Annotated in this window: 52 protein-coding genes and 4 tRNA genes (2 of these 56 only partly in view); 29 read left to right on the top strand and 27 right to left on the bottom strand. The window is 65.2% G+C overall.

Annotation, left to right across the window (positions count from 1 at the left end):
* From ACFXP9_RS11465 to thrS, 6 genes are all read right to left on the bottom strand, one after another.
* On the bottom strand, positions 1-876 hold the 5' portion of the coding sequence (locus ACFXP9_RS11465; RefSeq protein ID WP_397208811.1) for an MFS transporter. 279 nt of this gene lie to the left of the window's left edge; the window shows 876 of its 1155 coding nt (coding positions 1-876); it begins with the start codon at positions 874-876; its stop codon lies off the left edge, out of view.
* A gap of 132 nt (positions 877-1008) precedes the next feature.
* Complete coding sequence (locus ACFXP9_RS11460) at positions 1009-1515, bottom strand: metal-dependent hydrolase (protein ID WP_397208705.1); 507 nt, start codon at positions 1513-1515, stop codon at positions 1009-1011.
* Positions 1516-1542: 27 nt separating this feature from the next.
* Entirely contained in the window at positions 1543-2199 is a 657-nt protein-coding gene (locus ACFXP9_RS11455; protein ID WP_397208706.1) for a DsbA family oxidoreductase, read from the bottom strand.
* The gene (locus ACFXP9_RS11450; RefSeq protein WP_397208707.1) at positions 2199-3677 is read right to left on the bottom strand and encodes a class I adenylate-forming enzyme family protein; all 1479 of its coding nucleotides are present in this window, start codon (positions 3675-3677) and stop codon (positions 2199-2201) included. Before ACFXP9_RS11450 ends, ACFXP9_RS11455 begins: the two co-directional genes overlap by 1 nt.
* Positions 3678-4383: 706 nt before the next feature.
* Positions 4384-4590 carry a cold-shock protein gene (locus ACFXP9_RS11445; protein ID WP_397208708.1) on the bottom strand — a complete coding sequence of 69 codons (207 nt, stop codon included), beginning with the start codon at positions 4588-4590 and terminating at the stop codon, positions 4384-4386.
* A gap of 217 nt (positions 4591-4807) precedes the next feature.
* The gene (gene thrS, locus ACFXP9_RS11440) at positions 4808-6757 is read right to left on the bottom strand and encodes a threonine--tRNA ligase (protein WP_397208709.1); all 1950 of its coding nucleotides are present in this window, start codon (positions 6755-6757) and stop codon (positions 4808-4810) included.
* 264 nt (positions 6758-7021) lie between these two features.
* Here thrS and ACFXP9_RS11435 point away from each other — a divergent pair, with 264 nt between their 5' ends.
* Positions 7022-7768: an alpha/beta hydrolase gene (locus ACFXP9_RS11435; protein ID WP_397208710.1), complete on the top strand. Its 747-nt coding sequence runs from the start codon at positions 7022-7024 to the stop codon at positions 7766-7768.
* 83 nt (positions 7769-7851) lie between these two features.
* Here the strand turns inward: ACFXP9_RS11435 and phaZ are convergent, their stop codons facing one another.
* Entirely contained in the window at positions 7852-9186 is a 1335-nt protein-coding gene (phaZ, locus tag ACFXP9_RS11430) for a polyhydroxyalkanoate depolymerase (RefSeq protein ID WP_397208711.1), read from the bottom strand.
* A gap of 653 nt (positions 9187-9839) precedes the next feature.
* Between phaZ and phaC the strand changes: the two genes are divergently transcribed.
* The 4 genes from phaC to ACFXP9_RS11410 all read left to right on the top strand — a co-directional run bounded on the left by phaC (position 9840) and on the right by ACFXP9_RS11410 (position 13024).
* The gene (gene phaC, locus ACFXP9_RS11425) at positions 9840-11636 is read left to right on the top strand and encodes a class I poly(R)-hydroxyalkanoic acid synthase (protein ID WP_397208812.1); all 1797 of its coding nucleotides are present in this window, start codon (positions 9840-9842) and stop codon (positions 11634-11636) included.
* A 125-nt stretch (positions 11637-11761) separates the two neighbouring features.
* Positions 11762-12217 (top strand): Phasin, encoded by a 456-nt coding sequence (locus ACFXP9_RS11420; protein ID WP_397208712.1) that lies wholly within the window; start codon positions 11762-11764, stop codon positions 12215-12217.
* Positions 12218-12325: 108 nt separating this feature from the next.
* Complete coding sequence (phaR, locus tag ACFXP9_RS11415; RefSeq protein WP_397208713.1) at positions 12326-12895, top strand: polyhydroxyalkanoate synthesis repressor PhaR; 570 nt, start codon at positions 12326-12328, stop codon at positions 12893-12895.
* Between the two features lie 39 nt (positions 12896-12934).
* A tRNA-Ser gene (locus ACFXP9_RS11410) sits at positions 12935-13024 on the top strand.
* Between the two features lie 265 nt (positions 13025-13289).
* Here ACFXP9_RS11410 and opgC read toward each other — a convergent pair.
* The 4 genes from opgC to ACFXP9_RS11390 all read right to left on the bottom strand — a co-directional run bounded on the left by opgC (position 13290) and on the right by ACFXP9_RS11390 (position 18635).
* Complete coding sequence (gene opgC, locus ACFXP9_RS11405; protein ID WP_397208714.1) at positions 13290-14411, bottom strand: OpgC domain-containing protein; 1122 nt, start codon at positions 14409-14411, stop codon at positions 13290-13292.
* On the bottom strand, positions 14408-16531 hold the full coding sequence (gene mdoH / locus ACFXP9_RS11400) for a glucans biosynthesis glucosyltransferase MdoH (protein WP_397208715.1): 2124 nt from the start codon (positions 16529-16531) through the stop codon (positions 14408-14410). Before mdoH ends, opgC begins: the two co-directional genes overlap by 4 nt.
* A gap of 4 nt (positions 16532-16535) precedes the next feature.
* Entirely contained in the window at positions 16536-18068 is a 1533-nt protein-coding gene (locus ACFXP9_RS11395; protein WP_397208716.1) for an OpgD/OpgG family glucan biosynthesis protein, read from the bottom strand.
* A gap of 186 nt (positions 18069-18254) precedes the next feature.
* Complete coding sequence (locus ACFXP9_RS11390; RefSeq protein WP_397208717.1) at positions 18255-18635, bottom strand: YigZ family protein; 381 nt, start codon at positions 18633-18635, stop codon at positions 18255-18257.
* A gap of 180 nt (positions 18636-18815) precedes the next feature.
* On the opposite strand from ACFXP9_RS11390, the gene ACFXP9_RS11385 reads away from it, so the two are divergent.
* Positions 18816-18905, top strand: a tRNA-Ser gene (locus ACFXP9_RS11385).
* A 392-nt stretch (positions 18906-19297) separates the two neighbouring features.
* Here the strand turns inward: ACFXP9_RS11385 and ppk2 are convergent.
* The 4 genes from ppk2 to secG all read right to left on the bottom strand — a co-directional run bounded on the left by ppk2 (position 19298) and on the right by secG (position 25101).
* A complete protein-coding gene (ppk2, locus tag ACFXP9_RS11380; protein ID WP_397208718.1) occupies positions 19298-20209 on the bottom strand; it encodes a polyphosphate kinase 2 in 912 nt (303 codons plus the stop codon).
* Between the two features lie 119 nt (positions 20210-20328).
* Positions 20329-22590 (bottom strand): methyl-accepting chemotaxis protein, encoded by a 2262-nt coding sequence (locus ACFXP9_RS11375; RefSeq protein WP_397210220.1) that lies wholly within the window; start codon positions 22588-22590, stop codon positions 20329-20331.
* Positions 22591-22771: 181 nt separating this feature from the next.
* A complete protein-coding gene (locus ACFXP9_RS11370; protein ID WP_397208720.1) occupies positions 22772-24418 on the bottom strand; it encodes a CTP synthase in 1647 nt (548 codons plus the stop codon).
* A 161-nt stretch (positions 24419-24579) separates the two neighbouring features.
* Positions 24580-25101 (bottom strand): preprotein translocase subunit SecG, encoded by a 522-nt coding sequence (secG, locus tag ACFXP9_RS11365; RefSeq protein ID WP_397208721.1) that lies wholly within the window; start codon positions 25099-25101, stop codon positions 24580-24582.
* 72 nt (positions 25102-25173) lie between these two features.
* Between secG and ACFXP9_RS11360 the strand changes: the two genes are divergently transcribed.
* A complete protein-coding gene (locus ACFXP9_RS11360) occupies positions 25174-26616 on the top strand; it encodes a cobyric acid synthase (RefSeq protein ID WP_397208722.1) in 1443 nt (480 codons plus the stop codon).
* Here the strand turns inward: ACFXP9_RS11360 and cobD are convergent.
* A complete protein-coding gene (gene cobD, locus ACFXP9_RS11355; protein ID WP_397208723.1) occupies positions 26613-27599 on the bottom strand; it encodes a threonine-phosphate decarboxylase CobD in 987 nt (328 codons plus the stop codon). The genes ACFXP9_RS11360 and cobD overlap by 4 nt on opposite strands.
* A gap of 149 nt (positions 27600-27748) precedes the next feature.
* Here cobD and ACFXP9_RS11350 point away from each other — a divergent pair, with 149 nt between their 5' ends.
* The 6 genes from ACFXP9_RS11350 (at position 27749) to ACFXP9_RS11325 (ending at position 32117) form a co-directional block, all read left to right on the top strand.
* Positions 27749-28252, top strand: a complete 504-nt coding sequence (locus ACFXP9_RS11350; protein WP_397208724.1) for a type III secretion system chaperone family protein — start codon at positions 27749-27751, stop codon at positions 28250-28252.
* Between the two features lie 28 nt (positions 28253-28280).
* Positions 28281-29090 (top strand): pyrroline-5-carboxylate reductase, encoded by an 810-nt coding sequence (gene proC, locus ACFXP9_RS11345; RefSeq protein ID WP_397208725.1) that lies wholly within the window; start codon positions 28281-28283, stop codon positions 29088-29090.
* Positions 29087-29455 carry a tRNA-binding protein gene (locus ACFXP9_RS11340; RefSeq protein WP_397208726.1) on the top strand — a complete coding sequence of 123 codons (369 nt, stop codon included), beginning with the start codon at positions 29087-29089 and terminating at the stop codon, positions 29453-29455. Before proC ends, ACFXP9_RS11340 begins: the two co-directional genes overlap by 4 nt.
* On the top strand, positions 29452-30405 hold the full coding sequence (locus ACFXP9_RS11335) for a 2-hydroxyacid dehydrogenase (protein WP_397208727.1): 954 nt from the start codon (positions 29452-29454) through the stop codon (positions 30403-30405). Before ACFXP9_RS11340 ends, ACFXP9_RS11335 begins: the two co-directional genes overlap by 4 nt.
* A gap of 98 nt (positions 30406-30503) precedes the next feature.
* A complete protein-coding gene (locus tag ACFXP9_RS11330) occupies positions 30504-30704 on the top strand; it encodes a CsbD family protein (protein WP_397208728.1) in 201 nt (66 codons plus the stop codon).
* A 153-nt stretch (positions 30705-30857) separates the two neighbouring features.
* On the top strand, positions 30858-32117 hold the full coding sequence (locus tag ACFXP9_RS11325) for a glycerate kinase type-2 family protein (RefSeq protein WP_397208729.1): 1260 nt from the start codon (positions 30858-30860) through the stop codon (positions 32115-32117).
* 227 nt (positions 32118-32344) lie between these two features.
* On the opposite strand, the gene ACFXP9_RS11320 is transcribed toward ACFXP9_RS11325, so the two are convergent.
* Complete coding sequence (locus ACFXP9_RS11320; protein WP_397208730.1) at positions 32345-33529, bottom strand: alpha-D-ribose 1-methylphosphonate 5-triphosphate diphosphatase; 1185 nt, start codon at positions 33527-33529, stop codon at positions 32345-32347.
* Between the two features lie 168 nt (positions 33530-33697).
* Here ACFXP9_RS11320 and ACFXP9_RS11315 point away from each other — a divergent pair, with 168 nt between their 5' ends.
* Positions 33698-34657, top strand: coding sequence for a magnesium transporter CorA family protein (locus ACFXP9_RS11315; RefSeq protein WP_397208813.1), 960 nt, complete (start codon positions 33698-33700; stop codon positions 34655-34657).
* Between the two features lies 1 nt (position 34658).
* On the opposite strand, the gene ACFXP9_RS11310 is transcribed toward ACFXP9_RS11315, so the two are convergent.
* Positions 34659-35369 (bottom strand): DUF1045 domain-containing protein, encoded by a 711-nt coding sequence (locus ACFXP9_RS11310; RefSeq protein WP_397208731.1) that lies wholly within the window; start codon positions 35367-35369, stop codon positions 34659-34661.
* A 198-nt stretch (positions 35370-35567) separates the two neighbouring features.
* Here ACFXP9_RS11310 and ACFXP9_RS11305 point away from each other — a divergent pair, with 198 nt between their 5' ends.
* Together ACFXP9_RS11305 and ACFXP9_RS11300 are read left to right on the top strand one after the other, a co-directional pair.
* Entirely contained in the window at positions 35568-36671 is a 1104-nt protein-coding gene (locus tag ACFXP9_RS11305; RefSeq protein ID WP_397208732.1) for a DUF475 domain-containing protein, read from the top strand.
* Positions 36672-36719: 48 nt separating this feature from the next.
* Positions 36720-36914, top strand: coding sequence for a hypothetical protein (locus ACFXP9_RS11300; RefSeq protein WP_397208733.1), 195 nt, complete (start codon positions 36720-36722; stop codon positions 36912-36914).
* A gap of 202 nt (positions 36915-37116) precedes the next feature.
* Here the strand turns inward: ACFXP9_RS11300 and ACFXP9_RS11295 are convergent, their stop codons facing one another.
* Positions 37117-37422, bottom strand: a complete 306-nt coding sequence (locus ACFXP9_RS11295) for a hypothetical protein (RefSeq protein WP_397208734.1) — start codon at positions 37420-37422, stop codon at positions 37117-37119.
* A 188-nt stretch (positions 37423-37610) separates the two neighbouring features.
* Positions 37611-37796, bottom strand: a complete 186-nt coding sequence (locus ACFXP9_RS11290; RefSeq protein ID WP_397208735.1) for a heavy-metal-associated domain-containing protein — start codon at positions 37794-37796, stop codon at positions 37611-37613.
* 57 nt (positions 37797-37853) lie between these two features.
* Between ACFXP9_RS11290 and ACFXP9_RS11285 the strand changes: the two genes are divergently transcribed.
* The 6 genes from ACFXP9_RS11285 to ACFXP9_RS11260 all read left to right on the top strand — a co-directional run bounded on the left by ACFXP9_RS11285 (position 37854) and on the right by ACFXP9_RS11260 (position 42371).
* Positions 37854-38534, top strand: a complete 681-nt coding sequence (locus tag ACFXP9_RS11285) for an HAD family hydrolase (RefSeq protein WP_397208736.1) — start codon at positions 37854-37856, stop codon at positions 38532-38534.
* Entirely contained in the window at positions 38534-39463 is a 930-nt protein-coding gene (locus ACFXP9_RS11280) for a DMT family transporter (RefSeq protein ID WP_397208737.1), read from the top strand. Before ACFXP9_RS11285 ends, ACFXP9_RS11280 begins: the two co-directional genes overlap by 1 nt.
* Positions 39464-39535: 72 nt before the next feature.
* A complete protein-coding gene (gene lepA, locus ACFXP9_RS11275) occupies positions 39536-41335 on the top strand; it encodes a translation elongation factor 4 (protein ID WP_397208738.1) in 1800 nt (599 codons plus the stop codon).
* A gap of 77 nt (positions 41336-41412) precedes the next feature.
* Complete coding sequence (locus ACFXP9_RS11270) at positions 41413-41730, top strand: TraR/DksA family transcriptional regulator (protein ID WP_397208739.1); 318 nt, start codon at positions 41413-41415, stop codon at positions 41728-41730.
* A gap of 51 nt (positions 41731-41781) precedes the next feature.
* Positions 41782-42096, top strand: coding sequence for a hypothetical protein (locus ACFXP9_RS11265; protein WP_397208741.1), 315 nt, complete (start codon positions 41782-41784; stop codon positions 42094-42096).
* Positions 42097-42167: 71 nt separating this feature from the next.
* Complete coding sequence (locus ACFXP9_RS11260; protein ID WP_397208742.1) at positions 42168-42371, top strand: hypothetical protein; 204 nt, start codon at positions 42168-42170, stop codon at positions 42369-42371.
* Positions 42372-42437: 66 nt separating this feature from the next.
* On the opposite strand, the gene ACFXP9_RS11255 is transcribed toward ACFXP9_RS11260, so the two are convergent.
* The gene (locus ACFXP9_RS11255; protein WP_397210218.1) at positions 42438-43202 is read right to left on the bottom strand and encodes an alpha/beta fold hydrolase; all 765 of its coding nucleotides are present in this window, start codon (positions 43200-43202) and stop codon (positions 42438-42440) included.
* 56 nt (positions 43203-43258) lie between these two features.
* Between ACFXP9_RS11255 and ACFXP9_RS11250 the strand changes: the two genes are divergently transcribed.
* Positions 43259-43642, top strand: coding sequence for a hypothetical protein (locus ACFXP9_RS11250; protein WP_397208744.1), 384 nt, complete (start codon positions 43259-43261; stop codon positions 43640-43642).
* Positions 43643-43646: 4 nt separating this feature from the next.
* Here ACFXP9_RS11250 and ACFXP9_RS11245 read toward each other — a convergent pair whose 3' ends face one another.
* Together ACFXP9_RS11245 and ACFXP9_RS11240 are read right to left on the bottom strand one after the other, a co-directional pair.
* Positions 43647-45248 carry a peptide chain release factor 3 gene (locus ACFXP9_RS11245; protein WP_397208745.1) on the bottom strand — a complete coding sequence of 534 codons (1602 nt, stop codon included), beginning with the start codon at positions 45246-45248 and terminating at the stop codon, positions 43647-43649.
* A 122-nt stretch (positions 45249-45370) separates the two neighbouring features.
* Complete coding sequence (locus ACFXP9_RS11240; protein WP_397208746.1) at positions 45371-46123, bottom strand: NAD kinase; 753 nt, start codon at positions 46121-46123, stop codon at positions 45371-45373.
* Positions 46124-46240: 117 nt separating this feature from the next.
* Here ACFXP9_RS11240 and glyA point away from each other — a divergent pair, with 117 nt between their 5' ends.
* The 4 genes from glyA (at position 46241) to copM (ending at position 49987) form a co-directional block, all read left to right on the top strand.
* Positions 46241-47524, top strand: a complete 1284-nt coding sequence (gene glyA, locus ACFXP9_RS11235; protein ID WP_397208747.1) for a serine hydroxymethyltransferase — start codon at positions 46241-46243, stop codon at positions 47522-47524.
* An 80-nt stretch (positions 47525-47604) separates the two neighbouring features.
* Positions 47605-48420, top strand: a complete 816-nt coding sequence (locus ACFXP9_RS11230) for a DUF817 domain-containing protein (RefSeq protein ID WP_397210216.1) — start codon at positions 47605-47607, stop codon at positions 48418-48420.
* On the top strand, positions 48404-49300 hold the full coding sequence (locus ACFXP9_RS11225; RefSeq protein WP_397208749.1) for a DMT family transporter: 897 nt from the start codon (positions 48404-48406) through the stop codon (positions 49298-49300). Before ACFXP9_RS11230 ends, ACFXP9_RS11225 begins: the two co-directional genes overlap by 17 nt.
* 93 nt (positions 49301-49393) lie before the next feature.
* On the top strand, positions 49394-49987 hold the full coding sequence (gene copM / locus ACFXP9_RS11220) for a CopM family metallochaperone (RefSeq protein ID WP_397208750.1): 594 nt from the start codon (positions 49394-49396) through the stop codon (positions 49985-49987).
* A 71-nt stretch (positions 49988-50058) separates the two neighbouring features.
* Here the strand turns inward: copM and ACFXP9_RS11215 are convergent, their stop codons facing one another.
* Positions 50059-51213, bottom strand: a complete 1155-nt coding sequence (locus ACFXP9_RS11215; RefSeq protein WP_397208751.1) for a deoxyguanosinetriphosphate triphosphohydrolase — start codon at positions 51211-51213, stop codon at positions 50059-50061.
* 70 nt (positions 51214-51283) lie between these two features.
* On the opposite strand from ACFXP9_RS11215, the gene ACFXP9_RS11210 reads away from it, so the two are divergent.
* Positions 51284-51640: a HesB/IscA family protein gene (locus tag ACFXP9_RS11210; protein WP_397208752.1), complete on the top strand. Its 357-nt coding sequence runs from the start codon at positions 51284-51286 to the stop codon at positions 51638-51640.
* A 153-nt stretch (positions 51641-51793) separates the two neighbouring features.
* On the opposite strand, the gene ACFXP9_RS11205 is transcribed toward ACFXP9_RS11210, so the two are convergent.
* From ACFXP9_RS11205 to ACFXP9_RS11195, 3 genes are all read right to left on the bottom strand, one after another.
* Positions 51794-51868 (bottom strand) — tRNA-Gly (locus ACFXP9_RS11205).
* Positions 51869-52053: 185 nt separating this feature from the next.
* A tRNA-Gly gene (locus ACFXP9_RS11200) sits at positions 52054-52128 on the bottom strand.
* A 233-nt stretch (positions 52129-52361) separates the two neighbouring features.
* Positions 52362-55793 (bottom strand): pyruvate carboxylase, encoded by a 3432-nt coding sequence (locus tag ACFXP9_RS11195; RefSeq protein ID WP_397208753.1) that lies wholly within the window; start codon positions 55791-55793, stop codon positions 52362-52364.
* A gap of 193 nt (positions 55794-55986) precedes the next feature.
* Between ACFXP9_RS11195 and ACFXP9_RS11190 the strand changes: the two genes are divergently transcribed.
* A protein-coding gene (locus tag ACFXP9_RS11190; RefSeq protein ID WP_397208754.1) for a TrkH family potassium uptake protein crosses the window boundary here: on the top strand, positions 55987-56230 show its start. The gene runs 1205 nt beyond the window's last position; only the first 244 of its 1449 coding nucleotides appear in the window; it begins with the start codon at positions 55987-55989; the stop codon falls past the right edge of the window.

Here is a 56230-nt window from a genome sequence, read left to right as displayed (position 1 = left end):
CAAAAGATCGCCAAACAGACAGATCGCGAACAGCCCCGAGGAAATGATCTGCATCAGATAGGCGGCGCGCGCGATGCGCCGCATTCCCAGCCGCATCACCAGACGGGCGTTCACGATGGTGCCGCTGCCCGACAGCAATGCCATGGCGGCGAACCACAATGGGAACTGATCGCCCTTGCCATAAGCCTCGCCAAACAGTTGTTGGGCCGAGGACAGCAGACCGAACATCTGCCCGAAGCCAAGGGTCAGAACGATGATGCACAAGACCACCTGACGGTCGGTCAGCACTTCGCGGATGGCGGCGCCAAGGGGGCCGGCCTTCAGCGGGCGCCGGCGCTCAGGCGGCAGGGTTTCGTCCTGACGCAGGTTCAGCCACAGCCCGCCGATCAGCGCAAAACAGATGAAGGCGATGAAGACCGCGTGCCATCCGCCAAGCCAGATCATCCCCGCCCCCAGCGAGGGCGCCAGTGCCGGGATCATGATAAACACCATCATGACGAAACTGGTGATCCGGGCCATCTCGCGCCCGGCATAAAGGTCGCGCACCAGCGCCAGGCCGACAATGCGTGGCCCAGAGGCCCCGACGCCCTGAATGAAGCGGCAGATCAGCAACACCTCAAGCGACTGTGCGAACAGCGCGGCGGCGGCGGCGGCGATATAGATGGCGAAACCAGCGGTAATCGCAGGTTTGCGCCCGATCGCGTCCGAAATCGGGCCGGCAAACAGCGTCCCCAGCCCCATGCCAAAGACAAAGCTGGTCAGGATCAGCTGGGCGCGGTTGACATTGTCAGGCGTCAGGCTGGCGGCGATGTCCGGCAGGGCCGGAAGCATGGCGTCGATGGAAAAGGCGATGGTGGCGAACAGAAAGGCCAGCATCCCGATGAATTCCGGCATGGGCAGGCGCCGGATATCGGGCGGGGACAGCTGCCCCGGTCCCGTGCTGGCGGGGGGTGGCGGCGGGGAAGGGGGTCTGGTCATGGCGGCACCTGTCGCGGCAGAACCCTTGACCTAACCCCGCGTGGCGGGCGACGCAAGCACCGGCCTTTTGAGGCGCTGACGCAGCCACAGGATCGCCGCAGCGATCCAGATCGCGATCTCGGCCAGAAATGTCCAGTGCAGGATAAAGCTGAGGGCCCAGTGATCATAGCGCGGCAGCACCGTTACCAGATGCAGCAACCGATCATTTATGGGCCACAGCCACATGATCCCGCCCGCCAGACTGTCCAGCAGCAGGTGCAGCGCGACTGCCGCCAGAAAGATCGCCACGGCCTGACGCTGACGCGCCGGGACACGACGCGCCACTGGCCAGAAGATGAGGGCGATGGCCAGCCAGATTGCCGGAATATGAGGCCAGAACCGATGATGATGGGTCTGCCCCTGATCGACAAAATAGAACCACAGCATGTCGAAATCGGGCGCCACCGCCCCCAGCAGGGCCGCCCCCATCGCCCATGGCCCCGTCCGGCCGATAGCCTTTGCCAAAACATAGCCCGAAGGCAGATGCGCGGTCAGCATGTCTGCCCCCTTATGCGGTCTGTCAGGTCAGCCTGCCGCTGCCAGATCGTCGATGACCTGCATCCACAGGCTGGCCGGCTGCGCCCCGGTTACGACATGACGGTCGGCCACGATGACGGTCGGCGTCGCGCGCACGCCGCGATCGCGGGCATGGGCCTCGGCCAACAGCACGGTGTCGATATCGGCCTCGGTCGTCAGCAGGCGCAAGACCATGGCGCCATCCATTCCGGCACTTGCGGCGATGTCGCGCAGCACATCGGGGCGCGCGATATTACGTCCTTCCCGCCAATGCGCCCGCATCAGCCCGGACATGACCCGCGTCTGCGCCGATTCGATTCCGGCCCAATGCAGCAGCCGAAAGGCGTTGGTGGTGTCGGGAACGCGCTCGATCAGCGAGGGGTTGATCCACAGGCCCAAACGCTCGGCTGCGGCCATCACCGGGCCCATGGCGTCAAGAATACCTTTTTCGTCGCGGTATTTGGCCTTCATATAGGTCACATAATCCATCCCCGCCGCCGGCATCTGGGGCTCCAGCCGGAAGGGATGCCACGTCAAGGCCAGCGGGTGCCGTGGCCGGGCTTCCAGCGCTCGGTCCAGTTCGGCCTTGGCGATCAGCGACCACGGGCAGGTCGGGTCAGCAAAGATGTCCAGCCGGACCTGTGCGGATGTGGGCTGAAGCGGCATCAGCGGTCCTTCCGATATGTATCGCGCAACTGGCGGCGGTTGATCTTGCCCGTCGGTGTGCGCGGCAGGCTGTCGATATGAATGTAATCGCGGGGCTGCTTATAGCGGGCAAGGTGCTGTTGAGCCAGATCGCGCAGCGACTGCGCGCTGGCCGCACCGGTCCAGAACAGCGCGATGATGCTGCTGCCCGGCCCGACCGGCAGTTCCGTCGCGGCCACGTCGCCGGCATCGGGCAGGGTGGCCAGAACCTCCTCGATCTCGGCTGGCGAGACGCGGAAACCGCCGGCATTCATAATGTCATCGGCCCGCCCCTCCAGCCGGATGGCGCCGCTGTCCTCGGCCACCGCGATGTCGCCGGTCAGGAACCAGTCGCCGCGAAACCTGGCGGCGGTTTCCCCGGGCTGGTCCAGATAGCCCAGAAACAGCCCCTGATCGTCGCGATGAATGGCCAGCGCACCGGGTTCGCCCGTCGGGGCAGGGGTGGCGTCATCGCGCAGAATGGCGACCCGGCGATCCGCCTGTGCAAAGCCCGCCGTGCCGACCGGCGCGGGCCGCGACGGGGACCCCGACAGGAAGGTCGAACATTCCGACAGGCCCATTGCCTCGTGCAGGTCGGTGCCGGTGCGGATCTGCCAGTCGGCGCGCAATCCCGGGTCCAGCCTTTCGCCCGCCGCCAGCCCGTGACGCAGGCTGGCAATGGGTGGCCATTCGGCGCGCAGCATCCGCCGGAACACGCCCGGCGCGGCGGCCAGAATGGTGGCGCCGTGACGGTTGGCCAGCAGGGGGATCTGTTCGATCGCTGTGCCTTCGGCCGGGATCAGCGCGGTGGCGCCCATCGTCCACGGGTCCATCAGCCCGGTGCCAAGGGTAAAGGTCCAGTTGAATGCACCGGCATGAAGCAAGCGGTCGCTGGCCCCCAGCCCATACCAGTCCGTGAACATGGCCCGCCGTGCCAGAATGGCGCGATGGGCGTGCATCACGGCGCGCGGCTGCCCGGTCGAGCCGGAGGTATAGATGATATAGGCCAGCCGTTCCGGGTCGCCCATTTCCCAGTCCGCGGCGGGCAGGTCGGCCATGGCGGTAATCTGGTCCTCGGTCAGGACCGGGGCGTGATGCTGGGGCAGCGCAATATCGGCCCCGGCGACAATCGCCTTGGGATGAAGGGTCTGGGACAGTTTGGTGATTTCTGGCGCGGTCAGCATGGCCGAGGTCGGCACCGGCACAATGCCGGCGGCGATGGCACCCAGATAGGCAATGGGAAAGCCCGGCGTGTTCCCCAGCCGGATCAACAGGCGGTCGCCCGGCACAAGGCCCGACTGGCGCAGCCCGGTCGCCGTGCCGCGCACCGCCGCGATCAGCCGCGCATAGGACCAGCGGTCAGCCCGGCTGGGACCAACCACCGACATGGCCAGTTTCTCAGGGGTCTGCGCGCCGGCGTGCAGCACATATTCCGCAAGGTTGAAGGGGGATTGCGTCATCACTTGGCCTGTCGGTTGGGGCGGATCACGGGGGTGGTGCTTAGCCCTTTGTGCCGGTTTTTGCCAGATCAAAACCGGAATATGTCCGGGCTGACGGCGATGATCGGGCCGCGCGGCGGGGGCGGCGTAAGGGGGTGGCCCGAGCGCCCCGGTTGGCGCCGCAGAACCCACAGCAGCGGGCAGCGATGGACGGGCAAAGGAAGACGCGGCCCAGAATCGCCGCGGCGAAAAGGGGGGCGACGCAGAAAGATCCTTGTCAGAATAATCTGTTGCGCGGTCTTTGTCGGGGCGGCGCTTCTGGGCTGCGGCGCGCGGGGTTGTTCTGCTGATGGTTATTCCACTGCCGTGAAAATGTGACTGACGCCCGCCGCAGGGCGCTGGGTAACGTCCCCTTCTGGACCGCATTCGTGGCCGTGCCAACCAGCAAGGAGTGGTGTGAAACAGGTGTTGCCCATGTCTGACAGGACGCACAACTCAGCGGCATAGCGGACAGGAGGGGCGGATATGGAATACGGGTTCTAAGTGTTCGGACAGCGCAGCAAAAGTCCGACGCGGGCGGGAACCGAATGACACCTGCGTCGCATGAACCCCATCTGAAAAGGGGCGCCACGGGCGAACGCATCGCGGTTGGACATGCAAAAGGCCCGCGCCGGGGCGCGGGCCTTGATGCCTGATCGCGCTGACGGGGCAGGCCCCGCCGCGGCGATTACATCAGTTGCAGATCCGAAGCCGAAGCGCGACCGTCGCGGCCGGACTGAAGCTCGTAGCTGACTTTTTGGTTGTCTTGCAGACCTTTCAGGCCGGCACGCTCGACCGCCGAGATGTGCACGAACACATCTTTGCCGCCATCGTCGGGCGCGATGAAGCCGAAGCCTTTGGTGGCGTTAAACCATTTCACGGTACCGGTAGCCATGACCGTCTCTCCTTCAAAAAATCCCACCAGCGATATTGCCAGGGTGGGCCGTGCAGCCTGTCTTTCGGTCGTCCGGCTGCCCCGTAAAGGGAGGCGGTAGAAAGTATGCTCACGCTGGGGACAGCATGAAGCAAATTGGCGCAAACACAAGCAAGAAACGCCCGCTTATGTAAAGCGAGCGTGAATTTTTGCTGACAATGCGGCTTTTCCGCCCCGGTCAGACCAGATCGGGGGCGGTTGCCTGTGCGGAAAGCTGGGCCACGACCTGATCCAGCGACAGCGATTCGCTGCCCTGCTTGTCCAGCTGCCGCATCGAGACGGTGCGGTTTTCGACCTCTTTCATGCCGATGGCCAGAATCACCGGCACCTTTGCCAGCGAATGTTCCCGCACCTTGTAGTTGATTTTTTCGTTGCGGGTATCGGCCTCGGCCCGCACGCCCGCCATCAGCAGCGCGGCGGCGACCTCTTCGACATAATCGTCGGCATCCGACACGATCGAGGCCACCACGACCTGACGCGGCGCCAGCCAGAATGGCAGCTTGCCGGCATAGTTTTCGATCAACATGCCGATAAAGCGTTCAAAGCTGCCCAGAACCGCGCGGTGCAGCATGACCGGACGGTGCTTGTTGCCATCGGCGCCGACATATTCGGCATCAAGGCGTTCGGGCAGGTTGGGGTCGACCTGCAAGGTGCCGCATTGCCAGTCGCGGCCAATCGCATCGGTCAGCACGAATTCCAGCTTGGGACCATAGAACGCGCCTTCGCCTTCAAAGATTTCATAGCTGTGACCAGCGGCGGTCACGGCATTGGCCAGCGCGGCCTCGGCATGGTCCCAGCTTTCCTCGGAGCCGATGCGCTTTTCGGGGCGGGTGGACAGCTTGATGCGCCAGTCGGTAAAGCCCAGATCGGCATAGACGCGCGACAAAAGGCCGATGAATTTCTGCGACTCGGCCTGAATCTGGTCGCTGGTGCAGAAAATATGCGCGTCATCCTGGGTAAAGCCGCGCACCCGCATGATGCCATGCAGCGCGCCCGAGGGTTCATAGCGGTTGCACGAGCCGAATTCCGCGATGCGCAGCGGCAGGTCGCGATAGGATTTCAGCCCCACCTTGAAGATTTCGACATGGCAGGGGCAGTTCATCGGCTTGAGCGCGTTAACCGTCTTTTCGCGGGCGTGATCTTCGTCAACCTCGACGATGAACATGTTTTCCTGGTAATTGTCCCAGTGGCCCGAGGCCTCCCACAATTTGCGGTTCACCACCTGCGGGGTGTTGACCTCGACATAGCCATCGCGGCGCTGCTGGCGGCGCATATAGTCCTGAAGCGTGGTGTAAATCGTCCAGCCATTGGGGTGCCAGAAAACCTGACCGGGGGCTTCCTCCTGCATGTGGAACAGGTCCATTTCGCGCCCCAACTTGCGGTGGTCGCGTTTGGCGGCCTCTTCCAGCATGTGCATATGGGCTTTCAGGTCGTCGCGGTTGCGGAAAGCCACGCCATAGATGCGTTGCAGCATCGGGCGGGTGCTGTCGCCCAACCAATAGGCGCCGGCGACATGGGTCAGTTTGAACGCATCGGCGGGCAGTTGGCCGGTCGATTGCAGATGCGGGCCGCGGCACAGATCCTGCCAGTCGCCATGCCAGTACATGCGCAGGTCCTCGCCCTCGGGGATGCGGTTGACCAGTTCGACCTTGAAGGGTTCGTTCGCGGCTTCGTAATGGGCGATGGCGCGGGCGCGGTCCCAGACCTCGGTGCGGACCGGTTCGCGCGCGGCGATGATCTGTTTCATCTTGGCTTCGATGGCGCCCAGATCCTCGGGGGTGAAGGGTTCAGCGCGGTCGAAATCGTAAAACCAGCCGGCATCGCGCACCGGGCCGATGGTGACCTTGACGTCGGGCCACAATTCCTGAACCGCGCGCGCCATGACATGGGCGAAATCGTGCCGGATCAGTTCCAGCGCCGGGGCGTCGTCCTTCATCGTGTTGATGGCGATGCTGCCATCCTGCGTCAGCGGCCATTGCAGGTCGGTATGCTGGCCGTTCACGGTCGCGGAAATGGCGCGTTTGGCCAGCGAAGGGGCAATGCTTTCAGCGACCTGCGCAGCGGTGATGCCAGCGGGATAGTCGCGTTTATTGCCATCGGGAAAGGTAAGGGAGATCTGGCCAGACATGCTTGGCTCCTCGTCGGTTTGGCGCCCACGGAACGCCCGGTTGCGGGTTATGTGTCCGCGCCTCTTGCGACCTGAGGCGGGGAAAGTCAACATGCGCGGTGTGAGTGGGGCGCGTGCGACGCAGTGCCTGCGGCTTTCGGTAGGGGGCACGCCCCCACACCCGCAGTTTTCCGTGGGGGTTTCACACCCCCACACCCGCAGTTCTTTGTGGGGGTTTCACACCCCCACGCCCCCGTGGGATATTTGAACCAAGACGAGGACGTGATGCCCCAATATCTGGATACGCCGCAGGGGCGGCGAATTGCCTATGAACAGCTTGCCGGAAACGGGCCGGGCGTGGTGTTTCTGGGCGGTTTCAAATCGGACATGCAGGGCACCAAGGCGCTGTATTTGCAGGATTGGGCGCGCGCGCAGGGGCGGGGGTTCCTGCGTTTCGACTATTCCGGGCACGGCGAAAGCAGCGGCGATTTCGAGGCCGGATGTATCGGTGACTGGTTTGCCGATGCGGCGGCGGCGATCACCGCCCTGACCGAGGGGCCGCAACTGCTGGTCGGGTCCAGCATGGGCGGCTGGATCAGCCTGCTGGTTGCGCGGGCGATGCCGGAACGGGTGGCCGGGCTGGTGACGGTCGCGGCGGCGCCCGATTTCACCCGCAATGGTTTTTGGGCCGGTTTCACCGAGGCGCAGCGGGCCGAGGTCATGGCGACCGGGCGGATCGAATTACCGTCGGATTACGATGACAGCCCCTATGTGATCACGCGGCGTCTGATCGAGGATGGTGATGACCATCTGGTGCTGGACCGACCGCTGATGCTGCCCTTCCCGGTGCGTTTCCTGCAAGGCACCGCGGATGCCGATGTGCCGATGGATTGGGCGCTGCGGCTGCTGGACCACTGCAACGGGCCGGATATGCGGCTGGCGCTGGTCAAGGATGCCGATCACCGGTTTTCGACGCCCGACTGTCTGTCCCTGATCGCCGGCAGCGTCGAAGAGGTTCTGGCCCGGCTGTAACCCGTCCGGGATGCGGCGGGGGGTATGGCCCGCCGCGCCATCCTGGCGCCCAAACCCGCAGGGGCCTTGGGGCCTGATCCGGGTCAGACCGCGATCTTGTCGTCGCGGATGGGCGTCTGGGTGTCGCTGGCGGTATCGGCCACCTGAACGCGGCCCCGCCTGCGGTGCTTTTCGCCGGTGGTGTTTTCATCCATGAAATCAAGCACCAGCGGGCGGATATTCAGGCGCCACGACTTGCCGGCGAAAATGCCGTAATGGCCGGCGCCGGGTTCCAGATGCTGCTGTTTGCGCGCCGCATCGACGCCGGTGCACAGATCCAGCGCCGCGACGCATTGGCCGGGGGCCGAGATGTCGTCATTGGCGCCCTCGACCGTCATGATGCCGATATTGCGGATCTTGCCCAGATCGACGGGCTGGCCTTCGATGGTAAAGCGGTTCTGGGCGATTTCCAGCCCCTTGAAGATCCGCTCGACCGTCGAGAGGTAAAATTCCGCCGTCATGTCCATGACCGCCAGATATTCGTCATAGAACTTGTTGTGTTTGTCGTTTTCAGAGGCCTCGCCACGGGCCTCGGCAAAGATCTTGTTGATGAAGGCATTGGCGTGGGTGTCGGCATTCATGGTGATGAAGGACGACAGTTGCGCCAGCCCCGGATAGACCATGCGCCCGGCACCGGCATATTTCATCCCGACCTGCTGGATGGCCAGATGCTCCAGCTCGCCCATGGTGACGCGGTTGCCAAAATCGGTGACCTCGGTCGCGGCGGCATCGGGGTCGATGGGACCGCCGATCAGCGTCAGCGTGCGAGGTTGCAGTTTCTCATCCTCGGCGGCCAGAACGGCGGTGGCGGCCAGCGCCAGCGGCGCCGGCTGGCAGATCGCGATGACATGGGTGTCCGGTCCCAGATGGCGGATGAAGCGGACCAGATACTGGGTGTAATCCTCGATGTCGAACTTGCCGCAGGACACGGGAATGTCGCGGGCATTGTGCCAGTCGGTGGCATAGACATCGCAATCGGGCAGCAGCGATACCACCGTCGATCGCACCAGCGTCGCGTAATGGCCCGACATCGGCGCCACCACCAGCACCTTGCGCGGCATCGGGTCACGGCGGGCGACGCGAAAGCGGATCAGGTCGCCAAAGGGTTGGGACAGCTCTTTTTCGACATAGGTGATGTGGTCCTGTCCGTCCTGCCCGGCGATGGGGGGGATGTTCCAGTCGGGCTTGATCACCATGCGGGCAAAGCTGCGTTCGGTCACCCGGCCCCAGGCGCTGAGCAGTTTGAACGCCGGATGCGGGATCATCGAAAACACCGGATAGGACGCCATGGCCCGCGCCGATGCCCCCAGCCATTCATTGGTGTTGCGAATGGTTTCCATCGCGTCATAGGACACGATCCCACGATAGCCCTTGAACATGTTTCCCGTCCCGATCGCTTGTGCGCGCAATCATGCTGCGCTGCGGCATGGTTGCGGCAAGAAGTTCCTTTACGCCCTGTCGGGCTGTGTCATATGGTGGCCGAAGGTAGGGAGGATTCGTCGCCATGGCAAGCAAAGACAGCAATTCCACCACAGATTCTGCGCCGTCCGACCCGGTCGCCGACACGCCCGGCGCGGCTGCAAAAGGCAGCAAGGGTGCCGCGGGGGCGGGGGCTGGCGGCGGCAAAAATGCTGCACCTGCAAAGAAGGCCGCAACCGGGTCTCGCAAAGCCGTGGCAGGGGACAGCAACAGCCCTGCCAAGTCTGGCGCGCGGGCCGCGCGGCCCAAGGCGACCAGCGCCGGTAAGGCCAGCGGGGCCAAGGCGGGCGTCACCGAAACCGGCACGGCACCTGCCGGGGGCGCATCGGCGGCGGGCGGCGCGAAACCGGCGGCCAAACCGTCCCGCGCCGCGACGCGCAAACCCGCCACCGCGCGCAGCGCCCGCGCCAAGGCGCCGCAGCGCAGCGACACCCGCACCACCACCCACCCCAAGGCCGCGCAGGCGCCCAAACCCGCCGCTGCGGCACCCGCCCCGGCAACAGCCGATGCCCCCAAGCCGCAGGCCCCCAATCCGCAGACCCGCAGCGCCGCCATGCCCGATTTCAGCCCGGTGCAGGCCGACAGTCTGGCCGAGGCGATGGCGCTGAATGTGGAACGGATCGAGGGGCTGACCCAGCGCCTGATGGCGGCGCTGGCGCGGCGCCCGCTGCACAGCCCGGCGGTCGAGGCGCCGGGGCCTGAACTGTATCTGTCCACCGCGCAGGCCTGGGCCAAGCTGCTGGCCGAACAACCGGCGCGGATTTTGGAACAACAGATCAGCTATTGGGGCGATACGCTGAAACATTATGCCCAGGTGCAGCAGGATCTGGCGCAGGGCCGGCTGATGACCGGCGCTGATACGGATGGCGATGACGCGGATGGCGAAACCGACAAGCGCTTTGCCAACCCGCTGTGGCGCACGCACCCGTTCTTTGATTTCGTGCGCAAGCAATACAAGATCAATTCCGAGGCCATGCTGCGCGCCGCGGCGGAACTGAACCTGCCCGATGAAACCGCCCGGCGCCGGGTGGAATGGTTTACCCGCCAGCTGATCGACATGATGGCGCCGACGAATTTTCTGGCCACCAACCCCGACGCGCTGCAACGGGCGATCGAGACCGAGGGTGCCAGCCTGATCCGGGGGCTGGAAAATCTGGTCCGCGATGTCGAGGCCAATGGCGGCGAGGTCATCGTGTCGCTGGCTGATCGCGATGCGTTCGAGGTCGGCCAGAATATCGGCGCATCCGAGGGCCGGGTGGTCGCGCGCAGCCCCTTATACGAGCTGATCCAGTACAGCCCCACCACCGAACAGGTGCACGCCACGCCGGTGGTGATCTTTCCGCCATGGATCAACAAATTCTATATTCTGGACCTGAAGCCGCAAAACAGCCTGATCAAATGGATCGTCGATCAGGGCTTTACCCTGTTCGTGGTCAGCTGGAAAAACCCTGACCTGTCCTATGCCGATACCGGGATGGACCAGTATGTCAGCGCCTATCTGTCGGTCATGGATCAGGTGCTGTCGCTGACCGGGCAGGACAAGCTGAACGCTGTCGGTTACTGCATCGCCGGCACCACGCTGGCGCTGACGCTGGCGCTGATGAAGGCGCGCGGCGATGACCGGGTCAACAGCGCCACCTTCTTTACCACGCTGACCGATTTTTCCGATCAGGGCGAATTCACCCCCTATCTTCAGAACGATTTCGTCGATGGGCTGGCGGAGGAGGTCGCCCGCGCAGGCATTCTGCCCGCGCAGCTGATGACCCGCACCTTCAGCTTTCTGCGCGCCAATGATCTGGTCTGGGGACCGGCCATCCGCAGCTATCTGATGGGCGAGGCGCCGCCCGCCTTTGACCTGCTGTATTGGAACGGCGACGGCACCAACCTGCCGGGGCGCATGGCGATGGAATATCTGCGCGGTTTGTGTCAGGACAACCGCTTTGCCGGGGATGGCTTTACCATTCTGGGCCAGCAGGTGCGGCTGCGCGATGTGACCCTGCCGCTTTGCGCCATTGCCTGCGAAACCGACCATATCGCGCCCTGGCGGCAAAGCTGGCTTGGGGTGTCGCAGATGGGGTCGCCCGACAAACAGTTCATCCTGTCCGAATCGGGGCATATCGCGGGCATCGTCAACCCGCCTTCGAAAAAGAAATACGGCCATTACACCTCCGATGGCGGTTTTGACGACGGCCCCGAGGGCTGGCGTGACACGGCCCGGTTCCACCCCGGCAGCTGGTGGCCGCGCTGGTCGGACTGGCTGGCGGGGTTTTCCGGCCCGATGGTGCCCGCGCGCCAGCCCGATGCGAAAAACGACCCGGCGCCGGGCCGTTACGTTCACGAAAAATTGTAGGAAATTGCTGCACCGCGGCATCAAATACTTGAAATGCTGCGGTGCAGCAATTATACTGAGACCGTCATCATCGAAGCGTCGGGCGCATCCAGCACAGTCGCCCGTCCAGCAAAGGAGACTATGACATGGCCAAGACCCCCGATTTCACCAAAACCTTCCAAGACATGATGCAGCAGTTCCCGGTTGACACCAGCTCGCTGCAAGACGCGTTCAAATCGCAAGCCGCGCTGAGCGAGAAAATGGCCAAAGTCGCACTGGCCGCCGCCGAGCGCTCGACCGAGATCAGCGCGCAATGGGCCAAGGACACCCTGTCGCGGATGGGCGAACTGGCCGTCTCGCGCGAGGAGCCGTCGGACTATGCCAAGGCGATGAGCGATTTCACCACCGCCGCCGCCGAAATGGCCGCCGAGCACATGGCCGCCTATGCCGAGGTTGCCAAGAAGGTTCAGATGGACACCGTCGACCTGATGCTGACCACCGGCAAGGACCTGGCTGCCGATGCGCAGGACGCGGTCGAAAAGACCACCCGTCAGGCCCAGGCCGCGGCCCGCAAGGCGACCACCCCGGCTGCCAAGGTCTGATCGGTTTATCCCGTTTTCAGGAAGGGGGCGCGGGTTGCGCCCCTTTTTCTTTTGCAATTTTCCGGGGCGCACCGCACAATGTTGCAACTGCGAACAAGGAGGGTGCGGATGAGTTCTGCGGCAGACAAGAACCAGCTGCTGATCAAGCGTTATGCCAGCCGGCGGCTGTATAACACCGAGACCAGCGATTATGTCACGCTTGAAGACATCGCCCGCTTTATCCGTGACGGGCGCGAGGTCAAGATCGTTGACCTGAAATCCGGCGACGACCTGACCCGCCAGTATCTGCTGCAAATCGTGGCCGAACATGAAAGCCGCGGCGAAAATGTGCTGCCGATCGAGGTGCTGACCGATCTGGTGCGCAGCTATACCACGCAGGCGCAGTCGGTGGTGCCGCAATTCCTGGCCGCCAGCTTTGAAATGCTGCGCGAGGGTCAGTCCAAGCTGATGGAAAACATGGCCACCATCCCCAACCCGATGTCGGGAATGCCGGGGTTTGAACAGCTTCAGCGCCAGCAACAGATGTTTCTGCGCGCGATGATGGGCAACTGGCCCAAGGGCAGCAGCGGTCCCGACCTGTCGGAGCTGGACATGCAGGCCGACAGCGCCCCCAATGGCGACATGGCCGATATCCGCCGCCAGCTGGCCGAACTTCAGGCGAAGATTTCCAAGCTCTGACTTGCACCCCGCCGCATCGCGGGCTAAAGGGGGCGGCACGGACGGTTGGCCGAGTGGTCGAAGGCGCACGCCTGGAAAGTGTGTAGGCGGGGAACCGTCTCGAGGGTTCGAATCCCTCACCGTCCGCCATTTCTTTTAATGTATTGTATTGATTGAATTTTTTCATCGCTTTGTATCCGGCGATACACTGTTCTGCTGTTATCCTGATTGGTTGCAAAACAGCTGATTTCTGCCGCGCATTTCATCGGCGCTTGCCTTCGGTAAGAAGGGGGCTGTGTCCCCATATCTTTCAAACAGATGGGGGACCTGCACAGCGCCCGGGCTTTCCGGCTTTGTCTTGCGGTGCTGTGTTATTATGGGGGTGGCGGCGAATGTGCTTTGGCATATCGCGGCGTCAGGCGGCTGTGGGTTGTGATTGGTGGCGCCGGTGGGCTTGCCAGCGGTCCCATGCCAGTGCCACCAGCCACAGGGTCAGCACCACCCCCAGATCGACCGCCAGCTTGACCGGCTGGTCCTTGCGCCATTGCATCTGCGCCGCATCGCCAAGGATCGACAGCAGCACGCAACTGACAAAGGTCATCAGCCCGCCGCGCCCGATCAGGGCCAGTGCGCGTCCGCCGCGGGTGGCGGCCAGCCGTTCCAGCGGCTGTGCCATCGGCACCGCCACTGCCCATGTCGCGGCCATGACCGACGCAAAGCGCAGCCCGTCCATCGACCATTTGTCGATCGGCCCGGTCACCGCCAGCACCGCCGACATCAGCGGCTTGCCCGCCGGTCCCAGCCAGCCGATCATCGCAAACAGCACCCCCGCCGTCAGCACGAACGCCGCCAGCAGGTTCAGCACCCCCGTCCATGGCCGCAGAACCGCCATCAGCGGCGCGCGGAAATAGCCCATGGCCGCGCCGGAATAAAACAGCATCTGCCAGCCGAATGGGTTGAACAGCAACCCGCCATTGGCGCGTTCGGTCGGCAGCAATGCGTTCAGCTGGACGGCAAAGAGCCACATCCCGACCGAGATGATCGCAAAAGCCGCCGGCTGGCGCGTCAGCGCCGGCATCAGCACCGGCGCCGAGGCGATCAGCACCACATACAGCCCCAGCACGTCGATCAGGTTGGGCTGGGTCCACAGGATCGCCACGCGCCACAGGTAATCCAGCGGGTCGGTGGTGATCTGGCGGGCGTAATCGGTCCAGATCGCGGTGTGTTTCAGCCCCAGTTCCAGCAGCCCCCAGGACAGCAGCGCCATGACCACCGCGCCGATCAGCAGCGCGCGCCAGACCTCGAAGGCGCGGCGTGCAAAGCGGCGCTGCGCGGCGGCCATGCCGGCATCGGCCTCGAACTTGCGCCAGACCAGCCCGACCAGAAACCCCGACAGCAGCACGAACAGTTCCGCCGCGTCGAACACCGCGTAATTCGAGATCGCCGCCGAGCGCAGCACCCCGATCGGCATGTGGTTCAGCATGATGCAGACCAGCGCATAGCCGCGCATCATGTCCAGCGCATAGATCCGCCTCATGCCGGCAAATCAGCCCAATGCTGTAACAGCGCGGGTTGTCCCAGCAGGGCGGCTTTTTCATCAGTCGACAGGAAGGACAGCGCCTGACCGCGGCTGGTGGCGGCGGCGATCTTGGCGCCGGCAGAGATCTCGGGCAGGCGCTCGGCGGCGGGACGGGGGGTGTGCGGCGGCAGCATGGCGATGTGATCGGCCAGCACTTGCGGATCGGCCCCCAGCGCCGCGAAATCGGGCAGGCGCTGGCCGATCTGGAATGCCAGCTGATTGGCGCTGGCCATGATCGGCGGGGTGTTGCGTTCCTCGGGGGTCAGCAACAGGCCGCGACGGCGGGCCCAACGGCCGATGACAGGCGATGCGCTCCAGCGCGAGGTCAGGGGCGACAGGATCAGCCCGGCAAGGATGGGCGACAGCCAGATCAACTGGCCGGGCGAAAACACACCCAGCACCACCAGCGTGCCAAGCCCCAGCCCGACATGGGCGGCGTGATGGCGCAGCACGACACGCCAGCCGGGCATCGCCCCGGCGCGGACCTGTGCCTCCCATCCGCTGTCGCGACCGCGCAGAATGTCAAAAATCTGCCGGGTCTGGATCAGCATCTGGACCGGGGCGATCAGGGTCGACAGCAAAATCTCGAACAGGGCCGAACGGATGATCCGCCACGCGCCGCCGGCCCCGTCGCGCAGGGTCGGGCGGAACATGGCCGCGATCACGGCGATCAGCTTGGGCGTCAGCAAAAACACCATCGCCGCCACGAACAGCCACAGCATCCGCGTCGGGTCAAAGACCGGCCAGCTGGGAAACAGCTGATAGGTCTGTGGAAAATATTCAGGGCGCGACAACAGCACATGCACCGCCAGCGCCAGCCCGACAAGGATCATCGCCAGCCACAGCGGCGACATCACAAAGCCCAGAATGCCAATGACGAAATGCACCCGGCTGACCGGGGACAGGCCGCGCGCCAGCAACAGCCGCGCATGTTGCAGGTTGCCCTGCGCCCAACGCCGTTCACGCACCGCCATGTCCAGCAGGGTCGGCGGGCTGCCCTCGAAGCTGGCGCGCAGGTCGTGATCCAGCCGCACCTTCCAGCCGGCACGGCGCATCAGCGCGGCCTCGACAAAATCATGCGACAGGATGGTGCCGCCAAAGGGCGGGCGACCGGGCAGGTCAGGCAGGCCACAGCAGGCGGCAAAAGCCTGCATTCGGATCATCGCGTTATGGCCCCAGTAATTGCCATCATCGCCCGACCATGCCGACACCCCGCGCGCCACCGCCGCGCCATAGATGCGGCCCGCAAACTGGATCAGCCGGGCAAAGATGGTCTGGCCGCCGACCAGCATCGGCATGGTCTGGATCAGCCCCAGTTCCGGGTCGGCCTGCATCCGCGCCGACATCGCGGCAATGGTCTGGCCGCCGATAATGCTGTCGGCATCCAGCACCACCATCTGGTCATAGCGCCCGCCCCAGCGGCGCACGAATTCGGCCACATTTCCGGCCTTCCGCCCGGCATTGGATTCGCGGCGCCGATACCAGACCGGCACCGGCGACAGGGCGCGCAACCGGGTGATGGCGGCGGTTTCGGCCAGCCACGATTCCGGGCGGCGGCTGTCGGACAGCACGAAAATCTCGGCCCGGTCGGTCAGCCCGGCTGTTGCCAGTTCTTGCGCCAGCGCCGCCAGCAGGCCCGAGGTCTCGGCCGGGTTTTCGTGATAGACGGGCATGACCACAGCGATGCGGGCGGTGGTCGGGCCGTCCGGGGTCAGCGGACGCGATGCGATCAGCCCGGCAAGAACCGAGGTAAAGGAAAACCCGACCCAGCCAAAGGTCAGCGTGAACAGCCCCAGCAGCACCACCTGAAGCGGGGTCATGGTTTCGCCAAAGACCAGCGACATCTGCCACGCGCCGATGCAGGCAATGGCCAGCGCGCCACCAAAGGCGATCAGCCGCGCCAGCCAGACACGCAGCCCCGGCCAGCGCCGCCCCGGACCGCTGTCGCGCGGCGCGGGCCGGTCAAAGGCCTGTTGCGGCATAGCCAGCGGGGCCTCGGGCGGGGTGGGCGGACAGAGGGGCTGGCTGACGGGCGGCTGCGCGGAAAGCGGCGCCGGGGCTGGCGGATGCGGGGTCAAGCGATCACCCTTCCGTCCAGCGGCTGAGCCATGTTTCCGACAGCGGCCCGTTTGGCCCGTCCAGCCGCGCCGTCAGTTCCGCCAGCCTGGCCCCCTGCGGGATAAAGCTGAAGGCCAGACGGATACGGTCCTCGTCGGGCAGCAGGATGATATGCACGCCCTCGACCGTGCCCTTCGAGGCGGTGACCACCGGCGTCAGTTCACGCTCGGCCAGGGTTTGCGCGTCAAAGTCGATGACAAAACTGCGCCGCTTGGGGTCGTTGACCGACAGGCCCGACAGCGTCTGCACCACCCGCGACACCGGCGCCAGGTCGGGCGGCAGCGGCGCGAATGTCAGCCCATAGGCAAAGTCATAGCGCCGCCCCGCCTTCAGCGTCAGCGCCGGCTGCCAATAGGCGACGATATTGTCGTTGAATTCATTATTGGCCGGAATTTCGACCAGCGTGACCGTGCCCTTGCCCCATTTGCCGCGCGGGCTGATCCAGGCCGAGGGGCGCTTTTCATAACGCGCCTCGCTGTCCTCGTAATGGGCAAAGGCACGCGGGCGCTGCGCCAGCCCGAATCCGCGCGGGTCCTCGTCCATGAAGGCCGAGATTTGCAGGGTGGCGGGGTTGTTCAGCGACCGCCACAGCCGGGTTTCGCGCCCGGTCAGCATCTGCAACCCGTTGGAATCGTGAACGCGCGGGCGGTAATCGTCGACCGTGGCGCGGTCCTCGGGGCCGAACCAGTACATCGAGGTCAGCGGCGCGATGCCGACATTGTCCAGATCCTTGCGCGGGAACAGCGCACAGCGGGTTTCCACCACGGTGTCGGCGCCGGGGCTGACGATAAATTCGAACCCGCCCGCGATCGAGGGGCTGTCCAGCAGCGCATGGATCCTGACTGAACGCGCCCGGCTTTCGGGTTTATGCACCCAGAAGGCGCGGAAGATGGGGAATTCCTCGCCCGCGGCGCTGCCGGTTCCCAGCGCCAGGCCGCGCGCCGACAGCCCATACAGCGTGTTGCGCGCCACCGCGCGGAAATAGCTGGCGCCCTGAAACACCAGAAATTCATCCATCACATCGGGCCGGTTCAGCGGCGCACGCAGCCGGAAGCCCGACCAGGACAGCCCCCTGACATCATCGGTGTCGATGCCGTCGGGGAACAGCGCCGGATCGAATTCGAACATGTCGGGCAGGAAGGGCAGGGGGGTGACCACATTTCCGCTGACCAGATTGATCTCGACCGCCTCGTGAAAGATCAGGCCGGGGGGCAGCAGGTCGATGGCGAAATCGCCCTGTCCCTGCCACGGGTCGCGGTCGCGGCGAAAGCGGATGGCGCGATACTGGTCATACGTCAGGTCGGCAAAGGTCCCCGACATGGTCATGCGCGCCGATTCGAACGGACGCGAGGCGCGGTCCTTGGCAATCGCCGCCAGCGCGTCAAAGTCAAAGCCACGGGGTGCGGCGGCGGTGTCCTGTGCCGCGACCGGTGCAGCGCCAAAGGCGCCGGCCGCCATTGCAGCAGCGGCAGAGGATAACAGGTCGCGACGGTTCATAGTTTTTCCCCGACATCAATCACTTGCCCAGCCCCGCAGCATTGCGGCAGCCGTGGCCTTCTGGCACCCCGCCCCGCCCAAGGCAAGATGCGCCCGTCTGCATAAGCAGCATCCTGCCCGAAAAGATCCATAATATGGCGAAAAAAATGAATAATTCCTGTTGCGGGTGAGGGTTGGTGATATCCGTCAGCCCCGCCCCGCCGGGGCGTCACGGCGGTGCGCAAGGTAATGGCGCACGGCATCGGCCACATGCCGGAAGCGGTCGCCGCCAAGATGCTTGCCGCCATACCAGCGGGTGACCACGACGATATGGCCCTCCAGCCCCTCGCGGTCCAGCATTTGCGCGATGATCTGACCGGCGCCGCTTTCGCCGTCATCATTTCTGACCGGCTCGCCGTTCAGGATTGCGGCCCAGCTGTGATGGGTGGCCTTGGCGAATCGCTTGTTGCGCCGCAGGGCGGCGATAAAGGCCACGGCCTGATCGCGATCGCTGACCGGTCCCCCCGAAACCGCATAGCGCGAGCCGCGGTCACTGATGATCTTGTCAAAAATTTCCGGTTCCGTCATGCGCTGTATCTAGCCTGTCCCCGCCCCCGCAAACAACCCGCGCCCCGGATCGCGCGCCAGCCAGCCCTGTCGCGACGGGGTCGCGTCTACCTTATCTTGCCAGCAAATACCCCCGAGACCCCCAAGGCCCCGCAACACCGCTTGCCCCCGCCCGCAACAGCCGCTAAGCCAAGCCGACCCGGAAGTGTGGCCGAGTGGTTTAAGGCTCTGGTCTTGAAAACCAGCGTGCGGGAAACCGTACCGTGGGTTCGAATCCCACCGCTTCCGCCATTTTTCAAATTTAATTTATTTTCTAATGGTTTGCGGCGGTCGTAAGGGGCAAGCCCGCTACCTCACCCGCCCAAATAAGGGCGGCTGGAGGCTGCGGGTTGCGACTCGTGGCACGGTGGGCTGATTGGTGTAAAGCGGCGGTCTGAATGGCATATTCATCCATGACCATGCCTTTTATTAATGGGTTAAGCCGCCAACGGCGTCATCCCAGCATCAACCGTTCTGACCTAAGCCGGGATGACCCTTCTGCCCGCACCACCCGCACCGTCAGGTTGCAGGCCGCGTTGGGACGGACCCTGGCATCTGAGCCAAGCCCTCAGAAAATGTCGCGCCAGACATCTGTTCTGGCGCGAGGTAAGGGCATCGGGCGGGGCCGCCTCCACCCCGAAAGGTTAGTATTTTTGCGGCACATACAGGTCGCGGGGCAGGATATCGCGTTCGTAATCGGGGTTGAATACACGTTCGGGCAGGGTGATCTCGTCATGCGGGATCTCGTTATAGGGCATCAGCGACAGCAGATGCGCCATGCAGTTCAGCCTTGCGCGCTTCTTGTCATTGCCGGGGACGATATACCATGGCGCCTCGGGGATGTTGGTGCGTTCGAACATCTCTTCCTTGGCTTTGGTATAGGCTTCCCAGCGGACGCGGGATTGCAGGTCCATCGGTGACAGTTTCCACTGTTTCAGCGGGTCGTGGACGCGCATCAGAAAGCGCATCTGCTGTTCCTCATCGGTGATCGAGAACCAGTATTTCACCAGCCGAATACCGGACCGGACCAGCATACGTTCAAATTCCGGGACGTCCTGAAAGAATTGTTCGACCTGATCTTCGTCGGCAAAGCCCATCACCCGTTCGACCCCGGCGCGGTTATACCAGCTGCGGTCGAACAGCACGATTTCGCCACCAGCCGGCAGATACGGGACATAGCGCTGGAAATACCACTGCGATTTTTCGCGGTCTGACGGGGCGGGCAACGCAACCGTGCGCACGACGCGGGGGTTCAGGCGCTGGGTGATGCGTTTGATCACGCCGCCCTTGCCAGCGCTGTCGCGCCCCTCAAACAGGACCACGACCTTTTCCTTGTGATAGCTGACCCAGTCCTGAAGCTTGATCAGCTCTGACTGCAGGCGCAGCAATTCGTGGAAATAGACCCGGCGGTCCATCTGGCTGGGGTGGTTCTCGCGATAGATCTTGCGGATCTCGCGTGACAGGACGGCGTCCTCCAGTTCGATCTCGTAATCCTCGTCGAGGTTATCGGCCAGTTCGGCCTCAAGCCAGTCCTCGGGGCTGTCGTCTTTGGGCACGGTGTTCTCCTGCACGGTGTCGGTCGGCACAGGGCAATCTAGTCGGGCTTCATGACAGTTCAAATACACAAATCACCCGTGGGTTGACCGGGGCAGACAGGCCGCCCCGGTCTGGCGCCTCAGGCGGCCGCGTGCCGGTCATCGGCCTGTGGGGCGCTGTGATCCAGCTCGCCCATGTCAAAGCGCGCGACGACGCTGGCCAGTTCCACCGCTTCGCTGCGCAGGGCATTGCCAGCCGAGGTGGTTTCCTCGATCAGCAGCATGTTTTCCTGCGTCATCTGATCCAGCGCGTTGATCGAGTGGTTGATCTCCATGATCGCGGTGGATTGTTCGCTGTTGGCCTCGGCAATTTCGGCCACGCGGCCCACGATCGTGTTGATCGATTCCTGCATCGACACCAGCGCCTCGCTGCTGCGCGACACCAGTTCCACGCCGTCGCGCACCTGTTCGGTGCTGGTCGAGATCAGCTGACTGATATCGCGCGCCGCCTGCGAGGATTTCTGCGCCAGATCGCGCACCTCCGAGGCGATGACGGCAAAGCCGGCTCCTGCCTCGCCGGCGCGCGCGGCTTCGACGCCCGCGTTCAACGCCAGAAGGTTGGTCTGGAACGAGATATCCTCGATCATGCCGGTGATGCGGGCGATCTTCTCGGACGAGGACGCGATCCGGTTGATGGCATCGCCGGTCTGCGACCCGATCTGGCGGTTCTGCTCGGCCCGGGTTTTGGCGTCATTGGCCAGCACACGGGCGTTATTGGCATTTTCCGCCGTCGAGGCCACAGATGCTGTCAGCTCTTCCAGCGCGGCGGCCGAATTTTGCAGCGTTTCAGCCGTGCGTTCCGAGCGTTCGGCGGTTTTCTGACCGGCGCGGGCGACCTCGTCCGAGGCGAGGTCAATGTGATTGCCCGCGACCACGACGCGTTCGATCATCGCGCGCAGATTGTCGATGGTCTCGTTCACGGCCTGCGCCATTTCGCGGAAAATACCGCTGTGTTCCAGGCTCATGCGGGTGGTCAGGCGGCCCGCCGCAAGGGCCTGAAGGACCCCGATTGCGTCGGTCAGGCCCCGTTCCGCGGCATCGCTGATCTGGTTTACCCCATCCGCGATCTGCGAGAAGGTTTCCGACTTGTCATCGGTGCGCAGGCGGCGGCTGAAATCGCCGGCGGCGCAGGTCTGGACCACTTCGGCGATCTCGGACGCGGCGGCGCGTTCCAGGGCCTGTGTCTTTTCAATCCGCTGACGTTCCTCCTCGGCGTTGCGCTGGCGTTCGGCGCTATGCGCCTCGCGGGTTCGTTCGGCCTCGGATTTCAGGCGCTCGCGCTCGGCAAAGCTGGCGCGGAAGGTTTCCAGTGCTTCAGCAATATCGTTGATTTCCGACAGTAAACCGGGGCTGACCGGGACCGAATCCTGACCTGCGGCCAGCGCACTGATGCTGCGCGTGACCTCGGACAGAGGCTCGGAAATGCCGCGCGACATGGCTGCGGACCGTTTCAGGAAAATGCCGAAAGACAGCACCAGCAGGGCCAGCGCCGCCGCCGCCATTGCCAGCTTGATCTGGAAGGCCTGACGCGCCGTTGCTGCCGCAGCAGCCGAGGTTTCGGCCTGAAGCTGATCCAGAACCGGATAGGCCTGTTGCAGCAAATCCTTGGAATTATCCAGCATGGCGACACCCATTGTCGCCTTTTGCGCATAGGCCCCAAAAGCGGTGTGATAGCTGTCCAGCATTTTCAGGAAACCGGTTTTGGCGGCCAGACCGCCAAAGACATCGGCCGGGCTGGCTTTGATCTTTTTCACCCGCGCGTCGATATCAGCGATGTAGCGCTGATTGCCGCGCAGCATGAAGTCCTTTTCGTGGCGCCGCAGCATCAGCACATCGACCTGCAATGGCAGGGCCGAGGTCTTTTTGGTTGTGTCTTCAAGCGCGTGAACGGCACTGCGCAATTCCCCCTCAAGCCCGGTATCGGGGGTGAATCCCAGTTTGCGATAGACCTGAATCAGCTTGAGGAAAATGGCATTCCGCTGAACCGCATTGGTTGCCAACTCTGCCGTTTTTTCACGGGCGTTTTCAAGGCCTGCCTTGCGCGTTGCGCCCGCTGCCAAGTTGATCACGTCTTCCAGTTGGGAAGCGGCAGCAAGATAGCTTTCGACATCCTGTTCCTTCTTTTCGGCTACCAGCATCAGTTCGGCATTGCGAACATTCTTGTAATTTTCGGCAATCAGTTCGACGTCAAACCGAACCTCATTGATATTGCTAACTTTTTGCGCGTAAAAGCGGTCAACGGCAATAAAGGCCAGACAGGTCAGCGCGGTTACGGCGATGGCAATGATCGCCGTCATCCGCAGGCTGCCCAAGGCGCTGGAAATTGTTTTGGTATGTTTCATGGCATCATGTCGTCCCATTACAGAATCATGACGCCACCCTTGCAGAGAAAAGTGAACAAACCCTGAATCCGGCCCGAAAATCACCAAAGCTGGTTAACGTGGTCCTGTGACGGCGCGGCGCGGGCAGCAAAAAGCCCGCCTGTCAGGGCGGGCCTTTGGGATTTCAATGCATCGAAGCCGCTTAAAGAATGCGCTCTAATTCCTTGGCGGCGCGGATGAAATCCGCGAACAGCGGTGCCGGGTCGAAGGGCTTGGATTTCAGCTCCGGGTGCGACTGGACGCCGATGAACCAAGGGTGGTCACGATATTCGACCACCTCGGGCAGCTTGCCATCGGGGGACATGCCGCTGAAATGCAGGCCCGCGGCCTCCAGCGTGTCGCGATAGCGGGCGTCAACCTCATAGCGGTGGCGGTGACGGTCCTCGATCTCGGTCGCGCCACCATAGACGGCGCTGACCCGCGATTCAGGGTCCAGAACCGCGGTATAGGCCCCCAGTCGCATGGTGCCGCCCTTGTCGTCGCTGACCTTGCGCTGAACGGTGTAATTGCCCTGCACCCATTCCTTGAGGTGATAAACCACTGGCGTAAAACGGTTTTCGCCGGCCTCGTGGTCGAATTCCTCGGACCCGGCATCGGGCAGGCCGGCCAGATTGCGCGCGGCCTCGATCACCGCCATCTGCATCCCCAGACAGATCCCCAGATAGGGCACCTTCTTTTCGCGCGCATATTTGGCGGCTGCGATCATGCCTTCGGTGCCGCGTTCGCCAAAGCCGCCCGGCACGACGATACCGTCATAGCCCGCCAGCCGTTGGGCAGCGGCATCGCCCACCAGCCCCTCGCTGTCGACCCAGTCGGCGCGGACGCGGACGCGATTGGCCATGCCGCCATGGGTCAGCGCCTCGGAGATGGATTTATACGCATCCTCAAGCTGGGTATATTTGCCGACCACGGCGATGCGGACCTCGCCCTCGGCATTGGTCAGGCGGTCGATCACGTCTTCCCAGCGCGACAGGTCGGGGCGCGGCGCGGGCGAGATGCCGAACGCGTCCAGCACCGCCTGATCCAGCCCGACGCGGTGATAGGCCAGCGGCGCCTCGTAGATGGATTTCAGGTCATAGGCCGGGATGACGGCATCGGGGCGCACATTGCAGAACAGCGCAATCTTGGCACGTTCCTTTTCCGGGATCGGCTGCTCCGAGCGGCAGACCAGCACATCCGGCGCGATCCCGATCGAGCGCAGTTCCTTGACGCTGTGCTGGGTCGGCTTGGTCTTCAGCTCGCCCGAGGCGGCCAGATAGGGCAGCAGCGTCAGATGCATGAAAATGCACTGGCCGCGCGGGCGTTCATGCGCGAACTGGCGGATGGCCTCGAAGAAGGGCAGCCCCTCGATATCGCCGACCGTGCCGCCGATCTCGCACAGCATGAAATCGACCTCGTCTTCGGCAATCGACAGGAAGTCCTTGATTTCATTGGTGACGTGGGGGATGACCTGAATGGTTTTTCCCAGGTATTCGCCGCGCCGTTCCTTTTCCAGCACGTTGGAATAGATCCGCCCCGAACTGACGGAATCGGTCTTGCGCGCGGCCACGCCGGTGAAGCGTTCGTAATGGCCAAGGTCCAGATCGGTTTCGGCGCCGTCATCGGTGACGAAAACCTCGCCATGCTCGAACGGTGACATGGTGCCGGGATCGACGTTCAGGTAAGGGTCCAGCTTGCGCAGCCGCACGGTGAAACCCCGCGCCTGCAACAGCGCCCCCAGCGCCGCCGAGGCCAGCCCCTTGCCGAGGGATGAAACAACGCCGCCGGTGATGAAAATATAACGCGCCATGCGGCCCCCGTGAGTTCTGTTCGGTCTTGGTTCGAATCGAAATTGCGGGTCCGTCGCGAACCGGCATCACGGGATTTGGGCTATAGCCGATTTCCCGTTCCGCCGCAACGGACCGCTGTTGTCGGATGCGGATGGCCGCGCCACCCGTCAGGATAGGTCTGTCAGTTGGCCGGTGTCGCCGGGGCCTGCGTGGCGGGTTCGGCGGCGGGCGCCTGCGCTGCGGGCGGGGTCACCGGTGCATCTGCGGCAGGTTGCGCCGGGGTGCCCGTTGCCGGGGCCTCTGTTGCCGGGGTGTCGGCTGCCGGGGCGGCAGGCACCGGCGGCACGACGGGTTCACCCGCGGCGGGGGCGTTCTGCGCCGGGGTGCTGCCCGGCGGCGGGGTATAGTCCAGCGCGGGCGCCTGCGATTGTTCTTCGGCCGGGGCAGCGCCGATCTGGTCCATGACCGACGACCCGGCCGAGTTGCGCGCCGCAATCACCGTCAGCGTGACCGAGGTGATCAGAAAGCCGATCGCCAGCACCCAGGTCAGTTTCGACAGCGCATTCGCGGCCTGACGACCGGTCATGACGCCACCGCCGCCACCGCCCATGCCAAGGCCGCCCCCTTCGGACCGTTGCAGCAGCACGACGCCGATCAGCAGGACGGCAAGGATCAGATGCACGGTCAGGACGACATTTTCCACGGGCTGGGGCCTTTCATTTGCGGACGGGCCTATCTAGTCAGCATAAGCGATGATGGCAAGCAGGGGATCGCAATGCCAGCGCTGATGATACAGGGGACCGGCTCGAATGTCGGCAAATCGCTGCTGGTGGCGGGTCTGTGCCGGGCGGCGCGGGCGCGCGGCATCCGCGTGGCCCCGTTCAAGCCGCAGAATATGTCCAACAATGCCGCCGTGACCCATGATGGCGGCGAAATCGGGCGCGCGCAGGCGCTTCAGGCGCAGGCGGCGGGGCTGGACCCTTCGGTCCACATGAACCCGGTGCTGCTGAAGCCCGAGACCGATACCGGCGCGCAGATCGTGGTGCAGGGGCAGGCCTGGGGGCGGTCGCAGGCCGGGGCCTATCGCGACCTCAAGCCGCGGCTGATGGCCCCGGTGCTGGACAGTTTCCAGCGCCTGCGCGCCGCCTTTGATCTGGTGCTGGTCGAGGGCGCGGGCAGCCCGGCCGAGGTCAATCTGCGCGAAAACGACATCGCCAATATGGGCTTTGCGCAGGCGGCGGGGGTGCCGGTCATTCTGGCGGGCGATATCGACCGTGGCGGGGTGATTGCGCAAATTCTGGGCACGCAACTGGTGCTGGACCCCACCGACGCAGCGCTGGTGCGCGGCTTTGTCATCAACCGGTTTCGCGGCGACCCACGGCTGTTTGACGACGGCTATCGCCTGATTGAACAGCGCAGCGGCTGGCACGGTTTCGGGGTGGTGCCGTGGTTTGCGCCCGCAGCCCTGCTGCCTGCCGAAGATGCGGTGGATCTGCGGGCCGGCACCGGGCAGGGGCTGCATATCGTGTGCCTGACCCTGTCGCGGATCGCGAATTTCGACGATCTGGACCCGCTGGCGGCGGAACCGGGGGTGCGCCTGACCATGCTGGGGGCGGGGCAGGCGCTGCCCGGTGACGCCGATCTGGTGATCATTCCCGGCACCAAATCGACGCGCGGCGATCTGGCCTTTCTGCGTGCGCAGGGCTGGGATATCGACCTTGCCGCGCATCTGCGGCGCGGCGGGCATGTGCTGGGGATCTGCGGCGGCTATCAGATGCTGGGTCGGGTTATCGACGACCCGCAGGGCCATGATGGCGATGCGGGCTGCGATGCCGGGCTGGGGCTGCTGGACCTGCGCACGCAAATGGCGGCTGACAAGCGGCTGGCGCGGGTCAGCGGCACCGCGCTGGGACAGCCGGTCAGCGGGTACGAGATCCACATGGGCCGCACCACCGGTCCCGACCGCGTCCGGCCCTTTGCGGTGATCGGCGGCCAGCCCGAGGGGGCGATTTCGGCCGACGGCCGGGTGATGGGCAGCTATACCCACGGGCTGTTTTCCGATGACGGCTTTCGCGCCGCGTTTCTGGCGCGGCTGGGGGCCACATCCAGCGGCGGCCACAGCGCACGGGTCGAGGCCACGCTGGACGCGCTGGCCGCCCATCTTGAGGCGCATCTGGACGTGGACGGCTTGCTGGCGGTGGCGGACAGGGGCGTCTAAAGCGCCTCGAACGCGGCGCGGACGCGGTCCCATTCGTCGCGGTTGCCGGGCAGGCCAAGCCGCAGCCAATGCGACGAATAGGGGAAGATCCGGCTCCAGATCCGGTGGCGGGCCAGCGCGGTCTGGGTCTGTGCGGCGTCAGCGGTGCGATACAGCCGGAACAGATGCGCCCCGCCCACCAGCTGCCAGCCGGCGCGCAGTGCGAACTGATCCATCCGCAGCGCCGATTCGGACAGTTGCGTGACCGTGTCGCCATGCCAGTCCCGGTCAGCCAGCGCCTGCGCACCAATGGCCAGCGCCGGCCCGCTGACCGCCCATGGCCCGGCGCGTTCGGCCAGTTGCGCCAGCAGGCCGGGCGCCCCCAGTGCGAAACCAAGCCGCAGCCCGGCCAGTCCCCAGAACTTGCCAAAACTGCGCAAAACCAGCGTATTGTCAGGAATATCTGCGGCGATGGTCAGGTCCGGGCGCGGATCGGCGAAACTTTCATCGACCACCAACAGCCCGACCTGCCGTGCCAGATCGCGCAGCGTTTCGGGGGCAAAGCAGCGGCCATCGGGATTGTTGGGATTAACCACCACCGCCAGACCGGCCCCGGCCATCTGGCGGATGTCCTGCACATGCCCGACCTGCCAGTCCGCCGCCGCCAGCGCCGCGCCATGTTCGTTGTAACTGGGCCATAACACCGCCGCACGCCCCGCCGGGCGCAGCCCCGGCACCAGCTGGATCGCCGCGCTGGCCCCGGCCAGCGCCAGCACCTGACCGGGGGCGCAGCCAAAACACCCCGCCGCCGCCGCAACCAGCGCCGCCTGTGCATTGCGGTCTGGCAGGTCGCGCCAGACCCGCCCCGGCAGGTCCGGCAGCGGATAGGGGTCGCGGTTAATGCCCGTGGACAGGTCGATCCAGTCATCGCCGCCAAAAGCCGCGCGTGCCCGGTCCAGATCGCCGCCATGATCGCGCCCCTGCGCCCGGTTCTGGTGGTTCATGGAAATATCACTTTACACATATCCGATTCGCGACCACGATATCTTGTAGCAGGGATCGGGTGAACCTCTGGTCCTTGTAAGCGCCACCACGGTTGGGTTGGCCGCAGCCAACCCCCGGCAACCCGCATCAAGCGGTCAGGGAGCAGGCAATGGCACAGGCAGAAACCTTTATCCACAGCGATGACATCCACCCGATCGACATCGCGGAAACCGTCGCCACCCATCGCGAATGGGATTTCGACCGTCTGGCCGAGGACCAGATCGCCATGGTGGTCGAGGGCCAGTGGCGGGCCTATTCGCTGACCCTTGCCTGGGCGCCGCGCGATTCGATGCTGCGGCTGATCTGCACCTTCGACATGGACCCGCCCGAGGACCGGCTGGACCCGTTATATGCGCTGCTGAACCAGGCCAATGATCAGGTCTGGGAAGGCGGCTTTACCTTCTGGCGGGCGCAAAAGCTGATGGTCTGGCGCTATGGCCTGCTGCTGGCCGGCGAGGCGCTGGCCGCGCCCGAACAGATCGACAGCATGATCGGCGCCGCGATCGAGAATGCCGAACGCTTCTATCCGGCGTTCCAGCTGGCCTGCTGGGGCGATATGCCTGCCGATCAGGCATTGGACATTGCCATGTCGCGGGCCTACGGTCGGGCCTGACGACAAACGACAACAAGGCAGGGCAGGCATGGATCTGGCGCGACTGAATGACCGCGGACTGGTATTGGTGGGCTGTGGCCGCATGGGCGGCGCCCTGCTTGAGGGGTGGCTGGCGCGCGGCCTGAAGCCCGGCTCGGTCTGGGTCAGCGACCCGGACCCGGCGCCGAAATGGGCCGATCGCGGCCTGCATCTGAACGCCGCCCCGCCAGCCGATCCGGCGGTGATCGTGCTGGCGGTCAAGCCGCAGATGATGGGCGATGTGCTGCCCGTGCTGCGCGATGCGGCGGGGCCGGACACGCTGATCGTGTCGGTCGCGGCGGGGGTGCGGCTGGCGGCCTATCAGGCGGCCTTCCCGGACCGCGCCATCATCCGCGCCATGCCCAACACCCCCGCCGCCATCGGGCAGGGGATTACCGCGCTGATCGGCAATGACCGCGCCGGTCGCGACGACATGCGGCTGGCCGGGGCGCTGATGTCGGCGGTCGGGCGCTGCGTAACGCTGGACGACGAAGCACAGATGGATGCGGTGACGGCGCTGTCCGGGTCCGGCCCCGCCTATGTCTTCCACATGATCGAGGCCATGGCCGCCGCTGGCGAGGCCGAGGGCCTGTCCCCCGAACTGGCGCTGGCGCTTGCCCGCGCCACCGTGGCCGGGGCCGGGGCGCTGGCCATGGCCGATGACACCGCGCCCGCCGTGCTGCGCCAGAACGTGACCTCGCCGGGGGGGACCACGGCGGCGGGGCTGGCCGAACTGATGGACCCCGATCACGGCCTGCCGCCGCTGATGCGCCGCACCCTGCGCGCCGCCGCGGCGCGTGGGCGGGAACTGGGCGCATGACCGCGCCCGGTCCGGCCTGTGCCGATGGTTCCGACCTGATCGGCATCGCAGATTTCCAGCGCGTCGATATCCGCGCCGGCACCATCATCCGGGCCGAGCCATTTGCCCAGGCCCGTCGCCCGGCGATCAGGCTGTGGATCGACTTTGGCGCGCTGGGGCTGCGCAAGTCATCGGCGCAGATCACCGATCATTACAGCCCCGACACCTTGCCGGGGCGGCAGGTGCTGGCGGTGGTCAATTTCCCGCCGCGCCAGATTGGCCCCTTCATGTCCGAGGTGCTGGTTCTGGGCCTGACCGCCCCTGATGGCGGCATCACCCTGATCACCCCCGACCAGCCCGTCACCAATGGCGAGAAACTGCATTGAAAACCCTGCTTGTCACCCGCCGCATGACCGACGCCGCCGAAGCCGCCCTTCGCGCCCGTTTTGACGTTCAGTTCCGCGACGATCCCACCCCGCTTGGCGTGGATCAGGCCCGCGACGCGCTGGCCAGCTATGACGCGATCATCCCGACGCTTGGCGATGGCTTTACCGCCGCGGCCTTTGACGCCACGCCGCGTTGCGGCCTGCTGGCCAATTTCGGCGCCGGGTTCAACCATATCGACCTTGCGGCGGCGCGGGCGGCGGGGGTGTCGGTCAGCAACACCCCCGATGTTGTCACCGATGCCACCGCCGATATCGCGATGACCCTGCTGCTGATGGTGGCCCGCCGCGCGTCCGAGGGCGAACATATGCTGCGCGCGGGCGACTGGCCCGGCTGGCAGCCGACGCAATTGCTGGGGCGTCACGTCAGCGGGCGCACGGTGGGGATTGTCGGCATGGGCCGCATTGGCCGCGCCATTGCCCGGCGCTGTCACCACGGGTTTGGAATGCGGGTGGTGTTTTTTAACCGCTCGGCGCTGTCATCGCTGGATGTGCCCGCGCGCCAGATGGACCGGCTGACCGATCTGCTGGAACTGGCCGATTTCACCATTCTGGCGGTGCCGGGCGGTGCCGGTACGCGGCACATGATTGGCGCGCCCGAGCTGGCGGCGATGGGCGCGCGCAGTTGCCTGATCAATGTCGCGCGCGGCGATGTCGTTGACGAGGCCGCGCTGATTGCCGCGCTGCAAGACGGCGTCATCGCCGGGGCGGGGCTGGATGTCTATGAGCACGAGCCCGCCGTGCCCGCCGCGCTGCGCGGGCTGTGGAACGCCACCCTGCTGCCGCATCTGGGAACCGCGACCGAACAGACGCGCACCGCAATGGCAATGCGGGCGCTGGACAACCTGCTGGACTGGCAGGCGGGCGGCGTGCCGCGCGATCTGGTGAACTGATCTTTGTTTGGCGATGGAACCCGACCGGCTGCGACACGTTACCTTCCCGACATGCAACAGCGCATGACGCAGTGACGCAGTAAAAATTGGAGGTTCGCATGAACTGGGATGTTATCGAAGGCAAATGGAAACAGCTGAAGGGTTCGGTCAAGGAAAGCTGGGGCGATCTGACCGATGACGAACTGGACCAGATCGACGGCAAGAAAGACAAGCTGGCCGGCAAGCTTCAGGAAAAATACGGCTGGACCAAGGAAGAAGCCGACGAAAAAGTGAACGAATTCGCCAAGCGTCACCTGTGATCCCGCGCGGCTCGCGACAGCGCGGGTCCGTATCCGGCAAACCGGATGCGCAAGGATTGTGACCTTAACGAGTTCCCTTTTTACCCGCTCTCTGGGTTGGAAAAGGCGCCTTTCGGGGCGCCTTTTCTGTTTGCGCTTTCCCCGGCCTGAACAATGCGGTTTCATCCCCGCATGAACCATGATGCGCTGTCTGAAACCGCCCTTGGCCTGATCCGCGCCGGTATTGCCGCCGCCGACCCCTTTACCGCTGTGGCGGGCGCGCTGCCCGGCCTGTTGGCGCAGGTGGTGCCAGTGGGCGGCTGGCGGGTGCTGGCTGTGGGCAAGGCCGCGCCGCAAATGGCGCGCGCCGCGCTGACGCTGTTGCCGGGGGTGCCCGCGCTGGCGGTGACCCATGCCGGAAATGACAGGCCGCTGCCGGGGGCGATGGTGCTGCGCGCAGGCCACCCCGAACCCGATGCACAGGGTCTGGCGGCGGCGCATCAGGTGGCGGAGTTTCTGTCGCAGGGGCGCGCCGGTCAGGCGGTGCTGGCGCTGATCTCGGGCGGGGGGTCGGCAATGCTGCCGGCGCCGGTGCCGGGGGTGACGCTGGCTGACAAGATCGCGGTGAACCGGCTGTTGCTGGGGTCAGGGCTGGACATCATTGCGATGAACCGCATCCGGCAGGCACTGTCGGTGCAAAAGGGCGGGGGCTGGCTGCGGCTGTCACCGGCGCCGGTCTGCACGTTGATCCTGTCAGATGTGCCGGGCGATGACCCGCGCGTCGTGGCATCTGGGCCAAGCGTCGCGCCCATCGGCACGCTGGCACAGGCCGCAGATCTGGCGCGGCAGGCCGGGCTGTGGTCGCGGCTGCCGCCTGCGGTGCAACGCGCGCTGACCCGGCCCCAGCCGCCCGCGCCGCCACCGGGCGGGCCGGTGCAGGTGGTGGGGTCGAACGCGATCAGCCTGCGCGCCATGGCGGCGGCGGGCGCGCGATCCGCGCCCCGGCCCCTGACCGGCGAGGTCGCCACCTGCGCGCCCCGGCTGCTGGCGGCGATGCGCGATCTGCGCCCCGGTCAGGCGCTGGCTTTTGGTGGCGAAACCACGGTGCGGCTGGGGTCGGGGCCGGTCGGGCAGGGCGGGCGCAATCAGGAACTGGCCCTGCGGCTGGCGCTGGCCGAGGCCGCCGCGCCGCTGGGGTTTGACTGGCGTTTTGCCGCGCTTGGCAGTGACGGGCGCGACGGGCCGGGACAGGCCGCAGGCGCGGTGGTCGGGCCGGAAACGCTGGCGCGGATGCGCGCGGCGGGTCTGGACCCGCAGGCCGCGCTGCGCGCCCATGACAGCGGCCCGGCACTGGCGGCGGCGGGGGCGCTGGTCATGACCGGCAGCACGGGAACGAATGTCGCGGACCTTGCGGTCGCGCTTCGCGCGCAATGAGGGGAACGGCTGCGCGCGCCCTGAGGGGAGCCGCTGCGCGCGCCCTGAGGTGAATGCTGTGCACACCGAAACGCTGTGCTTGCGCCGTGAAAGATGCGGGATGCGGCCCAAGGGATGCATCGCCGCTGAAGGATGCCGCTGAAGGATGCGGTGTGCCACAGCCCGTTTTGACGTTTCCCAGGCACCGCCTCACATCCGCGCGGATCACGGCCCGCCCTGCGGTGGGTTTATTCAGCCGCCATGCGGGGTTGGGTCTGGGCCGCGCCGAAAGCCGCGAAAAAGCGCCCGGCGGCGGCCCCGGCCAGATAGGCCAGACGTCCCCCGGCTATGGTGGCTTCGACCTGACGGCTGTCGCGGTTGATCACCACCAGATCGGCGCGCAGCCCCGGCGCGATACGGCCGCGATCGGTCAGGCCCATGACCTCGGCCGGGCGGGTGGCGATCATCGCCCATGCCCCGGCCAGATCGCGCAGCCCGCTGTCGGCCAGCGCGAAAGCCGCCTGCACCAGCGCCGGGAAGTGATAGTCCGAGACCAGCACATCGCACAGCCCGGCCTCGATCAGGTCGCAGGCCGAGACATTGCCCCCGGTCGATCGCCCGCGCACCACATTCGGCGCCCCCATCAGCACCGGGTCCCCCAGCGCATGCGCGGCAGCGGCGGCGGCATGGGCGGTCGGAAATTCGCAGATCCGCGCCCCGATCATGGAATAGGCGGCGCGGGTATGGCCGCTGTCATCGTCATGGCTGCCATAGCGGATGCCAAGCCGGTCGAAACCGGCGGCCAGACGGCACAGATGACGCGGCACGCGCGGCTTGTCCTGCGCCGCCTGCGTGATCGCGCGGCGCAATTCGGAGGGGGCACATCCCAGCTTGCGCGCCCGCGCCGCCAACTCGGTCGGGCGGGCCGCCAGATGGCCGGTCCATTCATCCATGTGATCGTTGAAAACGACGTAATCGACGCCCCAGTCGCGCACCGCGCGGATCAGCCGTTCCTCTTGCGCGACCAGATGGGTTTCGGCGCGCAACTGCACCCGCAGATCGGTCAGCAGGTCCAGACCGGCCCGCGCCCGCAACAGCGCCTCGGCGGCATCGGGGCTGCGCCATCCGGGTTCCCAGCTCCAGCCCTGGGCGGCCCATGCGGTGGTGATGCCGTTCACGGCCAGTTCGCGGTCGGTCAGCCGCAGCGCCCCTTCCGGGTCGAACACCACGCCGGGGCGCGGCGACAGGTGGCGTTCAAACCCGTCGCCATGCAGGTCGATAACACCCGGCAACACCCAATAGCCCGACAGATCGACCACCGGCAGCGCCGCGTCGGTCAGCCGCCCGTCCTTCAGCCCGACCACGCCATCGGCAATGGCGCCATCGCGCAGGATCTGGGCGCCCGCAAGGGTCAGGGGGGGAAGCATGGCCATGGTGTTCTGCCCGGTGAATTGCCGTTTTCAGCGATGCTAGACTGGCAGTATGAAACCGGGGTGACAAGCGGCCCCGGCATGGCCGGTGGCGGCATTGGCGGGGTTTCGCCGCTTGACGATCCGGCCAATCCGGTTAGGCAGGACCGGGTGATCTGGAACGGGGTGCCCATGCTGAATGCCTATCGCGTGACCGCTGCGGGATGCGCCATCCTGCCGCCCGAGGCCGACCTGACACAGGCACAGTGGATCGACCTGTATCGCCCGCTGTCGCGACAGGTCGCCGCGGTCGAGGCGCTGGGGATTCACGTCCCCACGCTGGAGGATATGGAAGAGATCGAGATCTCGAACCGGCTGTATCACGAAGACGGGGTGCATTACATGACCGCGGTGCTGCCCGGTGAAACCCCCGAGGGCACCAGCATTGCCGCGCCGGTTACCTTCATCCTGACCCCGACGCGGATGGTGACGGTGCGCCACCACGCCCCGCGCCCGTTCCGCACCTTTCCCGAACGCGCCGAGCGCGGCACCGCCGGCACCCGCACCGTCGACCGGCTGTTTCTGTCCCTGCTGGAAGAGATCATCTCGCGGTTGGCCGATATTCTGGAAGGGGTGGGGCGGGTTCTGGACGACACCACCACCCGCGTCTTCGATGGCCGCGCCGGCGATCGGTCGGCCCTGTTGCAGAAATCGCTGGAACGGGTCGGCATTCAGGGCGATGTGCTGGCGCGGGTGCGTCTGGGGCTGTTATCGGTGGAACGCATCCTGACCTTTTACAATGCCACAATCGAACGCCGTCCCGATGCCGGGGGATTAAAGCCCATCGTCAAGGCGCATTTCCGCGATATCCAGTCGCTCGAGGTTCACGCCGATTTCCTGTCGGGGCGGGTCTCGCTGGCGGTGGATGCAACGCTGGGGCTGATCAGCCTGCAACAGAACGATACCGTGCGCATCCTGTCGGTGGTGGCGGCGCTGTTTCTGCCGCCGACGCTGGTCGGGTCGATCTATGGCATGAATTTCGACGTGATGCCGGAACTGAAATGGTTCTGGGGCTATCCGATGGCGCTGGTGATGATGGTGGCCTCGGCGGTGGCGACCTATTGGTTCCTTAAATGGAAGAAATGGTTGTAAATCACCCCGCCGCGATTGCCGGGCGCCGCAGGGCGACCCGCGCCAGTTCGCGGAACATGCCGCTGCTGTCCTCGCCGGCAAGGGTCAGGCTGGCGATCGGGAACGGGTCCGCCAGCAGTGGCGACAACAGCGGCACCAGCGCGGCGCGGGTGGCCTGCCGGTCGCGGTCGGGCAGCGGCCCGGTCAGGGTGATGTGAAAACCGAACTGGTCATGCGTGAACGGATAGCCCCAGCGATCCAGCAAAGCGCGCTGGCGCGGGGTCAGCCGGGCCGGATTGCGGCGGGCGTGTTCAGCCGGGGTCAGGGGCGCGCGGAACAGGTCCAGTTCCTCGACCAGATGCGCGGCCATGGCGTCCAGCGCGGGTTGCGGGCGGGCCGGGACCAGCGCCAGACAATCGGACAGATCGGCCAGTTCCAGCCCCCCCGTCAGCACCAGCGCGGGCAGCCCCGCGGCGGTAACGCGCATCGCATCCAGCAGCGCCGCCGCATCGGCGCCCGGTGCCAGCCGGAACGGCGCCTTCAGCGTGGCGTGCAACCCGTAACGACGCGGCTGTGCGGTGATCTGGTCGCGGGCAACGGGCAGGGCGGGCAGGTCCGGGCCTGGCACCTCGCGGGCCTCGGCCATGTCCCAGCCCAGCCATGCCGCGCCGAAATCGGCCAGCGGACAGGGCGGCGGGGTGAAGTAAACGGCGTAGCGACGACAGCTTTCCATACGCTTTTCCTGACCGGTCAAGGTGACAGGGCTGTGACAGCCACAGCCGGGCTTGTCCAGCGGCTTTGACGTGGGGTCGGTTTGCGGGGGTCGGCTTGTGGGGTGTATTGCGGGGGCTGGCTTGCGGGGGCTGCGCGGCGCCCCTATCTGTCTGTCAAAGCCGCAGCAGGCGGTCAGCACAGGGACGGGTGCAACATCATGAAATCTTCGCTGCATTATCTGAAATGGCCGCTGATCGTGACCGGGCTGGGGATTGCGCTGGCGGCCTGGATCGGCTGGGAATATTCGGGCAATGGCGCCGGGGCGCTGTCGTTTCTGCTGATCGCGGCGGTGCTGGCGGTGCTGGAAATCTCGCTGTCCTTTGACAATGCCATCGTCAATGCCAACAAGCTGAAATCCATGTCGCCGGTCTGGCAGCGCCGGTTCCTGACCTGGGGCATCCTGATCGCGGTGTTCGGGATGCGGGTGCTGTTTCCGCTGTTGATCGTGGTCGCGGCGGCCCATATCAGCCCGTGGGCCGCGATCGAGCTGGCCGCCACCCGCCCGGCCGAATATGCGCATCTGATCGAATCCGCGCATCTGCCCATCGCGGCCTTTGGCGGCGCTTTCCTGATGCTGGTTGCGTTAAGCTTTTTCTTTGACCAGTCCAAGGATGTCGACTGGATCGAGGTGCTGGAATGTCGCCTGCGTGCCGCCGGTTCCGTGCGCGGGATGGAGGTGGGCTTTGTGCTGTTGCTGATCCTTGGCTTTACCATCCTGCTGCCCGCCGGGTCCGAGGCCCGCTTTATGTTCGCCGGGATCTGGGGGATCGCGACTTTTCTGGCCGTCGACGCGCTGGGTGAGGTTCTGGACCGCTGGGGCGGATCTGACGACGATACGGGGTCAGCTTCGGGGTCGGGTGCGTCCCGCGCCGGGCTGCGGGCCACGGCGCAGGGCGGTCTGGGGGCGTTTTTATACCTTGAGGTTCTGGACGCATCCTTCAGCTTTGACGGCGTGATCGGGGCCTTCGCGCTGACCAAGAACCTGTTCCTGATCGCCATCGGGCTGGGGATCGGGGCGATGTATGTGCGCGCCATGACGCTGATGCTGGTCGAAAAGGGGACGCTGGCGCAGTTCCGCTATCTTGAACATGGCGCGTTCTGGTCGATCCTTATCCTGTCGGTGGTGATGTTTGCCCAGACCATGTGGCACATCCCCGAGGCCGTGACCGGCCTGTTGGGCGCCGCCTTTATCGGGGTGGCGTTCCTGTCATCGGTCATGTGGCGGCGCAAACATGGCGGGGACGCTGCGCAGGGCGACTGACCCGCTGCGGGAAATATTTACGGCACAGAATGCTGTGCGAGGGGTGTCTTGAAACAGGCGCGCCTTGGAAGGGGCGTATCTTTTCAGGAATTTACCTTGTCAGGAAAGTGTCTTTCCAAAACGCGTCTTTCCGAAACGCGCCTGATGATGAACCTGTCTTGCAAGGATCTGCTTGGCATGGGGATTGCGGCCTACCGGGCGGCCCATGCGATCAGCGCCTTTGCCGTTTCCGACCCCGCATGATCGCCCCCATATAAGCGCCCCCGCATAAACGCTGCCCATATTTGCCCCATCAGCGCCCCATCAGGGACGCGCTGCGCAGGCCCATCGCGTGGGCCTGCCTGACAGGCACGGCCCCAACCCTTTTGTGGGCTTCGCAGGCCAAGACACCGGCAAAGGGCGCCTTGGCAGCGTCCTGGCCCTGTGGCCTTGGCGGGTGCAAAGCTTAGCGGGCGCAATAGGCCTCGGCCGTGGCGGCAAAATTCTTGTAGCGGCCCCAGAATGCATTGTCGCGGTCGCTTTTCGACATCCGCACCTGTTGGGCCTGATCGGCGTCGCGGAAGAATTGCGCGGCGCGGCGCTGGTCGGCGCGCGACAGGGTCATGTCCGCGACCTGCTGGATGCAGCCGCAAAGCGGGGCGTTGCCGGCGGCACGGTCGGACCGCACGCAGGCCGAATCAATCGGGCCGGCGGCGGCAAAAGGGGCGGTCAGCACAAGTGCGGCCACCGCGATCATGGCACGGTTCATCATTTCGCTGTCTCCTCGGTCTGCCTTGGCGATGCAGGTTACACCCGTCTTGTCTCGCCCTGATATCACCAAATGGTAGCAAAATCGTTAACGCGGCTCAAATCACATAAATTTCCGGGGCCACCGCAAGGGTTGGGGACCGGTCCGCGCCCGTCCCCAACGCCTTGTGCCCCAAATGCGCCGCGACGCCGTCAGGCCGGCTGCGGGGTATAGCCGGCGTCGCGAATCACCTGTGCGGCGTGTTCGGGCGTCAGCCCCCCGACCGTGACTTCGTGACGGTCCAGATCGGTGCTGGCGGTGCCGCCGGCCTCGGCCACGGCGCGGGTGATGGCGGCGGTGCAATGACCGCAGGTCATATCGTTGACGATGAACTTCATGTCGATCCTCGGGCTTGGGCGCTTGACGCGCGGGATGGGCTGGCGCAGACCGGCCCCATGGACTGGATTGGCTTTGACGCAGATGACACGCTGTGGGAAAACGAGACGTTTTTCCGCATGACCGAGGCAGGCTTTGCCAGCCTGCTGGCCGATCATGCCGACCCCGCCGACATTACCGCGCATCTGTTCGAAACCGAACGCCGCAATCTTGAGCTTTACGGCTATGGGATCAAGGGCTTCATGCTGTCGATGGTGCAAACCGCGGTCGAACTGACCGATCACCGGGTGCCGGGGCGGGTGATTGCCCAGATCCTTGAGATGGGTCACGACATGCTGCGCCACCCCGTCCACCTGATCGCGGGCGTGACCGAAACGCTGGACCGGCTGGCCGGGCGGCGGCTGATCCTGATCACCAAGGGCGATGTGCTGGATCAGGAACGCAAGATCGCGGCCTCGGGGCTGGCGGACCGCTTTACCGCGATCGAGATCGTCCAGCACAAGGCGCCCGACACCTATCGCCGGGTCTTTGCGCGCCATGGCATCGACCCCGGCCGGTTCCTGATGGCGGGCAATTCGGTCAATTCCGACATCCGTCCGGTGCTGGCCGCTGGCGGATGGGCGGTGCTGCTGCCCCATGACCTGACCTGGCTGCATGAACGCGGCGACGACCCCGACCATGCCCGCTTTCGCCGCCTTGGCGGCATTGCCGAACTTCCTGACCTGATCGAGGGGCTGTGATGGAAAACCTGCGGGCCTCGGGGCTGATGGTGTTGTCGATGGCGCTGTTCGCGCTTGAGGATATGTTCGTCAAGCTGCTGTCAGGCGCGATGCCGGTGGGCCAGATCGTGATGATTCTGGGCGGGCTTGGCGGGGCGGTGTTCTGGGCGCTGCTGGCGCTGCGCGGCAAGCGCCTGCTGACCCGCGACCTGTTGCGCCCGGCGGTGCTGACGCGCAACGCGGGCGAGGTGATCGGCACGCTTGGCTTTGTCTCGGCGCTGGCCCTGACCGAGCTGTCATCGGCCTCGGCCATCTTGCAGACGCTGCCGCTGGCAATCGTGCTGGGGGCGGCGGTGTTCCTGCGCGAACCTGTCGGCTGGCGGCGCTGGACGGCGATTCTGACCGGCTTTGCCGGGGTGCTGCTGATCGTCCAGCCCTGGGGGGCAGGGTTTTCGGCGCTGTCACTGCTGGCGGTGGTCGGGGTGATCGGTCTGGCGCTGCGCGATCTGACCACGCGCGGCATTCCGGCCTCGGTCCCTTCGAATCAGCTGTCGGCCTCGGCGTTTCTGGCGCTGGTCCCGGCGGGGGCGGTGCTGATGGCGGTGACGGGCGATGCGCCGGTGCCGGTCGGGGCGGGCGATGCCCTGCGCTTTGTCGCCTGCATGGTGTTCGGGGTGCTGGGTTATGCCACGCTGGTCATGGCCACCCGCGTGGGCGAGGCCAGCGTGATTGCGCCTTTCCGCTATTCCCGGCTGGTTTTTGCGCTGATCGTGGCGGTGGTGGTGTTCGGGGAACGGCCCGATCTTCAGACCCTGATCGGCAGCGCGGTGATCGTCGGGTCGGGCAGTTACGCCATGTGGCGCGAGGCCCTGCGCCGCCGCCGTGCCGCCCGCGCCGCGGCGCTGGCCGCAGGCAGTGCCCATGCCGCCAGCCTGTCGCGCCCCGGCTGACCGGGGTCATGCGGGGCGCGGGGCTGCATAATCCCCCTTCCACGGGCGCTGCGGGCCTTGTATAGGCCGCCTATGACCGATCTTGACCTCATCCGCAATTTCTCGATCGTGGCGCATATCGACCACGGGAAATCCACCCTTGCCGACCGGCTGATTCAGCTCACCGGGACGGTGGCCGAACGCGACATGAAGGCGCAGCTGCTGGACAGCATGGATATCGAGCGCGAGCGCGGCATCACCATCAAGGCCAACACCGTGCGCATCGCCTATCCGGCGAAGGATGGCAAAACCTATATTCTGAACCTGATCGACACCCCCGGTCACGTTGACTTTGCCTACGAGGTCAGCCGCTCGATGCGCGCGGTCGAGGGCAGCTTGCTGGTCGTCGACGCCACCCAGGGGGTCGAGGCGCAGACGCTGGCCAATGTCTATCAGGCGATTGACGCCAATCACGACATCGTGCCGGTGCTGAACAAGATCGACCTGCCGGCGGCAGAGCCCGACCGGGTCAAGGAACAGATCGAGGATGTGATCGGCATCGACGCATCTGACGCGATCGAGATTTCGGCCAAAACCGGCCTTGGCATTCCCGATGTGCTGGAAGCCATCGTCACCCGCCTGCCTGCCCCCAGGGGGGACCGCGATGCGGCGCTGAAGGCGATGCTGGTCGACAGCTGGTATGACCCCTATCTGGGCGTTGTGGTGATGATCCGGGTGATGGACGGGGTGATCCGCAAGGGCGACACGGTTAAAATGATGCAGACCGGCGCCACCTATCGGCTGGACAAGCTGGCGGTGCTGACCCCGGCGATGAAGGATATCGCCGAACTGGGACCGGGCGAGATCGGCGTCTTTACCGCATCCATCAAGCAGGTGCGCGACACCCGCGTCGGGGACACCATCACCCACGAAAAAAAGGGCGCCGAGGTGCCTTTGCCGGGGTTCAAACCCGCGCAGCCGGTGGTGTTCTGCGGGTTGTTCCCCGTGGATGCCAATGATTTCGAGGCCCTGCGCGACGCCATCGAAAAGCTGGCGCTTAACGATGCGTCCTTCAGCTATGAAATGGAAACCTCGGCCGCGCTGGGGTTTGGCTTTCGCTGCGGCTTCCTTGGGCTGCTGCACCTCGAGGTGATCCGCGACCGGCTGGAACGCGAATATGATCTGGACCTGATCACCACCGCGCCCTCGGTCGTGTTCCACCTGTATATGAAGGACGGCGAAAAGCGCGATCTGCACAACCCCGCCGACATGCCCGACCTGACGCTGGTCGATCATATCGAGGAACCGCGCATCAAGGCCACGATCATGGTGCCGGATGAATTTCTGGGTGACGTGCTGAAACTGTGTCAGGACCGGCGCGGCATTCAGCTGGACCTGACCTATGCCGGGTCGCGGGCAATGGCGGTCTATGACCTGCCGCTGGCCGAGGTGGTGTTCGACTTTTACGACCGCCTGAAATCGGTCACCAAGGGCTATGCCAGCTTTGACTATCAGATCAGCGAATACCGCGAGGATCATCTGGTCAAGATGTCGATTCTGGTCAATGACGAACCGGTCGATGCGCTGGCGATCATGGTGCATCGCGACCGCGCCGAAAGCCGGGGCCGCGCCATGGTCGAAAAGCTGAAAGAGCTGATCCCCCGGCACATGTTCAAGATCCCGATTCAGGCCGCCATCGGCGGGCGCGTCATTGCCCGCGAAACCCTGTCGGCGCTGCGCAAGGACGTGACCGCCAAATGTTACGGCGGTGATGCGACGCGCAAGAAAAAGCTGCTGGAAAAACAGAAGGCCGGGAAAAAGAAGATGCGCCAGTTCGGCAAGGTCGAGATCCCGCAGACCGCCTTCATTCAGGCGCTGAAAATGGACAATTGAGGATGGGGGCCGCAAGGCCCCTTTTCCATCTTGGCCTTGCCCGCGCCGGCGCTAGACTGTCCCACAGGGAGGACGTCATGACCAGCATTCAAACCCGCAAAGCCACGCTTGAGGCCCGCCGCCACGAGTTGAAGATCAATCTGGCCCGGATCGAGGATTCCCTTGACGACCCGGTGCCGCAGGACTGGGACGACGCCGCGCAGGAACGCGAGGATGACGAGGTCTTGCAGGCCCTTGGCAATGCCGAACAGGCCGAGATCCGCCGCATCGACGCCGCGCTTTTGCGCATCGCGCAGGGCGAATACGGGATCTGCGTCAAATGCGGTGCAGACATTGCCGCAGCCCGGCTGGACCTGCTGCCCGATACGCCGCTTTGTGCCGATTGCGCGCGCTGATTTTTTGCGCGCGCTAACCTTTTCTTCATCATTTGGTGCAAGGGTCGGGGCATGAAACGATCTTTCGCCCTGATTCTGCTGCTGGCCGCCTGTGCCTGGCCCGACCCCGATTATATGGGGGTGGCGGGTCGCCCGGTGACGCTGGACGGCATCCGCTTTACCGTTTTTCACCGCGATCAGCAGGTGCAGGTGATCCGGCACGGCTATCTGACACGGGCACAGCGTGCCCCGGTTCAGGCGCTGATGATGCGCGCCGCCGCGCAGGCCACCGGTTGCCGGGTGCTGCCCGACAGCCTGACCACCAAAATCCCCGGCGATACCGGCGTCGCCGATCTGCGGGTCGACTGTGACGGGGGTGCAATCTGATCCTGATCAATGACGCCGCCGTGATCGCCGCCTAACCTGCCCCCGATTCGCGCATCAAAAGGGACACGCATATGAGCCGCCTTTTCTTTCTTCTTCTGACGCTGTCGATGTCCACGCTGGCCGGGATCGGCGTGGTCGTGGCCTTGGCGATGGGCTATTACACCACGAAAGGTGTGGTTGTTTCGGCACTGATCGGGGCCATCATCTCGATCCCGATCACCTGGCTGGTCGAAAAGAAAATGACCGAAAACGACATGATGGACCCCGACGAATAAACCAGCCATACCGCGCCATTCGCCGCCGCACCGGGGGTGGCGGCGGCTGGCGGGTATCGGCGCCGGTCAGGTCAGGAAACCGGCCACGGCGCTGGCCACCTCGGCGGGCTTTTCGGCGTGCAGCCAATGCCCGGTGCCGTCAATCCGCCGGATCTGCGCCTGTGGAAAGGCGGCGTGGATGTTGGCCTCGTGCTTGGGCAGCACATAATTCGACAGCGCCCCGGCCAGAAACAGCGCCGGGCCGTCGAAATGCCGCCCTTCCGTCGCCGGGAACCCGGTCAGCCGGTCCATTTCCCCGGCCAGCAGATCAAGATTGATCTTCCAGCGCGGCGGTTCGGCCTTCAGGTCCAGCGATTGCAGCAAAAAGGCCCGCACCCCCGGCTCGGCAATGGTTTCCGACAGGCGCCGGTCGGCCTCGGACCGCAGGCTGACCCCGCGCACATCCAGCCCGCGCGCGGCCTCCAGCGGGCCATGCTGATCGTGGTCATAGGTCACCGGCGCGATGTCCAGCACCACCAGCCGGTTCACATGCTGCGGCCGGGTCAGCGCCAGCCACATCGCGGCCTTGCCACCCATCGAATGGCCGACCACATCCATCTGGCCGCCATGATCGGCAATCACCCGCGCCAGATCGCCCGCCAGATCGTCATAACTGTGGCTTTCGGTCCAGGCGCTGTCACCATGATTGCGCATATCCACCGACAGAACCCGCCGGTCCCCGGCCAGACGCCGGGCGATCCCCCCAAGGTTTTTACCAGATCCGAACAAACCGTGCGCCAGCAGCACCGGCGGCAGGTTGGAATCGCGTCCCGTTTCGGTCACATTCAGCATCGCACAGCCCCTTGTTCTGTCGGGCTGTGTTTTCGACTTTCACGCGTGGGGATGCAATGCTGTTCGAAGAAACCCGGCACATGGCGGACGAGGTCGCGGGCTTGATGGCGGCCCGGTTTGGCGGCGCGCGCCGGGGCGAGGCGGTGACGCTGGACCAGATGATGCGCCGTCGCGGCGGGGCGCTGCCGCGTCGCCTGCGCCGCGAAGGGCGGTTTCTGGCCCGCGCTGACCTGATGGCCCACGCCCCCAAGACCGGGCGCCAGATCGACCTGTCCCATGTCGCACGGGCGCATCACGCGCTGACCGCCTATCTGCGGGCGCTGAATGCCGGGCAGCGCGCACAGACCGGGGCGCTGCGGGTCTCGGCCTCGATCGCGTTCGGCCTGTTGATGATGGGCCTGCTGATCCTGTGGGTGCTGATCTGGCGCGGCTTCGTGTGACGCCTCAGACCATCATTTCCTTGGTCGCGGTCAGCTTCAGCTCGGGGTGGTCACGCTCGACCCGGTCGATGTCCCATTGCAGGCGGGTCAGGTAAACCGGGTCGCCGTCATGGTCGCTGGCCATGTGCTGTTTGTTGGTATTGGCAAATGCGTCCAGCTTTTCGCGCGGGCCGGCCACCCAGCGGGCGCTGGTGAACTGGCTGGGTTCGAACCGGACGGGAATGCCGTATTCCAGCTCGATCCGGCTGGCCAGCACCTCGAATTGCAGCGCGCCGACCACGCCGACGATAAAGCCCGACCCGATCATCGGCTTGAACACCTTGGCCGCGCCTTCCTCGGCGAATTGCATCAGCGCCTTTTCCAGATGCTTGGCCTTCATCGGATCGCCAGATCGCACGTTTTGCAGCAATTCCGGCGCGAATGACGGAATGCCGGTAAAGCGCAGCGCCTCGCCCTCGGTCAGCGCGTCGCCGATGCGCAACTGGCCGTGGTTGGGAATGCCGATAATATCGCCGGCCCAGGCCTCTTCGGCCAGTTCGCGGTCGGCGGCCAGAAACAGCACCGGGTTTGACACCGCCATCGGCTTTTTCGTGCGCACATGGGTCAGCTTCATGCCGCGCTGAAAATGCCCCGAGGCCAGTCGCACGAACGCCACCCGGTCGCGATGCTTGGGGTCCATATTGGCCTGAACCTTGAACACAAAACCGGTGACGGCCTTTTCCGCGGGCGCGATCTGACGTTCGGCGGCATTCTGGGGCTGCGGCTCGGGGCCGTATTCCCCGATCCCGTCCATCAGCTCGCGCACGCCGAAACTGTTGATGGCGCTGCCGAACCAGATCGGCGTCAGATGCCCCTCAAGGAAGGACTGGCGGTCAAAGGCGGGCAGCAACTCGCGGGCCATCTCGACCTCTTCGCGCAGTTGCGCCAGCAGGGCTTGGGGAATGTGATCGGCCAGTTTCGGGTCATCCAGACCGCTGATCTGAACGGTCTCTGCGACCTTGTTGCGGTCGGCGCGGTCCATAATCTCCAGCCGGTCATGGATCAGGTCATAGGCGCCGATAAACTCGCGGCCCATGCCGATGGGCCAGCTGGCCGGGGCCACGTCAATGGCCAGATTTTCCTGAATTTCGTCGATAATCTCGAACGTGTCGCGGCTTTCGCGGTCCATCTTGTTACAGAAGGTCAGGATCGGCAGGTCGCGCAACCGGCAGACCTCGAACAGCTTGCGGGTCTGGCTTTCCACGCCCTTCGCGCCGTCAATCACCATGATCGCGGCATCCACGGCGGTCAGCGTGCGATAGGTATCTTCGGAAAAATCGCTGTGGCCGGGCGTGTCGACCAGATTGAAGCGATAGTCACCATATTCAAACGACATCGCCGAGGCCGAGACCGAGATCCCGCGATCCTGTTCCATCTTCATGAAATCCGACCGCGTCCGCCGCGCCTCGCCCTTGGCGCGCACCTGACCGGCCATCTGGATGGCGCCCCCGAACAGCAGGAATTTTTCGGTCAGCGTGGTCTTGCCCGCATCCGGGTGCGAGATAATCGCAAAGGTGCGGCGGCGGGCAATTTCGGCGGGCAGGGGGGCGCGATTGGTCTGGGTCATGCCCGCGATCTAGCGCGCCGGGGCGGCGCAGGCAATCGCCAACCCACGCCTGCGCCTCGCTTCTGTCACAAATACCTCGGGGGCACGGGGGCAGCGCCCCCGCCCTTGGTTACAGGTCGCGCTCAGACGAATTGTTCGCGCATCAGCCGTTCCTCCAGCCCGTGATCGCGGTCGAATAACAGCTGATGGGCAATGCTGTCATTGGACCGGATCTCGACCCAATGCACCGAATCGACGCCGCGGCTGTCGGCATCGGCCATGACCGGGCGCTTTTCGGGCTCCAGCACGTCGATGCGCACCAGCGCCCCCTTGGGCAGGATCGCCCCGCGCCAGCGGCGGGGCCGGAATGCGGCAATCGCGGTCATGCCCAGAACATTCGACCCCATCGGCAAGATCGGCCCGCCCGCCGAATAATTATAGGCGGTCGAACCTGCCGGTGTGCACAGCAACACGCCGTCACAGATCAGCTCTTCCATGCGCACGCGCCCGTTGACGCTGATCTTCAGCTTGGCGGCCTGCGGACCGGCCCGCAGCAGGCTGACCTCGTTGATGGCCAGCGCGCAATGCGAATGCCCGTCCGCCGCGCCGGCGGTCATGGCCAGCGGGTTGGTCTCGGTTTCCTCGGCCACGGCGATGCGGTCGGGCAGGTCGTCCTCGGCATAATCATTCATCAGAAAGCCGATGGTGCCGCGATTCATCCCGTAAACAGGCAGGCCCCGGTTCTGATGCATCACGTCCAGCATCAGCCCGTCACCGCCAAGCGCGACGATGACATCGGCGCGGTCCAGCGGCGTCTGGCCATAGCGGTTGATCAGGGTTGCGCGGGCATCCTGGGCGATGCGGGTGCGGCTGGAAATGAAATGCATCCGGGTCATGGCGCCATCATGGCGCCCGCGCCGCGCTTGGCAAGGGCCGGAAATGACGCAATCACGCTTTGCCCCCGGCGCAAAAACGGCTAAACCGCGCCTGACCGGCTTCAAAAGGACCACGCCATGACCCAGACCGCCTTTTTCAGCGCAGACCTGTCCAACCGCGATCCGCAAGTCTTTGCCGCCATCCAGCAGGAACTTGGCCGCCAGCGCGACGAGATCGAGCTGATCGCATCGGAAAACATCGTGTCCAAGGCCGTTTTGCAGGCGCAGGGCAGCGTGCTGACCAACAAATATGCCGAAGGTTATCCGGGCAAGCGCTATTACGGCGGCTGCCAATATGTCGATATCGTCGAGGAACTGGCGATCGAGCGGGCGAAACAGCTGTTTGACTGCAAATTCGCCAATGTCCAGCCCAATTCCGGCAGCCAGATGAACCAGGCGGTGTTTCTGGCGCTGTTGCAGCCGGGCGATACCTTCATGGGGCTGGACCTCAACAGCGGCGGGCACCTGACGCATGGCTCGCCGGTGAATATGTCGGGCAAGTGGTTCAACGTCGTCAGCTATGGCGTGCGTCAGCAGGACCAGCTGCTGGACATGGAGGCGATCCGCGAATCGGCGCTGGCCAACAAGCCCAAGCTGATCGTCGCCGGTGGCACCGCCTACAGCCGCGTCTGGGACTGGGCCGCCTTCCGCAAGATCGCGGACGAGGTCGGCGCCTACCTGATGGTCGATATGGCCCATATCGCCGGGCTGGTGGCGGGTGGGGCGCATCCCTCGCCGCTGCCGCATGCGCATGTGGTGACCACGACGACGCATAAATCGCTGCGCGGCCCGCGTGGCGGCATGGTGCTGACCAATGACGAAACCATCGCCAAAAAGATCAACAGCGCGGTGTTCCCCGGCCTGCAAGGCGGCCCGCTGATGCATGTGATCGCGGCCAAGGCGGTCGCCTTTGCCGAGGCGCTGGACCCGTCCTTCACCGACTATGCCGCGCAGGTTGTCACCAATGCCCGCGCCATGGCGGACGAGCTGATGAAAGGCGGCATCGACATCGTGTCGGGCGGCACCGATAACCACCTGATGCTGGCCGACCTGCGCCCCAAAGGCGTGACCGGCAAGGCGACCGAGGCCGCTTTGGGCCGCGCCCATATCACCTGCAACAAGAACGGCGTGCCCTTTGACCCGGAAAAACCCTTCGTGACCAGCGGCATCCGCCTTGGCACCCCGGCGGGCACCACCCGTGGCTTCAAAGAGGACGAATTCCGCCAGATCGCGCGCTGGATCGTTCAGGTCGTCGACGGGCTGGCCGCGCAGGGCGAGGACGGCAATGCCGGAACCGAGGCCAAAATCGCGGCCGAGGTTCAGGCCCTGTGCGCCCGCTTCCCGCTTTATGCCGGGATGTAATGCTGCCCACACGCGGCCTTGAACGCCGCCTTGGTGACCGCGTTCGCGCGCGGTTGCCACGCGCCCCTGGCGATATGGTCATGTTCGTCCTGAAACAGGGATGGGCCTGTCTGTTCGGGGCGCTGATGCTGGCCGCCATCCTGACCAGCCGGGCGCTGTGGTCGCCCGACTGGCCGGTCCAGCGCTATGACGCGCTGTTTTTATTCGCGCTGATCACCCAGGCGGTGTTCCTGATCTTCCGGCTGGAAACCTGGGCCGAGGCGCGGGTCATCCTGCTGTTTCACCTGACCGGCACCGCGATGGAATGGTTCAAGGTCGGTGCCGGGTCATGGACATACCCCGAGCCGGGGCTGTTCAAGCTGATGGGGGTGCCGCTGTTTTCCGGCTTCATGTATGCCTCGGTCGGGTCCTATATGGCGCGGGTGATCCGCATCTTTGACATGCGCTTTGCGCCTTACCCGCCATTCTGGATGACGGTCGGGCTGGCGCTGGCGATTTACGTCAATTTCTTCAGCCACCATGTCGTGCCCGATCTGCGTCTGATGCTGTTTCTGGCCACGCTGATCCTGTTTGGCCGCAGCCGGATCTGGTATCGGCCGGGGCGCTGGTATTGGATGCCGCTGCCGCTGGCGGCATTTCTGACCAGCCTGTTTCTGTGGCTGGCCGAAAATATCGGCACGCTGACCGGGACATGGCTGTATGCCGGGCAGACCAGCCTTGACCGGGTCTCCTTTGCCAAGATCGGGTCGTGGTATCTGTTGCTTTACGTCAGCTTTGTCACGGTGACGCTGGCGATCCGGCCCAATACGCGCGCGCCCGCGGTCCACGCGCCGGGCACGGGCGCGGGCCGCGACCACAGCCGACCTGGCGGGGGCGGGAATGACCCTCAGCCATGAACTGGCCGCGCTTGGGGCGGCGATCTGCTGGTCGATCACCGGGCTGTTGTCGCAACCGGGGGCGCAGGCGCTGGGTCCGTTTGCCTTTAACCGCATCCGGCAGATCATGGTCGTGGCGATGCTGGCGGCGATCATCACCCTGACCGGGCGTTGGGGCGGGGTAACGGCGGGCGATGCGCTGGTGCTGGCGGCATCCGGGGTGATCGGCGTGTTTGCCGGTGACACGGTTTTGTATTTCGCGCTGCTGCGGCTGGGTCCGCGCCGGACCGGGGCGCTGTTTGCGATGAACGCGCCGATTGCCGCCCTGCTGGGTTGGCTGGCCCTTGGGGAACGCCTGTCGCCGCTGGCCATTGCCGGGATCGGGCTGACCACTGCCGGGGTGATGATGGCGGTTCTGGGCCGTCCGGGCCGGTCGGGCAGCCACCGGTTCGAGGCCGTGACCGGCGGCATCTGGGGCGGTATCGGCTTTGGCCTGCTGGCGGCGACCGGACAGGCGGTGGGGTCGCTGATCGCGCGCCCGGTGATGGCGACGGGGTTTGACCCCTATACCGCCTCGCTGATCCGGGTCGGCGTGGCGGCGCTGTGCCTTGTCGGCCTGACCAGCCTGCCACTGCGCGCCGTCCGGCCACGCGGGCGGCTGACGCCCCGGATCGCCCTGTTCACGCTGTTATCGGGGCTGGTGGCCATGGTGATGGGCATGACGCTGATGATGTTTGCGCTGCAAGGGGGCAAGGTCGGGATCGTGTCGACGCTGTCGGCGCTGTCGCCGGTGCTGATCCTGCCGCTGCTATGGGGGCTGACGGGGGCGCGCCCCTCGGGGACGTCATGGCTGGGGGCGGTGCTGGCGGTGGCGGGGATGGCGCTGATCTTCACGCGCTGACTCGCGCGCAGGTGATTTGCGGCCATGGCCGGGGCGGTCCAGTCTGGCCGGATGGTTCCCGTCGCGTCGCCGGTCTGAAAGGAAAGACAACCCATGATCCGCCCCCTGTTGCTGGCCGCCCTGTGCAGCCTTCCCGCCGCCGCCATGGCGCAAAGCCCCGCCCCGCATGACCATGCTGCCGCCGCACCCGGTGCCGCCAGCCCGGCAGCGGGCGCGGCCGACGCCGCCTATCGCGCGGCGCTGGACAAGATGCACAGGGGCATGGCGTTTCCGCTGACGGGCAATGCCGATGCCGATTTTCTGCGCGGCATGATCGCCCATCATCAGGGCGCCATCGACATGGCGCGGGTGGTGCTGGAACATGGCAGCGACCACCGGGTCCGCCTGCTGGCCGAACAGATCATCGCCACCCAAGGGGCCGAGATCACCCGGATGCAGGACTGGCTGAACCAGGCCACCCCATCCGCATCGCCCAAAGCCGCCAGCCCGGACGCCACCACGCCCGACGCCAGCGCCCGCCCCGCCGCGCCGACCGCCCCGGCCAGCAGCGCCGCCCCCCGTCCGCGCCCGCAGGCGCTGCCGCAAAAGGCACCTCGGGCCAAGCCCGCGACCCCGCCCAAGACCGCCCCCGGTGCCCGCCCCGATGCGGTCGCAACCCAGCCCCCGGCGGCCCGTCCCGCCCCCTGAGGCCGCCCCCCTGAGGCCGGGCAGACCGCACGGGCGAGACGTGTCAGGTGCGGCGGGTCAGGCGGTGCGGGTCAGGCGAACAGGCGCTGATATTCCGCGATGGCGAAACGGTCGGTCATGCCCGCGACATAATCCAGCACGATGCGGGCGCGGGCGGTTTCGTCATTTGCGCCCGCGACATCGGCCTGCCAATCGGCGGGCAACAGCGACGGATCGGCCAGAAAGCCGGGAAACATCGCCTCCAGCATCCGGGTGACGCTGGCGCGTTCCTCCATCACCGAGGGGGCGCGATACATGCGGGTGAACAGGAAGGATTTCACCGCTTTCAGGTTCTGATACAGCGGCTTGGAAAAACGGATGATCGGGCCGTCGCTGTTGCGGATGTCATCGACATGGCCCGGCTGCATCGCCGCCAGCCGGTTTTGCGCCACGGCGATCACGTCCTCGACCATGACGCCAAAAACGCGGCGCAGGGCCTCGTGGCGGCGGCGCATGGGGGCAAGGCCGGGATGCAGGCGGTCCACCTCGGCAAAGGCGGGGCCGACGATGGGCAGATCGGCCAGATCGCCCTCCGAGAACAGGCCCGAGCGCAGCCCGTCATGCAGGTCGTGGTGATTATAGGCGATGTCATCGGCCACCGCCGCCACCTGCGCCTCGGCGCTGGCATAGGTGTGCAGGCCCAGATCCCAGGCCTCGTTCACCTCGGCCAGCGCATAGGGCAGGGGGGTGTCGGTGACCGGGCCGTTATGTTTGGCGATACCCTCGAGGCTTTCCCAGGTCAGGTTCAGCCCGTCGAAATCAGCATAGTGCTTTTCCAGCCGGGTGACGATGCGCAGCGCCTGCGCGTTGTGATCAAACCCGCCATAGGGCGCCATCAGCGCGGCCAGCGCGTCCTCGCCGGTATGGCCGAACGGGGGGTGGCCAAGGTCATGGGCCAGTGCCACCGATTCCGCCAGATCGGTGTTCAGATCCAGCGCCCCGGCAATGGTGCGGGCGACCTGCGCGACCTCGATCGTGTGGGTCAGCCGGGTGCGGTAATAATCACCGCGATAGGCATCGCCATCATGTTCGACAAAGACCTGCGTCTTGTGCTTAAGCCGCCGGAAGGCGCTGGAATGGATGATGCGGTCGCGGTCGCGCTGCCACGGGCTGCGAAAGGTCGACATGCGTTCGGTGTGAAACCGTCCGCGACTGTCGGCGGGCTGGCAGGCATAGGGCGCGGTCATCAGGGCCTTCCTTGAAGCATTGCGCGCCAGAGCCTATATTCCACAGCCATAAGGACAACGGGAACGGCCCATGAACGTGAACCTCAATCTGCCGCCAAAAGTCACAGATCGCGCCTTTGCGCGGCTGGCCGCCATCAATGACGGCACCGATCAGCCGCGCCCGCTGCGCGTGGCGGTGTCGGGGGGCGGCTGTTCGGGCTTTCAATACGACATCCGGCTGGACGAGGCGGCGCCCGATGACCTGATCATCGAAGGCCCGTCCGAGGAACAGGCCCGTGGCCAGCGGGTGCTGATCGACCCGGTTTCGCTGCCGTTTCTGGCCGGTGCCACGATTGATTTCGAGGACGAGCTGATCGGCGCGCGTTTTGTCATCGACAATCCGAACGCCACCAGTTCCTGCGGCTGCGGCACGTCCTTTTCGATCTGACCAGCGGCTGCGGGTTGGGCAGGGGGCGCCCGCGCCCCCTCTGGCCCGTGCGGGCCATTCACCCCCGGAGGTATTTTCAACAGGGGCGAGGGGGGGCAGGCCTGCGATGATGACGCCATGAAAAAAGCCGCCCTGCGGCGGCCTGTTTTCCGATGGAGCGGGCGATGAGATTCGAACTCACGACCCTAACCTTGGCAAGGTTATGCTCTACCCCTGAGCTACGCCCGCACTCCGTTTCGGTGAGGCGGTATTTAGCCCCCCGTGCCGGGGCCTGCAAGGGGGGTATGGCGATTTTCTGACAGAAAAAATGGCTGGCCTGCGGGCGGACGGCGCGGCGTGGAACTGGGGGAATGTCAGGGCAGCGGGGCCATTGCGGCATGAAAAAAGCCGCCTTGCGGCGGCCTGTTTTCCGATGGAGCGGGCGATGAGATTCGAACTCACGACCCTAACCTTGGCAAGGTTATGCTCTACCCCTGAGCTACGCCCGCACTCCGTTTCGGTGAAGGCGCGTTTACGGGATGCGGCGGGGGGCTGCAAGCCGAAAAAGCGCGGCGGGTGAAAAAAACATTCGCCACCCTTGCGCGAACTGTCCGTCCTGCCTGTCGTGATGCGAAAGCGGGCGGTGCTGTGATGCCCCGCCCACCTCGCTTCTGTCTGAAATACCTTCAGGGGGTGAATGGCCCGCACGGGCCAGAGGGGGCGCGAGCGCCCCCTTTTTGCGTTATTCCAGCTCGATCAGCAGGTCTTTGGCGTCGATCTGCTGGCCGGGGGTGACGTGGACGGCCTTGATCACCGCATTGCGGTCGGCATGGATGCCGGTTTCCATCTTCATCGCCTCGATCGTCAGCAGGATGTCGCCGGTCTTGACCTTCTGGCCTGCGGTGGCCGCGACCGTTGCCACCACGCCGGGCATCGGTGCGCCAATATGCCCGGCATTGGCCGGATCGGCCTTGGGCCGGACGGCGGTGGCCGATTTTACCAGACGGTTGGGCACGCGAATGTTGCGCGGCTGGCCGTTCAGTTCGAAAAACACCTTCACTTCGCCGGCGTCATCGGTTTCGCCAATGGCTTGCAGGCGGATTTCCAGCGTCTTGCCGGGGTCGATTTCGGCGCTGATCTCCTCGCCGGGTTCCATGCCGTAAAAGAAGGTCCGCGTCGGCAGCGTGCGCACCGGGCCATAGATCTTGTGGCGCTGCGCATAGTCGGTGAAGACCTTGGGATACATCAGATAGCCGTTCAGATCCTCGTCGTCGATATCGGTTTCCAGATCGGCGGCCAGTTTGGCGCGGGTGGTCTGAATATCGACGGGCGGCAGGTTGGCGCCGGGGCGTTCGGTCAGGGGCGTTTCGCCCTTCAGCACTTTCTTTTGCAGCGCCTCGGGCCAGCCGCCGGCGGGTTGGCCCAGATTGCCGCGCAGCATGTCGACCACCGAATCGGGAAAGACCACATCGGTGGCCGGGTCTTCGACCTGCGCCCGCGTCAGCCCCTGCGCCACCATCATCAGCGCCATGTCCCCGACCACCTTGGACGAGGGCGTGACCTTGACGATATCACCGAACATCTGGTTGGCATCGGCATAGGCCTGCGCGACCTCGTGCCAGCGTTCCTCGAGCCCAAGCGAGCGCGCCTGCGCCTTGAGGTTGGTGAACTGGCCGCCCGGCATTTCGTGCAGATAAACCTCGGATGCGGGGGCGCGCAGGCCGGATTCAAAGGCGGTATACTGATTGCGCACGGCCTCCCAGTAATTGCTGATCTGGCGGATCGCGCCAAGGTCCAGCCCGGTCGCGCGGTCGGTATCGTCCAGCGCGGCGACGATGGACCCCATGCAGGGCTGGCTGGTGCCGCCTGACATCGCGTCCATGGCGGCATCGACGACATCCACCCCGGCCTCGGCGGCGGCCAGAACGGTGGCGGCGGACATGCCGCTGGTGTCATGGGTGTGGAAATGCACCGGCAGGCCGATTTCATCCTTCAGCGCGCGGATCAGCACCCGCGCCGCCTCGGGGCGCATCAGGCCGGCCATGTCTTTCAGCCCCAGAATATGGGCCCCGGCATCGCGCAGGTCGCGCGCCATCGACAGGTAATATTTCAGGTCATATTTCGACCGCTGCGGGTCCAGCATATTGCCGGTGTAACAGATCGTGCCTTCGCAGATCTTGCCCGATTCGATCACCGCATCCATGGCCACGCGCATGTTTTCGACCCAGTTCAGGCTGTCAAAGACGCGGAACACGTCAACGCCCGATCTGGCCGCCTGCGCGACAAAGCTTTGCACCACATTGTCGGGGTAATTGGTGTAACCCACCCCGTTCGAGGCCCGCAGCAGCATCTGCGTCATGATATTGGGCATCCGCTCGCGGATGTCGCGCAGGCGCTGCCAGGGGCATTCCTGCAAAAAGCGATAGGCCACGTCAAAGGTCGCGCCGCCCCAGCATTCGACGCTGAACAGGCCGGGCAGATTGGCGGCATAGGCCGGCGCCACCCGCACCATATCGACCGAGCGCATCCGCGTCGCCAGCAACGACTGGTGGCCGTCGCGCATGGTGGTGTCGGTGATCATCACCCGCGGTTGCGCCGCCAGCCAGTCCGCCACGGCCTGCGCGCCGTTCTGTTCCAGCATCTGACGGCCACCGGGCTGAACCTCGGCCAGCGCGGCGGGGGCGGTGGGCACCCGGATATCGGCGGGCGGGGCCGGGCGGTCTGTGGTTTCGGGATGACCGTTGACGGAAATATCCGCGATATAGGTCAGGATCTTGGTCGCGCGGTCCTGACGCTGGGTAAAGGTGAACAGGTCCGGCGTCGTGTCGATGAATTTAGTGGTATATTCATCGGCCAGAAACACCGGATGTTTCAGCAGGTTGATGACAAAGTCGATATTTGTGCTGACACCGCGCACGCGGAATTCGCGCAGCGCGCGGTCCATGCGGGCGATCGCCTGTTCCGGGGTCTGGGCATGGGCCGTGACCTTGACCAGCAGCGAATCGTAAAAGCGCGTGATCACCCCGCCCGCATAGGCGGTGCCGCCATCCAGACGGATGCCCATGCCGGTGGCGGTGCGATAGGCGGTGATGCGCCCGTAATCGGGGATAAAATTGTTTTGCGGGTCTTCGGTCGTGACCCGGCATTGCAGGGCGTGCCCCGACAGGGTGACGTGGTCCTGATCCGCGATGCCGGTGGCCTGTGCCAGCGTGGCGCCCTCGGCGATGCGGATCTGGGATTGCACGATGTCGATGCCGGTGACCTCTTCGGTCACGGTGTGTTCGACCTGAACGCGGGGGTTGACCTCGATGAAATAGAACGCGCCCGTGTCCATATCCATCAGGAATTCGACCGTGCCCGCATTCTGATAACCGACGGCACGACCGATCTTCAGCGCCAGTTCGCAGATTTCGGCGCGCTGATCATCGCTGAGGTAAGGGGCGGGGGCGCGTTCGACGACCTTCTGGTTGCGGCGCTGAACGGTGCAGTCGCGTTCATACAGGTGATACAGGCCGCCATGGGTGTCGCCAAGCAGCTGAACCTCGACATGGCGGGCGCGCAGGATCATCTTTTCCAGATAACCCTCGCCATTGCCAAAGGCGGCCTCGGCCTCGCGGCGGCCTTCGCGGACCTTTGCCTCCAGCTCCTCGGGGGTGTTGATCGGGCGCATCCCACGCCCGCCGCCGCCCCAGCTGGCCTTCAGCATCAGGGGATAGCCGATATCGGCGGCCTCGGCGCGGATGGCGTCGAAATCATCCCCCAGCACATCAGTCGCGGGAATGACCGGAACCCCGGCCTGAATGGCGACCTTGCGGGCGCTGGCCTTGTCGCCAAGCGCGCGCATCGTGTCGGCGCGCGGGCCGATAAAGGTGATCCCGGCCCTGGCGCAGGCATCGACGAAATCGGGGTTTTCCGACAGCAGGCCATAGCCGGGGTGGATGGCATCCGCGCCCGATTCCTTTGCCACCCGGATGATCTCCGGGATCGACAGATAGGCCGCGACCGGTCCCAGCCCGGCCCCGATGCGATAGGCCTCGTCCGCCTTGAAGCGGTGCAGCGACAGCTTGTCCTCTTCGGCATAGACGGCGACGGTCTTTTTTCCCAGCTCATTGGCGGCGCGCATCACGCGGATGGCGATTTCGCCGCGATTGGCGATCAGGATCTTGTTGAACATAGGCGCTTTTCCCCCGGTGTAATGCGGGCATGTTAGCCATGCTGCATTGCAGCGCAACAGGATTTTGTAACCGTTTTGTGACTGTCCCCCCGCCAATGGGCGGCTTGCCGCCGGGCAACAGTCGCCCGCCCCGGATCAGGGCCCCCGCCCGCGATGCTTGACGTGCTGGGGCGGCGCGTCCATTGATCGGCGCATGATTGACCTGCGTCCCGTCGCCAATACCATCGGCAAACTTGTCGTCACGCTGGGTGTGGCGATGCTGGTGCCGTTGGCCATCGACTGGTGGCATGGCGATCCGCATTGGCACGCCTTTCTTCAGGCGGCGCTGCTGACGGTGCTGGCCGGGGGGCTGACCCTGCTGGCCACGCGCACCGCCGATAACGCGCTGACCCTGCGGCAGGCTTTCGTGCTGACATCCGGGTTATGGGCGGTGTTGC

Source organism: Paracoccus jiaweipingae, from assembly GCF_044335505.1.
In the GTDB taxonomy this organism is placed as follows: Bacteria; Pseudomonadota; Alphaproteobacteria; order Rhodobacterales; family Rhodobacteraceae; genus Paracoccus.
The sequence above is the reverse complement of the archived record's forward strand: the minus strand, read 5'-3'. Positions and strand labels throughout refer to the sequence as shown.

Coding starts and splice junctions, on each gene's coding strand:
- phaZ (WP_397208711.1), bottom strand. CDS start 9,186: ATGTTCAAGGGCTATCGTGGGATCGTGTCCTATGACGCGATGGAAACC.
- ACFXP9_RS11330 (WP_397208728.1), top strand. CDS start 30,504: ATGAACTGGGATGTTATCGAAGGCAAATGGAAACAGCTGAAGGGTTCG.
- ACFXP9_RS11360 (WP_397208722.1), top strand. CDS start 25,174: ATGCCAGCGCTGATGATACAGGGGACCGGCTCGAATGTCGGCAAATCG.
- ACFXP9_RS11375 (WP_397210220.1), bottom strand. CDS start 22,590: ATGAAACATACCAAAACAATTTCCAGCGCCTTGGGCAGCCTGCGGATG.
- ACFXP9_RS11240 (WP_397208746.1), bottom strand. CDS start 46,123: ATGACCCGGATGCATTTCATTTCCAGCCGCACCCGCATCGCCCAGGAT.
- ACFXP9_RS11310 (WP_397208731.1), bottom strand. CDS start 35,369: ATGGAAAGCTGTCGTCGCTACGCCGTTTACTTCACCCCGCCGCCCTGT.
- proC (WP_397208725.1), top strand. CDS start 28,281: ATGGATCTGGCGCGACTGAATGACCGCGGACTGGTATTGGTGGGCTGT.
- ACFXP9_RS11265 (WP_397208741.1), top strand. CDS start 41,782: ATGAAACGATCTTTCGCCCTGATTCTGCTGCTGGCCGCCTGTGCCTGG.
- ACFXP9_RS11210 (WP_397208752.1), top strand. CDS start 51,284: ATGAACGTGAACCTCAATCTGCCGCCAAAAGTCACAGATCGCGCCTTT.
- ACFXP9_RS11450 (WP_397208707.1), bottom strand. CDS start 3,677: ATGACGCAATCCCCCTTCAACCTTGCGGAATATGTGCTGCACGCCGGC.
- opgC (WP_397208714.1), bottom strand. CDS start 14,411: ATGAGGCGGATCTATGCGCTGGACATGATGCGCGGCTATGCGCTGGTC.
- phaC (WP_397208812.1), top strand. CDS start 9,840: ATGCCCGATTTCAGCCCGGTGCAGGCCGACAGTCTGGCCGAGGCGATG.
- ACFXP9_RS11280 (WP_397208737.1), top strand. CDS start 38,534: ATGGAAAACCTGCGGGCCTCGGGGCTGATGGTGTTGTCGATGGCGCTG.
- ACFXP9_RS11420 (WP_397208712.1), top strand. CDS start 11,762: ATGGCCAAGACCCCCGATTTCACCAAAACCTTCCAAGACATGATGCAG.
- ACFXP9_RS11435 (WP_397208710.1), top strand. CDS start 7,022: ATGCCCCAATATCTGGATACGCCGCAGGGGCGGCGAATTGCCTATGAA.
- thrS (WP_397208709.1), bottom strand. CDS start 6,757: ATGTCTGGCCAGATCTCCCTTACCTTTCCCGATGGCAATAAACGCGAC.
- lepA (WP_397208738.1), top strand. CDS start 39,536: ATGACCGATCTTGACCTCATCCGCAATTTCTCGATCGTGGCGCATATC.
- glyA (WP_397208747.1), top strand. CDS start 46,241: ATGACCCAGACCGCCTTTTTCAGCGCAGACCTGTCCAACCGCGATCCG.
- ACFXP9_RS11305 (WP_397208732.1), top strand. CDS start 35,568: ATGAAATCTTCGCTGCATTATCTGAAATGGCCGCTGATCGTGACCGGG.
- ACFXP9_RS11260 (WP_397208742.1), top strand. CDS start 42,168: ATGAGCCGCCTTTTCTTTCTTCTTCTGACGCTGTCGATGTCCACGCTG.
- ACFXP9_RS11370 (WP_397208720.1), bottom strand. CDS start 24,418: ATGGCGCGTTATATTTTCATCACCGGCGGCGTTGTTTCATCCCTCGGC.
- ACFXP9_RS11315 (WP_397208813.1), top strand. CDS start 33,698: ATGCTGAATGCCTATCGCGTGACCGCTGCGGGATGCGCCATCCTGCCG.
- ACFXP9_RS11390 (WP_397208717.1), bottom strand. CDS start 18,635: ATGACGGAACCGGAAATTTTTGACAAGATCATCAGTGACCGCGGCTCG.
- ACFXP9_RS11445 (WP_397208708.1), bottom strand. CDS start 4,590: ATGGCTACCGGTACCGTGAAATGGTTTAACGCCACCAAAGGCTTCGGC.
- ACFXP9_RS11245 (WP_397208745.1), bottom strand. CDS start 45,248: ATGACCCAGACCAATCGCGCCCCCCTGCCCGCCGAAATTGCCCGCCGC.
- ACFXP9_RS11255 (WP_397210218.1), bottom strand. CDS start 43,202: ATGCTGAATGTGACCGAAACGGGACGCGATTCCAACCTGCCGCCGGTG.
- ACFXP9_RS11290 (WP_397208735.1), bottom strand. CDS start 37,796: ATGAAGTTCATCGTCAACGATATGACCTGCGGTCATTGCACCGCCGCC.
- ACFXP9_RS11460 (WP_397208705.1), bottom strand. CDS start 1,515: ATGCTGACCGCGCATCTGCCTTCGGGCTATGTTTTGGCAAAGGCTATC.
- ACFXP9_RS11325 (WP_397208729.1), top strand. CDS start 30,858: ATGCGGTTTCATCCCCGCATGAACCATGATGCGCTGTCTGAAACCGCC.
- cobD (WP_397208723.1), bottom strand. CDS start 27,599: ATGAACCACCAGAACCGGGCGCAGGGGCGCGATCATGGCGGCGATCTG.
- ACFXP9_RS11215 (WP_397208751.1), bottom strand. CDS start 51,213: ATGACCGCGCCCTATGCCTGCCAGCCCGCCGACAGTCGCGGACGGTTT.
- ACFXP9_RS11230 (WP_397210216.1), top strand. CDS start 47,605: ATGTTCGTCCTGAAACAGGGATGGGCCTGTCTGTTCGGGGCGCTGATG.
- ACFXP9_RS11270 (WP_397208739.1), top strand. CDS start 41,413: ATGACCAGCATTCAAACCCGCAAAGCCACGCTTGAGGCCCGCCGCCAC.
- ACFXP9_RS11295 (WP_397208734.1), bottom strand. CDS start 37,422: ATGATGAACCGTGCCATGATCGCGGTGGCCGCACTTGTGCTGACCGCC.
- ACFXP9_RS11350 (WP_397208724.1), top strand. CDS start 27,749: ATGGCACAGGCAGAAACCTTTATCCACAGCGATGACATCCACCCGATC.
- ACFXP9_RS11340 (WP_397208726.1), top strand. CDS start 29,087: ATGACCGCGCCCGGTCCGGCCTGTGCCGATGGTTCCGACCTGATCGGC.
- ACFXP9_RS11395 (WP_397208716.1), bottom strand. CDS start 18,068: ATGAACCGTCGCGACCTGTTATCCTCTGCCGCTGCTGCAATGGCGGCC.
- ACFXP9_RS11285 (WP_397208736.1), top strand. CDS start 37,854: ATGGACTGGATTGGCTTTGACGCAGATGACACGCTGTGGGAAAACGAG.
- phaR (WP_397208713.1), top strand. CDS start 12,326: ATGAGTTCTGCGGCAGACAAGAACCAGCTGCTGATCAAGCGTTATGCC.
- ACFXP9_RS11225 (WP_397208749.1), top strand. CDS start 48,404: ATGACCCTCAGCCATGAACTGGCCGCGCTTGGGGCGGCGATCTGCTGG.
- ACFXP9_RS11195 (WP_397208753.1), bottom strand. CDS start 55,793: ATGTTCAACAAGATCCTGATCGCCAATCGCGGCGAAATCGCCATCCGC.
- copM (WP_397208750.1), top strand. CDS start 49,394: ATGATCCGCCCCCTGTTGCTGGCCGCCCTGTGCAGCCTTCCCGCCGCC.
- ACFXP9_RS11250 (WP_397208744.1), top strand. CDS start 43,259: ATGCTGTTCGAAGAAACCCGGCACATGGCGGACGAGGTCGCGGGCTTG.
- ACFXP9_RS11320 (WP_397208730.1), bottom strand. CDS start 33,529: ATGGCCATGCTTCCCCCCCTGACCCTTGCGGGCGCCCAGATCCTGCGC.
- ACFXP9_RS11455 (WP_397208706.1), bottom strand. CDS start 2,199: ATGCCGCTTCAGCCCACATCCGCACAGGTCCGGCTGGACATCTTTGCT.